The sequence below is a fragment of the Streptomyces sp. NPDC044064 genome (assembly GCF_056434245.1).
The window spans coordinates 83456-141126 of record NZ_JBWKFN010000001.1 but is presented as its reverse complement, the minus strand read 5'-3'; the positions used below and the strand labels follow the sequence as shown (position 1 = coordinate 141126).

Annotated in this window: 49 protein-coding genes and 1 riboswitch (1 of these 50 cut by a window edge); of the genes, 24 read left to right on the top strand and 25 right to left on the bottom strand. The window is 72.0% G+C overall.

All coding sequences use genetic code 11. From position 1 onward, the window contains the following. On the top strand, positions 1 to 445 hold the 3' end of the coding sequence (locus AC07DS_RS00675; protein WP_479141336.1) for a hypothetical protein. Its footprint begins 572 nt before the window's first position; only the last 445 of its 1017 coding nucleotides appear in the window; its start codon lies beyond the left edge, outside the window; it ends in the stop codon at positions 443 to 445. A gap of 15 nt (positions 446 to 460) precedes the next feature. Here the strand turns inward: AC07DS_RS00675 and AC07DS_RS00670 are convergent, their stop codons facing one another. Both AC07DS_RS00670 and AC07DS_RS00665 read right to left on the bottom strand, forming a co-directional pair. Beyond that, positions 461 to 1426 carry a DUF1152 domain-containing protein gene (locus AC07DS_RS00670; protein ID WP_479141334.1) on the bottom strand — a complete coding sequence of 322 codons (966 nt, stop codon included), beginning with the start codon at positions 1424 to 1426 and terminating at the stop codon, positions 461 to 463. A gap of 73 nt (positions 1427 to 1499) precedes the next feature. Beyond that, a complete protein-coding gene (locus AC07DS_RS00665; RefSeq protein ID WP_479141333.1) occupies positions 1500 to 2864 on the bottom strand; it encodes an FAD-dependent oxidoreductase in 1365 nt (454 codons plus the stop codon). Between the two features lie 167 nt (positions 2865 to 3031). On the opposite strand from AC07DS_RS00665, the gene AC07DS_RS00660 reads away from it, so the two are divergent. After that, the gene (locus AC07DS_RS00660) at positions 3032 to 4093 is read left to right on the top strand and encodes an NAD-dependent epimerase/dehydratase family protein (RefSeq protein WP_479141332.1); all 1062 of its coding nucleotides are present in this window, start codon (positions 3032 to 3034) and stop codon (positions 4091 to 4093) included. A 19-nt stretch (positions 4094 to 4112) separates the two neighbouring features. Here the strand turns inward: AC07DS_RS00660 and AC07DS_RS00655 are convergent, their stop codons facing one another. Then, positions 4113 to 6215, bottom strand: coding sequence for a C40 family peptidase (locus AC07DS_RS00655; RefSeq protein ID WP_479141330.1), 2103 nt, complete (start codon positions 6213 to 6215; stop codon positions 4113 to 4115). 10 nt (positions 6216 to 6225) lie between these two features. After that, a riboswitch (cyclic di-AMP (ydaO/yuaA leader) is annotated at positions 6226 to 6397 on the bottom strand. Positions 6398 to 6727: 330 nt separating this feature from the next. Here AC07DS_RS00655 and AC07DS_RS00650 point away from each other — a divergent pair. Next, entirely contained in the window at positions 6728 to 8710 is a 1983-nt protein-coding gene (locus tag AC07DS_RS00650) for a DUF1996 domain-containing protein (protein ID WP_479142117.1), read from the top strand. An 83-nt stretch (positions 8711 to 8793) separates the two neighbouring features. Here AC07DS_RS00650 and AC07DS_RS00645 read toward each other — a convergent pair whose 3' ends face one another. Continuing rightward, a complete protein-coding gene (locus AC07DS_RS00645) occupies positions 8794 to 9489 on the bottom strand; it encodes a lipoprotein (protein WP_479141328.1) in 696 nt (231 codons plus the stop codon). Positions 9490 to 9581: 92 nt separating this feature from the next. After that, a complete protein-coding gene (locus tag AC07DS_RS00640) occupies positions 9582 to 10259 on the bottom strand; it encodes a class I SAM-dependent methyltransferase (protein WP_479141327.1) in 678 nt (225 codons plus the stop codon). 85 nt (positions 10260 to 10344) lie between these two features. Here AC07DS_RS00640 and AC07DS_RS00635 point away from each other — a divergent pair, with 85 nt between their 5' ends. The 6 genes from AC07DS_RS00635 (at position 10345) to AC07DS_RS00610 (ending at position 16424) form a co-directional block, all read left to right on the top strand. Next, positions 10345 to 10803 (top strand): flavodoxin family protein, encoded by a 459-nt coding sequence (locus AC07DS_RS00635; protein ID WP_336115447.1) that lies wholly within the window; start codon positions 10345 to 10347, stop codon positions 10801 to 10803. Positions 10804 to 11019: 216 nt separating this feature from the next. Further along, positions 11020 to 13188, top strand: a complete 2169-nt coding sequence (locus AC07DS_RS00630) for an acetoacetate decarboxylase family protein (protein WP_479141326.1) — start codon at positions 11020 to 11022, stop codon at positions 13186 to 13188. Positions 13189 to 13220: 32 nt separating this feature from the next. Next, complete coding sequence (locus tag AC07DS_RS00625) at positions 13221 to 13475, top strand: hypothetical protein (RefSeq protein WP_479141324.1); 255 nt, start codon at positions 13221 to 13223, stop codon at positions 13473 to 13475. Between the two features lie 407 nt (positions 13476 to 13882). Next, positions 13883 to 15136, top strand: coding sequence for a beta-ketoacyl-[acyl-carrier-protein] synthase family protein (locus tag AC07DS_RS00620; protein WP_479141323.1), 1254 nt, complete (start codon positions 13883 to 13885; stop codon positions 15134 to 15136). Positions 15137 to 15177: 41 nt separating this feature from the next. Beyond that, the gene (locus AC07DS_RS00615) at positions 15178 to 16122 is read left to right on the top strand and encodes an acyl-CoA desaturase (RefSeq protein ID WP_479141322.1); all 945 of its coding nucleotides are present in this window, start codon (positions 15178 to 15180) and stop codon (positions 16120 to 16122) included. Continuing rightward, complete coding sequence (locus AC07DS_RS00610) at positions 16119 to 16424, top strand: acylphosphatase (protein WP_479141321.1); 306 nt, start codon at positions 16119 to 16121, stop codon at positions 16422 to 16424. The genes AC07DS_RS00615 and AC07DS_RS00610 overlap by 4 nt, the downstream gene beginning before the upstream one ends. A 51-nt stretch (positions 16425 to 16475) precedes the next feature. Here AC07DS_RS00610 and AC07DS_RS00605 read toward each other — a convergent pair whose 3' ends face one another. Next, a complete protein-coding gene (locus AC07DS_RS00605; protein WP_479141319.1) occupies positions 16476 to 17132 on the bottom strand; it encodes a GNAT family N-acetyltransferase in 657 nt (218 codons plus the stop codon). 244 nt (positions 17133 to 17376) lie between these two features. After that, on the bottom strand, positions 17377 to 18129 hold the full coding sequence (locus tag AC07DS_RS00600; RefSeq protein WP_479141318.1) for an ATP-binding protein: 753 nt from the start codon (positions 18127 to 18129) through the stop codon (positions 17377 to 17379). A gap of 316 nt (positions 18130 to 18445) precedes the next feature. Between AC07DS_RS00600 and AC07DS_RS00595 the strand changes: the two genes are divergently transcribed. The 4 genes from AC07DS_RS00595 (at position 18446) to AC07DS_RS00580 (ending at position 21260) form a co-directional block, all read left to right on the top strand. Then, positions 18446 to 19321: a helix-turn-helix domain-containing protein gene (locus tag AC07DS_RS00595; protein ID WP_479141316.1), complete on the top strand. Its 876-nt coding sequence runs from the start codon at positions 18446 to 18448 to the stop codon at positions 19319 to 19321. 26 nt (positions 19322 to 19347) lie between these two features. Continuing rightward, on the top strand, positions 19348 to 19560 hold the full coding sequence (locus AC07DS_RS00590) for a DUF397 domain-containing protein (protein WP_479142115.1): 213 nt from the start codon (positions 19348 to 19350) through the stop codon (positions 19558 to 19560). A 70-nt stretch (positions 19561 to 19630) separates the two neighbouring features. Then, the gene (locus tag AC07DS_RS00585) at positions 19631 to 20446 is read left to right on the top strand and encodes an SAM-dependent methyltransferase (RefSeq protein ID WP_479141315.1); all 816 of its coding nucleotides are present in this window, start codon (positions 19631 to 19633) and stop codon (positions 20444 to 20446) included. 313 nt (positions 20447 to 20759) lie between these two features. Then, on the top strand, positions 20760 to 21260 hold the full coding sequence (locus tag AC07DS_RS00580) for a hypothetical protein (protein ID WP_479141314.1): 501 nt from the start codon (positions 20760 to 20762) through the stop codon (positions 21258 to 21260). Between the two features lie 65 nt (positions 21261 to 21325). On the opposite strand, the gene AC07DS_RS00575 is transcribed toward AC07DS_RS00580, so the two are convergent. Further along, positions 21326 to 22390: a glycerophosphodiester phosphodiesterase family protein gene (locus tag AC07DS_RS00575; protein WP_479141313.1), complete on the bottom strand. Its 1065-nt coding sequence runs from the start codon at positions 22388 to 22390 to the stop codon at positions 21326 to 21328. Between the two features lie 126 nt (positions 22391 to 22516). Then, positions 22517 to 23671, bottom strand: a complete 1155-nt coding sequence (locus AC07DS_RS00570) for a PP2C family protein-serine/threonine phosphatase (RefSeq protein WP_479141311.1) — start codon at positions 23669 to 23671, stop codon at positions 22517 to 22519. Positions 23672 to 23909: 238 nt separating this feature from the next. Between AC07DS_RS00570 and AC07DS_RS00565 the strand changes: the two genes are divergently transcribed. Further along, positions 23910 to 24497, top strand: a complete 588-nt coding sequence (locus AC07DS_RS00565; protein WP_479141309.1) for a hypothetical protein — start codon at positions 23910 to 23912, stop codon at positions 24495 to 24497. Here the strand turns inward: AC07DS_RS00565 and AC07DS_RS00560 are convergent. From AC07DS_RS00560 to AC07DS_RS00535, 6 genes are all read right to left on the bottom strand, one after another. Beyond that, the gene (locus AC07DS_RS00560) at positions 24494 to 25483 is read right to left on the bottom strand and encodes an aldo/keto reductase (protein WP_479141308.1); all 990 of its coding nucleotides are present in this window, start codon (positions 25481 to 25483) and stop codon (positions 24494 to 24496) included. The two genes, AC07DS_RS00565 and AC07DS_RS00560, sit on opposite strands and share 4 nt — an antisense overlap. Before the next feature lie 231 nt (positions 25484 to 25714). Next, positions 25715 to 26923 carry a cytochrome P450 gene (locus AC07DS_RS00555; protein WP_479141307.1) on the bottom strand — a complete coding sequence of 403 codons (1209 nt, stop codon included), beginning with the start codon at positions 26921 to 26923 and terminating at the stop codon, positions 25715 to 25717. 15 nt (positions 26924 to 26938) lie between these two features. Then, complete coding sequence (locus AC07DS_RS00550) at positions 26939 to 27286, bottom strand: DUF742 domain-containing protein (protein ID WP_479141306.1); 348 nt, start codon at positions 27284 to 27286, stop codon at positions 26939 to 26941. Continuing rightward, the gene (locus AC07DS_RS00545) at positions 27283 to 27690 is read right to left on the bottom strand and encodes a roadblock/LC7 domain-containing protein (protein ID WP_479141305.1); all 408 of its coding nucleotides are present in this window, start codon (positions 27688 to 27690) and stop codon (positions 27283 to 27285) included. The genes AC07DS_RS00550 and AC07DS_RS00545 overlap by 4 nt, the downstream gene beginning before the upstream one ends. After that, on the bottom strand, positions 27687 to 29147 hold the full coding sequence (locus AC07DS_RS00540; protein WP_479141304.1) for a sensor histidine kinase: 1461 nt from the start codon (positions 29145 to 29147) through the stop codon (positions 27687 to 27689). The genes AC07DS_RS00545 and AC07DS_RS00540 overlap by 4 nt, the downstream gene beginning before the upstream one ends. A 238-nt stretch (positions 29148 to 29385) precedes the next feature. Further along, entirely contained in the window at positions 29386 to 30465 is a 1080-nt protein-coding gene (locus AC07DS_RS00535) for a PQQ-dependent sugar dehydrogenase (RefSeq protein ID WP_479141302.1), read from the bottom strand. Positions 30466 to 30795: 330 nt separating this feature from the next. Here AC07DS_RS00535 and AC07DS_RS00530 point away from each other — a divergent pair, with 330 nt between their 5' ends. Next, positions 30796 to 34170 (top strand): pyruvate carboxylase, encoded by a 3375-nt coding sequence (locus AC07DS_RS00530; RefSeq protein WP_479141301.1) that lies wholly within the window; start codon positions 30796 to 30798, stop codon positions 34168 to 34170. A 55-nt stretch (positions 34171 to 34225) separates the two neighbouring features. Here the strand turns inward: AC07DS_RS00530 and AC07DS_RS00525 are convergent, their stop codons facing one another. The 9 genes from AC07DS_RS00525 to AC07DS_RS00485 form a co-directional block, all read right to left on the bottom strand. Beyond that, positions 34226 to 35206, bottom strand: a complete 981-nt coding sequence (locus AC07DS_RS00525; protein WP_479141300.1) for an SMP-30/gluconolactonase/LRE family protein — start codon at positions 35204 to 35206, stop codon at positions 34226 to 34228. Between the two features lie 160 nt (positions 35207 to 35366). Next, positions 35367 to 35819 carry a hypothetical protein gene (locus tag AC07DS_RS00520; protein WP_479141299.1) on the bottom strand — a complete coding sequence of 151 codons (453 nt, stop codon included), beginning with the start codon at positions 35817 to 35819 and terminating at the stop codon, positions 35367 to 35369. 95 nt (positions 35820 to 35914) lie between these two features. Next, positions 35915 to 36688, bottom strand: coding sequence for a polysaccharide lyase family 7 protein (locus AC07DS_RS00515; protein WP_479141298.1), 774 nt, complete (start codon positions 36686 to 36688; stop codon positions 35915 to 35917). A gap of 135 nt (positions 36689 to 36823) precedes the next feature. Continuing rightward, positions 36824 to 38038 carry a chitinase gene (locus AC07DS_RS00510; protein WP_479141296.1) on the bottom strand — a complete coding sequence of 405 codons (1215 nt, stop codon included), beginning with the start codon at positions 38036 to 38038 and terminating at the stop codon, positions 36824 to 36826. Positions 38039 to 38171: 133 nt separating this feature from the next. Further along, entirely contained in the window at positions 38172 to 40805 is a 2634-nt protein-coding gene (locus tag AC07DS_RS00505) for a glycoside hydrolase family 31 protein (protein WP_479141294.1), read from the bottom strand. A 210-nt stretch (positions 40806 to 41015) separates the two neighbouring features. Continuing rightward, positions 41016 to 41444: a PaaI family thioesterase gene (locus AC07DS_RS00500; protein WP_479141292.1), complete on the bottom strand. Its 429-nt coding sequence runs from the start codon at positions 41442 to 41444 to the stop codon at positions 41016 to 41018. Between the two features lie 43 nt (positions 41445 to 41487). After that, positions 41488 to 41736: a tautomerase family protein gene (locus AC07DS_RS00495; RefSeq protein ID WP_479141290.1), complete on the bottom strand. Its 249-nt coding sequence runs from the start codon at positions 41734 to 41736 to the stop codon at positions 41488 to 41490. Between the two features lie 26 nt (positions 41737 to 41762). Then, complete coding sequence (locus AC07DS_RS00490) at positions 41763 to 42671, bottom strand: SDR family oxidoreductase (protein ID WP_479141288.1); 909 nt, start codon at positions 42669 to 42671, stop codon at positions 41763 to 41765. Positions 42672 to 42729: 58 nt separating this feature from the next. Beyond that, on the bottom strand, positions 42730 to 43479 hold the full coding sequence (locus tag AC07DS_RS00485) for an SDR family oxidoreductase (protein ID WP_479141286.1): 750 nt from the start codon (positions 43477 to 43479) through the stop codon (positions 42730 to 42732). A 140-nt stretch (positions 43480 to 43619) separates the two neighbouring features. Between AC07DS_RS00485 and AC07DS_RS00480 the strand changes: the two genes are divergently transcribed. From AC07DS_RS00480 to AC07DS_RS00470, 3 genes are all read left to right on the top strand, one after another. After that, complete coding sequence (locus AC07DS_RS00480) at positions 43620 to 44489, top strand: helix-turn-helix transcriptional regulator (protein ID WP_479141284.1); 870 nt, start codon at positions 43620 to 43622, stop codon at positions 44487 to 44489. Positions 44490 to 44799: 310 nt separating this feature from the next. Further along, entirely contained in the window at positions 44800 to 45906 is a 1107-nt protein-coding gene (locus AC07DS_RS00475; protein WP_479141282.1) for a GNAT family N-acetyltransferase, read from the top strand. Between the two features lie 163 nt (positions 45907 to 46069). Then, positions 46070 to 48712 carry a WD40/YVTN/BNR-like repeat-containing protein gene (locus AC07DS_RS00470; RefSeq protein ID WP_479141280.1) on the top strand — a complete coding sequence of 881 codons (2643 nt, stop codon included), beginning with the start codon at positions 46070 to 46072 and terminating at the stop codon, positions 48710 to 48712. Between the two features lie 45 nt (positions 48713 to 48757). Here AC07DS_RS00470 and AC07DS_RS00465 read toward each other — a convergent pair whose 3' ends face one another. Beyond that, positions 48758 to 49348, bottom strand: a complete 591-nt coding sequence (locus tag AC07DS_RS00465) for a hypothetical protein (RefSeq protein ID WP_479141278.1) — start codon at positions 49346 to 49348, stop codon at positions 48758 to 48760. Positions 49349 to 49732: 384 nt separating this feature from the next. Between AC07DS_RS00465 and AC07DS_RS00460 the strand changes: the two genes are divergently transcribed. The 6 genes from AC07DS_RS00460 (at position 49733) to AC07DS_RS00435 (ending at position 57543) form a co-directional block, all read left to right on the top strand. Next, positions 49733 to 50434 (top strand): SDR family oxidoreductase, encoded by a 702-nt coding sequence (locus AC07DS_RS00460; RefSeq protein ID WP_479141276.1) that lies wholly within the window; start codon positions 49733 to 49735, stop codon positions 50432 to 50434. 145 nt (positions 50435 to 50579) lie between these two features. Beyond that, on the top strand, positions 50580 to 51749 hold the full coding sequence (locus AC07DS_RS00455) for an FAD-dependent oxidoreductase (protein WP_479141274.1): 1170 nt from the start codon (positions 50580 to 50582) through the stop codon (positions 51747 to 51749). Between the two features lie 119 nt (positions 51750 to 51868). Then, positions 51869 to 53680, top strand: a complete 1812-nt coding sequence (locus AC07DS_RS00450) for an RICIN domain-containing protein (RefSeq protein WP_479141272.1) — start codon at positions 51869 to 51871, stop codon at positions 53678 to 53680. A 50-nt stretch (positions 53681 to 53730) separates the two neighbouring features. Continuing rightward, on the top strand, positions 53731 to 54546 hold the full coding sequence (locus tag AC07DS_RS00445) for an inositol monophosphatase family protein (RefSeq protein WP_479141270.1): 816 nt from the start codon (positions 53731 to 53733) through the stop codon (positions 54544 to 54546). A gap of 132 nt (positions 54547 to 54678) precedes the next feature. Further along, positions 54679 to 57219, top strand: coding sequence for a discoidin domain-containing protein (locus AC07DS_RS00440; RefSeq protein WP_479141269.1), 2541 nt, complete (start codon positions 54679 to 54681; stop codon positions 57217 to 57219). Positions 57220 to 57303: 84 nt separating this feature from the next. Then, on the top strand, positions 57304 to 57543 hold the full coding sequence (locus tag AC07DS_RS00435; protein WP_479141268.1) for a chaplin: 240 nt from the start codon (positions 57304 to 57306) through the stop codon (positions 57541 to 57543). The last annotated feature ends 128 nt before the right edge of the window (positions 57544 to 57671 follow it).

Here is a 57671-nt window from a genome sequence, read left to right as displayed (position 1 = left end):
GCTTCTGGCCTGGCTGCCGGCCCTCGCGCTGTGCGCCTCCCACCACCGGGACGCACCCCCGGCCCGGCTCCCCGCCGGTACACCCGGGCTGGTCCTCATGACCGCCTGTGTGGTGATGGGGGCGTCCACCGTGGTGCTGCCCGCCCTCCCCGACCTGGCGTGGGCCCCAGCGAGCTGCTTCGTCGTCGGCGCATTCGGCTGGCTCCTGTGGCAGATCCGGAGCGGTGACCGTACGACGCCGGGCGGCACGCTCGCCCTGGCCGCTCTCGGCCTGCTGATCCTGGCCGTCCGGGTCGCGGCTCTCTACCCCTGGCTCCATGTGCCCGTGCCCGGCGCCTACCTCGGCGGCGGTCTCGTGCAGACGGCCGCGCTCGCCCTGCTGACCCTGACGCTCGCGGTGGTCGGCCGCCGGGACCTGGTCGAGGCCGAGCCCGGACTGTCGTGACCGGCGCGCCCCGGCTCAGTGTGGGAACGCCCGGGGCGCCCGCTGGCGCGGCAGCTCGTCACGGAACCCGGCGATCACCGAGCTGATCTGCCGCATCAGCATCGTGCCCTCCAGCCGGTCGAGGTAGAGGTTCGCACGGGCCAGCGCGGGCAGGTCCACACAGAAGTAGAGGGACATCAGCGGGTTGACGAACAGCTCGCTGTCCCGGGTGCGCTCGGTGAACCGCACGTCGCCGAAGTCCCCGCGCACGGCGGCCGCGACCGAGCCGTGGACGATGCTGGGGTGGCTCTCGTGGCACTGCTGGGCGTGCGCCACCGCGTCGAGATAGAGCCCGCCCTCCTGGCTCGCCCCGGGGAGCGAGAACGCGCCCAGATAGGCGCCCTCGCGGTCCAGGGCGGCCAGGTTCTCCAGGAACAGGGAGTGGTTGACGCCGTGGTAGGCGTCCACCCCGAAGCCCAGGCAGGCCACCAGCCGGTGCGGGACCTCGTCGAGACCGGCGACGGCGGCCAGGCTCGCCATGTCCTCCTCCGGCGTGCCGAGCCCGTGTTCGTCGCCGCGCATCAGGATGTCGGTACCGCCGTCCACCAGCACGACGGCGTCCACGCCGCCCAGATGATCGAGCAGCGCCCGGTAGGCGGCGCGCAACGGCTCGACGCCCGTACGGGGAAAGGCGTACACGGTGTCGGGCATCCCCTGCGACCCGAGCCATCGGGCGAGCGCGCGCTCGGGGAAGTAGTCGCCGCGCAGCGGGGTGTCCGGACGGACGGCGGCGACGTCCTCCGCCACCCAGGTGTCCAGGCTCAGGCCGTACAGGTCGGAGAAGGACAGGTTGGCCAGATGGACCTCCGCACCGGCCGACCGCAGTGCGAACGCCAGGGGCAGTCCGGCGTAGACGTCGAAACCGCCGCCCGCACCGGCGACGAGCACCCGGCGCGCCTCGCGCAGGCGGGTGAAGAAGAGGGGCTCACGCAGGGAGAACACCTCAGGACCCTAACAGGGGCCCTGGGAGGCCTCGTTGGACTTGCTTCCGAGGCCTCCCGGGCGCTCCCGGGAATCAGGCTCCGCTCTCCCGGAGCATGTCCTCGCGCTCGACGATCTTCACGCGCTCACGGCCCTGCGGCTCGCCGAGGGCTCGCTCGGCGGCGTCGAGCTTGTACCAGCCGTCCCAGGTGGTGAAGCGGACCTCGCGCTCGGCGAGGAACGCGTCCACGGACTCCGGCGCGGGGGAGTGCGGGGTGTGCAGACGGCCGTTCGTGAAGTCGTCCAGCAGGTTGGAGACGGTCTCGTTGGCGTCGCCCTTGGTGTGGCCGATCAGACCGACCGGGCCGCGCCGGATCCAGCCGGTGACGTACGTCGACCGGAGGTGGTTGCCGCTCTCCTCGACGACCCGGCCGCCCTGGTCCGGGACGGTGCCGGACTCGATGTCCCACGGCAGCTTGGGCAGCTTGTCGGAGAGGTAGCCGACGGCGCGGTAGACCGCGGTGACGTCCCAGTCCTTGAACTCGCCGGTGCCCTTGACGTTGCCGGTGCCGTCGAGGGCGGTGCGCTCGGTGCGCAGGCCGATCACCCTGCCGTCCTCGCCGAGGATCTCCGAGGGCGACTCGAAGAAGTGCAGGAACAGCTTGTGCGGCCGGTCGCCGACGTCCCGGATCGCCCAGTTCTCCAGGGTCTTGGCGACCATGTCGGCCTGCTTGTTGCCGCGCCGGGTCTCGATCGAGCCCGCGTCGTAGTCGATGTCCTCGGGGTCGACGATGACCTCGATGTTGGGGGAGTGGTCCAGCTCGCGCAGCTCCATCGGGCTGAACTTGGCCTGTGCCGGGCCACGGCGGCCGAAGACGTGGATCTCCACGGCCTTGTTCGCCTTCAGGCCGTCGTGGACGTTCGCGGGTATCTCGGTCGGCAGCAGCTCGTCCGCCGTCTTGGCGAGGATCCGGGCCACGTCGAGCGCCACGTTGCCGACGCCGAGCACGGCGACCTTCTCGGCCTCCAGCGGCCAGGTGCGCGGCACGTCCGGGTGGCCGTCGTACCAGGACACGAAGTCGGCGGCGCCGTACGAGCCCTCCAGCTCGATGCCCGGGACCGGCAGATCCCGGTCGGCCGTCGCGCCGGTGGAGAAGATCACCGCGTCGTAGAAGGAACGCAGGTCGTCCAGGCTGATGTCGTTCGGGTAGTCGACGTTGCCGAACAGCCGGATCTGGGGCTTGTCGAGCACCTGGTGCAGGGCGGTGATGATGCCCTTGATCCGCGGGTGGTCGGGCGCCACGCCGTACCGGATCAGGCCGAACGGGGCGGGCATCCGCTCGAAGAGGTCGATGGAGACGCCGGGGTCGGCGGCCACCTCGGACTTGAGCAGGGCGTCGGCGGCGTAGATCCCGGCGGGGCCGGCTCCGACGATGGCTACCCGCAGGGGGCGCGGCATGATCAGTTCCCTTCGAGCGTGATCAGATACTCGAGTGGGAAGCCTAGACTAAGGCAGACCTAAGTTAGTACACGGGTCCGGTCTATGACCTCATAAGTGGATCTTATGACTTCTCCAGGGGTCTCTTATGGAGGTCTCCTGCCCGGGGTCCCGGCGGAGGAGGGCGCGTGGGCGTACGCGGGGAGACGACCGTCGTGGTGACCGGCGGCAGCGGCTTCGTCGGCAGCCGTCTCGTACGCCGGCTGCTGGAGCGGGGATACCAGGTCCGCACCACTGTACGCAGCACCGGCGACGCGGCGAAGGTGCGGCCGCTGTGGGAGATGCAGGAGGCGTTTCCGAACCGACTGGCGTTGTTCGAGGCGGACTTGCTGAAGGAGGGCTCGTTCGACGAGGCGTTCCGCGGCTGCCCGGTCGTCTTCCACGTGGCCTCGCCGTTCCTCATGCCGGAGCGGATCAGGGACGCCCGGCGGGATGTGGTGGACCCGGCGCTGCTCGGCACCCGCAACGTGCTGGCGAGCATCGCGCGGACCCCGGAGGTCCGGACCCTGGTGTTCACCTCCACCGTGGGCGCGGTGTTCGGTGACTACGCGGACGTCCTGCACATGGACGGCCAGGTGCTGTCCGAGCGGTACTTCAACACCACCAGCACGCCCGAGAACAACCCCTACCACTACGCCAAGACCGTCGCCGAACGCGCGGCCTGGGAGGCCGAGGCCGCACAGGGCCGCTGGCGCATGGTGTCCGTCAACCCCGGCCTGATACTGGGCCCTTCCCTCACCCCCGCCTCCGAGTCCGGCAGCCTCTTCCTTCTCGACGAGCTGTTCAAGGGCTACTTCTGCTACGGCGCCCCCGACTTCAGCTTCACCACGGCCGACGTGCGGGACGTGGCCGACGCGCACATCGCGGCCGCCGAGAACCCCGGGGCCAAGGGCCGCTACATCGTGGCGGCCGATGCGATGACGTCGTTCCACGAGATGGCACGCATCATCCGCACCCGCCACCCCTACGACCCGCGCCTGCCGCGCACCGCGCTCCCGCACTGGCCGGTACGCATCCTGGGTCCCTCCTTCGGCCTCACTCAGGACTACATACGCAAGCACCTCGGCATCCGCTTCCGCGTCGACAACCGCCGCGGTGTCGACGAACTGGGGCTCACCTACCGGCCGGTGGCCGAAACCTTGCTCGACCACTACGAGAGCTGGCGCGCGCGACGGCGCCGACCGGGCTGAGGCGAGTCCGCCCGCGGCGTCACGCCGGCCGGATCACCCGGTGGATCGCCGCCTCCCCGGCGCCGTAGATCGACTCCTCGCGGATGTACGACCCCGGGCCCGGCGCATGGATCATCATGCCGCCGCCGGTGTGCAGGCCCACATGCCGGTCGTCGTCGAAGAAGAGGACGAGGTCACCTGGTTCGAGTCCGGCCAGCGTGACCGGCGTGCCCCCGAGCGCCTGCTGGTGCGCGGCCCGCGGCAGCGTGACCCCGGCCGCCTTCCATGCCGCCTGGGTGAGGCTGGAGCAGTCGTACGAGTCCGGCCCGGTCGCACCCCACACACACGGCTTCCCGACCTGCGCCCGAGCGAAGGCGATGGCCTTCTCGGCGCGTAGGGCGTGGGGCGACTGCGGGGCGGTGGTGGCGGGCGCGTACGAGCCGGTGTCGGTCGTGGTGGGAACGGTTGTGGTGGGAACGGTGGTGACAGGCGCGGCGAAGGAGCCGGTGCCGGTCGGGAAGGGGGCGACTGCGGCAGGGGCAGGGGCAGGAACCGGGGGTGGGGTGAACGTGGGGGCGCCGGCGGTTACGGGCGGGGTGAAGGATCCGGTGTCGGTGGGGAGGGGTGCGGCGAAGGCCCCCGTGTCGGTGGGGAGGGGGAAGGCGAAGGATCCGGTGTCGGCCGGAAGCGGCGCGGCGAAGGCCCCCGTGTCGGTGGGGAGGGGGAAGGCGAAGGATCCGGTGTCGGCCGGAAGCGGCGCGGCGAAAGCGCCGGTGTCGGTCGGAAGGGGTGCCGCGAAGGACCCGGTGTCGGTGGGGAGGGGGAAGGCGAAGGCGCCGGCGTCGGCCGGAAGCGGCGCGGCGTAGGCGCCGGTGTCGGTCGGAAGTGGTGCGGCGAAGGACCCGGTGTCGGTGGGGAGGGGGAAGGCGAAGGCGCCGGTGTCGGTCGGAAGGGGTGCCGCGAAGGCCCCGGTGTCGGTGGGGAGAGGCGCCACGAAGGCGCCGGTGTCGGTGGGGAGGGGTGCGGTGAAGGACCCGGTGTCGGCCGGAAGCGGTGCGGCGAAGGACCCGGTGTCGGTGGGGAGGGGGGAGGCAAAGGCGCTGGTGGCGGCCGGAAGTGGCGCCGCGAAGGACCCGGTGTCGGGCTGAAGGCCTGCGGGCAGTGGCGTGGCGAAGGAGCCCGTGTCGGGCAGAGGGGCCGTCGTGGCCGGGCGGTTGTAGGGCTCGGTGCCCGCAGGAAGCGCGGCCGCGCCGAGCGAGCCGGCCGCATCCTGTGCCGGGAACACACCGGGTGCCGCCCACTGCGGTGCGCGCCACTGGTCCTCGGCCGGCTGCGACGCCTGGCCCCCCGCGGCGCCCAGGGCGTCCGGCGTGGCGGCTGCGGGGCCCAGGGCGTTGCCGCGGGACAACACGTCCCGGGCCGCGGCGAGTTTGCGCCGGTTCTCCGCCTTGGAGGCCGCCGGGGCGGGCCGCCGGGACCCCGCGGCGGGGGCGGGCAGTGCCCGGGGCTCCTGCTGCGGGGCCGCCGGGGCGGCGGGGAGAGGCAGGGCGGCCGGCTGCGCCGAGGTACGGCCCGCCGGTTCCAGCATGGCCCGGCTCGGCGGCTCGGCAGCGGCTCGGCCGGGGAGTTCCAGCGCGGTGCGGTCGCCCGCTGCTTCCATGGCCCGGCTGGTCAGTTCGGGAACGGCGCGGCTCGTAAGTTCGGGGACGGACCGAGCGGTCAGCTCGGCTACGGCCCCACTCGGCAGCTCCGGCAGCGCACGGGCATCCGTCCGCCCCGAGGGTCCGGCGGGCAGCTCCGGCAGACCGCGTCGCGGCGCCTCCCGGTCACCACCGGGGCGATCGCCGCCGCCGCGGTCCGAGGAACGGGCCGGGGTGGCCGGCCGGTCGGGCATCCGGTCCGCCGGCAGGACCGCGGGTACGGAGGGGCCGAGCTTGGCCCGCGCCCCATCGAACCACTCCTTGGCCACCTCGTCGAGCGCCGGATCCGAGCGCCGCTCCGGCCGCTTGGCCAGCGGAACACCACGAGTCCGTGTCGCCCCCGCCATGGCCCGTGTCGCGTTGAAGTTCCCCGTGTCGACCTCGGCCCGGTCGTAGAGGGAGTTGATCCGCTGCCGGACCTCGTCGCGGCTGTCCGTCGCCATGAAGGGACGCACTCCTTCCGTGCTCCGCCTACCGAGTCAGCTGTCGGGTTCGGGCGGTCGGTTCCGGAAGGCGTGCCCTACGGCCTTCGCCTGCAAGGGCGTTGGCCGATTCACCCCGAAGTCGGTCGGGTCCCCGGTTCCGGTCGCACTCCACGGTGCACCGGATTCGGCGGAGGCCACGCGGCCCGGCGCGGTTCGCCGGGGGAGCCGTGCGGCCTGGCCGTCAACCTAGCCAATTTGTGTGGCCCGTGTGAAGGTTGAAGTGCGTAATGTCCGATACAGATATGTGATGTTCGTCTTGGCATTCGAGATGACTCACCCTCTGGGTGGCACGGTGCCTATGAGATTCTGATGAATTCTCGGGACGCCTGAACACTCGGGCGCTCGGATCCGTATGGGGCGGGGGATTTCCATGCGAGCCGCTCGACAGACTCAGAGGTACTTCCGTGGGACGCAACACGCGCAGACGCCCGACCCGTGCACGACGCGCGACCTTCGCAGCGGTCGCCCTGATGCTGGGCGGAGGCGGGCTCGTCGCGGCGAATGTCTACGCCTCGGCCACCGAGGGCACATGGGGCGGCGGCACCGACGCGACCGGACAGGTCCGCTCCGCGGGCATGGCCACGATCGACTGCCCGGACGTCGGCAGCCGCCTGACGACGGTGCCGGACGACGCCCGTGAGGCCGTCGACCGTGAACTCGCCCAGCTGGACCAGCAGACAGCGGCCGCGTACCAGCAACTTCAGGCGTCGGCCGAGTCCGTGCGCCAGGACCCCACGGCCGCGGACGAGCCCATCATGAACCCGCTGAAGGAGAAGCGGTCGGCCACGATCGAGCGGATCGCCGCCGCCATCGACCAGGCGGGCGACCGGCCGGAAGGACTGGAGTCCCTCGCCGCCTGCACCCTGCGCCCCGCCCAGGACGGTGCGGGCGGTGACACCGGCAACGCCGGCCAGGGCAGCGCCGCCCCGAGCGACGGAGCCCAGCAGGGCTCCGGCCAGGGCCAGAACGGTGCCGGCCAGGGCGGCAACGGCCCCGTCGCCTCCGACTACGCGGACATCACCTCCGTACAGCCGAACGTGCCGAACCCGCCCCAGCAGGACGACGCCTCGCGCGGCACGTTCACCTCCGAGTGCGGTGTCAACGCGGGCGGCCTGTTCAACTCGGACAACGTGATCGTCGCACCCGGCGTCTCCAACGGCGCCCACCACTTCCACGACTACATCGGCAACCAGTCCAACAACGCCTTCGCCAGCGACGACGTCCTGGCCAACGCCCAGACCAGCTGTGTGGACCAGGGCGACAAGTCCACGTACTACTGGCCGGTGCTGCGGCTGCAGAACGGCAAGCAGGAACGGGACGCCGGCGCCCCGGGCGGCGGCACGGAGGGCAACGCGGGCCAGATCGTCACGGCCAAGCAGGTGACGCTGACCTTCGTGGGCAGCCCGCGCGGCAAGGTCACCGAGATGCCGCGCCTGCTGCGCATCATCACCGGCGACGCCAAGGCCTTCGTCAACGGCCCCACCAACGCCAACGCCTCATGGAGCTGCACCGGCTTCGAGGACCGGCAGCTGAAGGACAAGTACCCGCTGTGTCCGTCCGGCAGCGACGTGGTGCGCACCTTCCACTTCCAGAGCTGCTGGGACGGCCGCAACATCGACAGCGCCAACCACCGCACCCACGTGGCCTTCGCCGGCCCCGACGGCGCCTGTCCCGAGGGTTTCCGGGCGATCCCGCAGCTGGTCCAGCGCATCGTCTACGACGTCGCCGCGCCGAGCCTGGACGACGGCGGGCGGACGGTGCCGTTCTTCGCGGTGGACTCCTTCCCCGAGCAGCTGCACAAGCCGGTCACCGACCACGGCGACTTCATCAACGTCTTCGACGAGGACCTGATGCGCGAGATGGTCGACTGCATCAACTCCGGCCGGACCTGCGGACCCCGCGGCGATGACGACTCCGGTGCCACCACGGCCCCGAGCCCGAGCGACGACAACGGTGCGTCGGACGCCCCGGGCACGGGCACCGGCGGTGCCACGGCCGAACCCGCCACGAGCACCCCGGCCGAGCCCGCCCCGGCCTCCTCCGAAGCGACGCAGGAGCCCAGGACCGACGCGACGACCTCGCCGGCGAACACCACCAAGCACGACAAGCCCGCCAAGCACGACAGCCAGTCCTCCCAGCAGGACGGCCGGACCAAGCAGGACAGCGAGGGCGGGCAGACCGCTCCCGCGAAGGCCGACAAGGCTTCCCCGGCCGCGCCGTCCGACTCGGGCGCCGGCGAGGTCGGCCAGGCCACCCGGACCCCTGCCGGCGGTCAGGCCGCCGAGTCCCCGGCCGCGCAGGCGCAGCCCCCCGCCAACCAAACGGAACCCCAGGCGGTCCAGGGCGGCGGCCTCGCCGAGACCGGCGCACACCTGTGGCCCGCGGCCATCGGCATGTTGCTCGCCCTGTCCGGCCTCGTCATGCTGCTCCGGGCCAAGCGCTTGAGGTACTGACCGCACGGCACGGAACGGCGGAACGGCGGCCCCACCCTCCAGCGGTGCGGCCGCCGTTCCGTCGTCCGGAGCCGCGGTGCTCGTCAGCGGACGCGCAGGGTCTGCTTGGCGAGTTCGTAGGCGGGCACCATGGCGTTGTGCTCCTCGGTGTCCATCCCGCCGAGGTGCAGCACGACCGGGCCGTCGGGCGTGGAGACCGCCAGGGCGCTCTCCTTCTTCGTCTCCTCCAGCAGCTTGCTCGTGTAGAGGTACTCCACCTCCACGCCGGACAGGCCGGTGGCCGTCCTGAAGGAGCGGTACTTCTCCTTGCTGGTGTTGTCCTCGGCGGCGACGAACTGCCGCAGGACGGTGCGCGCGTCGGCGTCGCCGGGCTCGCCGGTCCACACCCGCAGGAAGCCGATCCTGCCGGCGGGCTTGGCGTCGATCTCACAGGCGGTGGTGACCGGGCCCTGGCGGAGGAAGGCGTCGGCGACTGCTCCGCCGAGGTCGCCGTCCGACCCCTTCGACGCCTTCGACAGTTCCTTCTCCGCGTCGATCCCCTTGGGCTTCCAGCTCTTGGCGACGTCGAAGCTGACGGGCAGTTCGCAGGCCGAACCGGCGGCGCCGACGGTGCCGCCGCGCGCCGCGACGGCACTCTCGGCCCCCGCGCTCCCGGCGGCCGACGGGCTACCCGTCGCCTTCGCCTCCCCGTCCGGCGACTGGGAGCAACCTCCCAGTACCGCCGCCAGCACCACCGCCTGGACCACCCTGCCCCGCACGGACCCCACCCTGACCTGCACTGTCGTTTCCCCTCCTGTTGAGCGCCGCCACTGTAACCGAGGACATCGGCACAGCCGTACGCATTGAGAGGGGGCCGGTGATGGGGGCGTGCTCAGTCGCCGTCGCGCCGGCAGTGCAGGAACAGGTGGGGCTCGGGTACGGCGTCGGGATGGGCCGGGGAGAACGTGGCGTGCTCCTCGGACAGGACCGTCAGGCCCGCCCCGGTCACCAGCCGCGTGAAGTCCCCGGCGGCGAAGCTCGTCACCCGCACCGGCTGCCCCATGAACACCGCATCGACGGCCTCCACGTCGAGGGGCACGGTGGCCAGCACCGCGAGCCCGCCGGGCCGCAGGGCACGAGCCATGCGGCCCACGACGGCCAACTGCTCGGCGCGGGACATCTGCAGCAGCGAGAAGTACCCGCACACCGCGTCGAACGAGCCCTCCGGGAGCGGCAGTTCACGGATGTCGGCGAGCCGGAACTCGGCCTCGGGCACCTGCCGGGCGGCGATGTCGACCATCACCGGGGAGACGTCGACGCCCAGCACGCTGTGCCCCGCCCCGGCGAGGGTCTGCGCGGTCGGCCGTCCCGTCCCGCTGCCCACGTCCAGCACCCGGCTGCCCGGCTCCAGCCGGTCCAGCAGCCACCGCAGCGAGGCGCGGTGCGCCTCGGACGACACGAACGCCTTCTCGTAGTCCAGACCCAGTGCGTCGAACACCACGGCTGCCGGTGCCCGCTGCTCGTCCTCGCCCAAGACCGCTCCTCCCGTGTCCCGCCAGGTGCCCGGCATCGTCGCACTCCCGTCCCACCGCCCACAATGCCGCGCGCCGGGTGCCGTTTGCGGACCGCGGCGCCCGCAGGGCAGGGTTCGGCACGTGCCTACCTTGCTGATCGTCCATCACACGCCCTCGCCCAACTGCCAGGCCATGTTCGAGGCCGTCGTCTCCGGCGCGACCACGCCGGAGATCGAGGGCGTCCGCGTCGTACGGCGGGCCGCCCTCTCCGCCACCGCCTCCGACGTCCTGGAGGCCGACGGCTACCTCCTCGGCACCCCGGCGAACCTCGGCTACATGTCCGGCGCCCTCAAGCACTTCTTCGACCAGGTCTACTACCCCTGCCTGGACGAGACGCGAGGCCGGCCCTTCGGCTACTACGTCCACGGCGGCAACGACGTCACCGGCGCCGTCCGCGCCATCGAGGCCCTCACCACCGGCCTCGGCTGGCGCCGTGCCACCGAGGCGGTGACCGTCACCGGCGAACCCGGCAAGGGCGATGTGCAGGCCTGCTGGGAGCTGGGCGCCACGGTCGCCGCCGGGCTCATGGCCGAGGCCTGACCGGGGCGTCGTCGGGGAGCGGGCCTGTAGGCCGTTCGGGTGTCGGACGGACGTGGCCACGGCGCCGCTCGCGCGCGGGACCGGAGCCGGCACACACCCTCTACCTGGGTGGATGAAGGTGCGGGCGCGGCGCCGCTGGCCGACGATGAGGAAGGAGACCGCGTCCCCGAGGGGCGGTCGTGCCCGTCGAACGTCGTCGAGCCGAGGGAGCGTCGCATGGGAGCGGACGGCCACATACGCGGACGGACCGCCCAGGACGAGCAGGACACCGAGGAGTTGCTGCGCCGGTGCGCACGGGACGTGGTGGACGTCGCCGAAGGCATCCGCGAGGTGTCCACACGCACCCGCACCGCGCTGTTCGCGCCTGCCCTCACCGCTTCCGCGCGCCGCCGTCCCCGTACCGGTCTCGCCGCCCGGTGGGCGCTGCTGCGGGCCCTGACGAACAAGGACGGCCTGGGCGGCTCCGCGATCAAGGAACCGAAGGGCGTGGGACGTGTGCTCGGCGCGGCCGGCGATGTGCTCGGCCGGGAGAGCCTGGCCGCGCTGGTGGCCGTCACCTCCCTGCGTCTGAGGATCGCCGCCGTGCTGTTCGACCACCCCGAGTTCGCACGCGACCCGGGCATGCGCCGGCTGATGACCGCGGTCACCGCCGACCGCGACCTGGAGGCCGTACGGGCCCTGCGCGCCCTGTTCAGGGACCAGTGCGCCCAGCGTGCCCTGTCCGGCCTCGCGCCGCTGACGACCGAACTCCTCGCCGTCCGCGCCCTGCTGGACGAGGACCCGAAGAACGACGAGACCGGCTGGGCGCTCGCCGCCGGTTCCGGCCGGTCCGCCGGTCCGGTGCACGGCAGCAGCGCCGCCCGTCTCGCCGGCACGGACCAGGGCGGGGGAGCGGCCGAGGCCGTCGACCTCTCCGGCCAGGAGCGGCAGACCATAGCCACCGAAGGCTCCCTCCTCGGCTTCCTGCGCAACATCGAGGTGGTGTCCGCGGGCGGGCGGATCCTGGTGCAGAACGTGCGCGGCCCCGACGGCGTCGTCCGGTACGTCGTGCAGGCGCCCGGTACGACGCCCGGACGCCCCCGCAACGACTCCCCGCAGGACCTCGTCGGCGCCTGGCGCAGCCTCTTCACGGCCGAATCGCCCCACACCCGCTCGATCCTGCTCGCGCTCGCGGACCACGGCATCCCGCGCGGCGCCGACCTCGCCCTGATCGGACACGGCGAGGGCGGAATCGCGCTGATGAACCTCGCTCAGGACGAGGAGTTCTGCCGCGCCTACCGGGTCACCCATGTGATCGCGGTGGGTTCCCCGGTCCACAACAGGAGGCCCGCCGACCCGCGCACCTGGGTCGCAGGCATCACCAACCAGCACGACCTCGTGCCCGTCCTCGACGGCCGGGACGCCCGCTCCGCCTTCGACCCGCACCCCAACCGGTACGAGGCCGACTACGCCGGACCCACGCGCGAGTTCCCGCTGTGCCACATGCTCCGCGAGTACACCGAGCACCTGCGGACCGTCATCCCCGAGGTCCGCAGGGACGTCGACGAGGCGCTCGCCCCCTACCTCGGCCCCGTGGTGCGCACCCAGGCCTACCGGCTCAAGGACCGCGCCCGGCCGCCCGAGGGCTACCCCTTCCTCACCGTCCCCACCACCCCGCTCCCCACCACGACCGGCCCCGTCGACGTCCCGGTGCGCTACTACGACTCCTCAGCCGCCCACCTCTGCTTCGCCGTCGACGCCGCGGCCGCGCGCGGCCTGCTGCCCGACGTCACCTGGATGGTGCCGAGCAGGCTGGGCCGGCGAGCGCTCGCGGTGCTGTCCCTGTACGAGCACCGCTGCTCCACGATCGGCCCGTACGCCGAGATCGCCCTGTCGGTGCTGGTGGACGACCTGTGGCGGCCACGCCCCTACGACATCGCCGCCGACCTGCTGCGCCGCGTCGACCTGCGCCGCACCGGCCGTTACGTCCTCTCCCTCGCCGTCAGCAGCGAGGAGGCACGCGTCGTCTCCCGGCAGATCTGGGGCCAGCCCGCGGTCCGCATGGCGGCCGAAGCCGATCTGATGAGCCGTGACCTCGGTGTCAAGGCACCGGGACTCGGGCTTGCCGTCAAGGGACGCCTCGGCCGGGGCCTGCGCTGCCCCGAAGCGGACTGGACCCTCTACGGCAGGCGCGGCGAGAGCACCGTGCGCACCCTGGTCCGGGCCCACGGACGGCTGCGGCTGCACACCGGGACCGGGGTACGGCTGCGCCTGGGCACCGCCGCGGCCGAACCCATGGCCGGGCAGCTGCGCCGGCTCGGCATCGACACGGCTCTGCCGCTCTTCGTGCTGTCCTGCCCGCAGTTCGTCTTCCACCGCAGCGCCGGAGCCGTCCTGCCGCGCTGACCCCGCACGCACACCCGTCAGTGGGAGCCACCATGGTCACCGAGTCCCTCCGCGCCCTGCCGTCGACCGACGAACTCCTCGACCAGGCGATCGGGTTGCGCGCCGACGCCGACCTGATGGACGGCTACGCCCGGCGACTGCTCGCCACCGCGGCCGAGCTGTCCGCCTGCTCGGCGGCACCCGAGTGGAGCCGCCCCACGCTGGAACGTCAGGCCGCCGCCTGCGGTACGGCGGCGGAACAACTGCGCACCGCAGCAGCGGCGTTGCTGGTCCACTCGCGGGCCTGAGCCGGCCCGCTCGGAGCACGGCGAAGTGACGCCCCGCGGTTCAGGACGGGCCGCAGCCGCTCATCCACCCGGAGGCCGGCCTGCCGCGCCACGACGCCTCGCACGACCGCCCGCCGGGTCGCCTCCGGAAGCCGCGCCGAGCAGCCGTCGGATGGGCCATCGCCCCCGTCCGCAGCCCCCGCGTCCCCGGTCCGCACCGGTCTCGCCGTCCCGCAGGCCGACTCGCCCCGGCTCGCCGGACGACCTGGAGACCGCCCTCGCCGACCCCTGATCGAGCCTGGTACGGACACTGGGAGTGACCGTTCGTCAGTGACGTTCGCACATCCGGGTGGTAGCGGCCGCCGTCCTGGGCCGAACGAGTTGCCGTAGCCCGGAACGGCCGCTTTCGGACCGGATAATCACGCCTCATGCAGCTTGTGAAAGCACGCGTCCCGGCGCGGCGCGCCCCCGTGGCCGTCACCGGACTGGGACTGGTCACAGCGGCCGGGATCGGCCGCGACGCGGCGTGGGAGGGCCTGTGCGCCGGACAGTCCACCGCGACTGCCGACCCCGGCCTCGACGGGTTGCCCGTGGCCTTCTCCTGCCGGGTGCCCGACCTCGACACGACCGGACTGCTCGGGCACCGGCTCAGCCGCCGCCTGGACCGCTTCACCACCTTCGCGCTGCTCGCCGCCCGCGAGGCCGTCGCCGACGCCCGGCTCACACCCCACGGCTGGGACGGGGCCCGCGTCGGCGTCGTGATGGGGGTCGGCACCGGGTCCATGCAGGGCTGGCAGGCCGAGTTCGACCGCCTCGCCCTCAGCACCCCGGAGCGCGTCTCGCCGCTCGCGCTGCCGCGCAGCGTGCCCAACATGGCCGCCGCCGAGATCGCCCTCGACCTCGGTGCGCAGGGCCCGAACATGGTCGTGAGCACCGCCTGCGCCTCCGGCACCAGCGCGCTCGGCCTGGCCCGCGACTGGCTGCTGTCCGGTGCCTGTGACCTCGTCCTCGCCGGGGGCAGCGAGTCGGCCCGGCTGCGCATGACCGCGGCCTGCTTCGCCCAGATGCGCGCTCTGTCCCGCCGCGCCGAGAGCCCGCACGAGGCTTCCCGGCCGTTCGACCGCGACCGCGACGGATTCGTCCTCGGCGAGGGCGCCGCCGTGCTCGTCCTGGAGCGCGTGGAGGACGCCCGCGCCCGCAGTGCCCGGCCCGTGGCCCTGCTCTCCGGGTTCGGCGCCTCCTGCGACGCCCACCACTTCACTGCCCCGCACCCGGACGGCGACGGCGCCGCCCGCGCCATCCGCGGGGCCCTCGCCGACGCAGGCCTGGCCCCCGAGGACGTCGACCACGTCAACGCGCACGGCACCTCCACCCCGCAGGGCGACACGGCCGAGCACAACGCGCTGTACCAGGTCTTCCGCCGGCCCCCGCCCGTCACCGCCGTCAAGGGCACCATCGGGCACGCCATCGGCGGCGCCGGAGCGATCGAGGCGGCCTGCACCGTCCTCACCCTGCGCCACCAGCTGATCCCGCCCACCGCCAACCTGGACACGCTCGACCCGGCGATGGACCTGGACGTCGTCACCAAGGCGCCCCGCCCGCAGCGGATACGAGCCGCCGTCAGCAACTCCTTCGGCTTCGGCGGCCAGAACGCCGTGCTCGCCTTCACCGCCGTCGACTGACGGCCACTGCGCACCTGCCCCCGAGCCGAAAGGTCCCCCTGTTGTCGGAGTTCTCGGAACCCACCCCGCTGGCCGGTGGAGCGCGGTCCTGGCCCAGCGGCGAGCAGCTCATGATCGGCGTGTTCGTCGCCGTGCCGTTCCTGGCGCTCCTCGCCGCCGTGCCGCTGGCCTGGCGGCACGGGCTGAGCCCCACGGACGTGGTGCTCGCCGTCGTCTTCTACCTCGTCAGCGGCCTCGGCATCACCGTCGGCTTCCACCGGCACTTCACGCACGGTTCCTTCAAGGCCAGGCGGCCGCTCAGGATCGCCCTCGCGCTGGCCGGCAGCCTCGCCGTACAGGGCCCGCTGCTCACCTGGGTGGCCGACCACCGCAAGCACCACCGCTTCTCCGACCGCGACGGGGACCCGCACTCGCCCTGGCGGTACGGCCGCTCACCGCGCGCCCTGGCCAAGGGCATGTTCTACGCCCACCTGGGCTGGCTCTTCGAGACCGAGCACGCCTCGCCCCGCACCTACGCACCCGACCTGGTCCGCGACCGCGCGCTGATGCTGATCTCCAAGCGCTTCGGACTCGTGGTCCTGGCCTCCGTCACGCTGCCCGCGATGCTCGGAGCGGCGCTGACCCGGTCCTGGCAGGGGGCGCTCAGCGCGTTCTTCTGGGCCGGGCTGGTACGGATCTGCCTCGTCCACCACGTCACCTGGTCCATCAACTCCATCTGCCACGCGACCGGTTCACAGCCCTTCCGCAGCCGGGACCGCTCGGGCAACGTGTGGTGGCTGGCCCCGCTGTCCTTCGGCGAGTCCTGGCACAACCTCCACCACGCCGACCCCACCAGCGCCCGGCACGGCGTGCTCACCGGCCAGCTCGACGCCAGCGCCCGGCTGATCCGCTGGCTCGAGCGACTCGGCTGGGCCTACGACGTCCGCTGGCCGGAACGGCACCGCATCACCGCCCGCCGACGGGAGAACGGGAGCCCACAGAAATGACCGTACGGCAGCACGTGCACGTCAGCGGCCGCGTCCAGGGCGTGTTCTACCGCGACACGTGCCGTCGGTTCGCCGAGGAACGGGGCGTGGCCGGCTGGGTGCGCAACCTCTACAACGGCGACGTGGAAGCCGTCTTCGAAGGGCGGCCCGACGACGTCGCCGAGATGGCCGGCTGGGCGGCCCAGGGCCCACCGGCGGCCCTGGTGACCCACTGCACGGGAGTGGCCGAGGAGCCCGAGGGCCTGTCCGGGTTCCGTGTACTGCCCGACGCACCTCCGGGCGACGATGCCTGCGCCGGGTAGCCCCCGTCACCAGGGGGCGGCGAGCGGCAGAGTGCAGAGACTCCCGGCCGGTCAGGCGCAGCGCGTGGCCGTCGGAGTGTCGTGGCGGACCCAGACGGACTCGATCACGCGCCCGTCGGGCAGCGTGTGCCGCGGCGGGCCCTCGTCCGGCACGAAGCCCGCCCGGGCCAGGGCCCGGCGGTTCGCGGTGTTCCCGGTCTCCGCGCCCGCCCGGGCCCGGGTCATGCCGAAGTGCGTGTGCGCGAGCAGTGCCCCTGCCCGGAACAACTCCGCGCCCAGACCCTGCCCGCGGCAGCGCGGCGCCAGCCAGCCGCCCACCTCGCCCGTGTGGTGCTCCAGTTGCAGTCCTCCGGCATAGCTGAGGTCGGCCCTGCGCACACAGACCAGGAACACCGGGATGCCGGGGTCGGGGGTGAAGGGCTTCGCCAGCAGGCGGGGGACGCGGCGGCCGTCGTCGCCGGCGGGCCGCCACTCCAGCAGGGCGCGCCGGGTGCCGGGGTCGGGAGCGATCCGGTCGGCATGGTTGCCGAGCCACCGCTGGGCCTCGGCGTCCGCGCTGGCGGCGAGCGCCGCGGCCACGTCGAGGTGCGTCCGGGGTGTGAACAGCAACAGCCGCTCGGTGGCCAGGACGTGCCGGCCGGACTCGCACCGCCCGGGCACGGGGAGCCGGGACACGGCCCGGCTGCGGCGGACGAGCGACCAGACCATGGAACCCCCTGACAGAACCGCTGTGTGGCGGACGGTCCGGGTCCCTCACGGGATGCCGGGCCCGCCGACGGATGCGAACGGCTCGCATCGGGGTGAATCTACCGACGAAACGGGTGGGGGTGGTTGCCTCCGGCCGACGGCCCACGGCCGAGGGCCTGTGGTCTCTTACGGCTGACGGCGCTCGGCCGGGCCGTCCGGACCCGGTTTCGGGCGGGTCCGGGTCCAGGAGGGGTCGGCGGACGGTTCAGGGACAGGGGTCGGCTGGTGCATGGGGCGGGGTTCCTTCGGACGAGTGGGGGATGGTCCGGGGGAGGGGGTCGGGCGGTGTGGGGCCGGCCGGCGGTTCGGGTGTGGTCGACAGGTCGGCCCAGACGATGCGCGCGGGCCGGTCGGGCGCGAGCGTCACGCCCCAGTCGGCGCTCAGTGCGTCGACGAGCAAGAGCCCGCGTCCGTTCTGCTCGTCGGGACCGGAGCGCCGCCGGACGGGGCGGGCGGGGCCCCGGTTCTGGTCCTCGACCTCGAGACGGACCCGGTCCGCGGTGCTGCGCACCCGGCACACGATCCGTTCGCCGGCCGCGTGCACCAGCGCGTTGGTGACCAGTTCCGAGGCGACGAGGACCGCGTCGTCCCGGCCGGGTCCGGCGACGCCCCAGGCGGTGAGCAGGTCGTGCAGCACGCGGCGGGCCGTACCGACCGCCGCCGGCAGGGCCGGCAGTTCGAAGACGGCCGTGGGTCCGGGAGCCACGGCCCCGGAGGCGAGCGGGTCGGGGCCCTCGGGCCCAGGGAGTCGACCCGGGCGCTCGCCTCCGGGTGGTCTTGGGATGCCGTCGGCCTCCGCGGGCCGGTGTGCCGGCTCCATGGCGTCGGGTATGCGGAGCGGAAGGCCGATCGGGGGCAGCCGCAGCGGGGGCGGACTCGCGGCCGGCGTGCCGGTGACCGGGATGTGGTGCTCGGACAGCCGGTGGAGCGGTTGGGGGAGGGAGGAGGGCGGAGCCATCGCCGTACGCCTTTCGTCCGGCCTCGTGTCGGGGGACGGTGTCGGAGGGCCGGCCGCCCAGGGGCCGGACGACGCGCACCGCCTCCCGTGAGGCCGTGGTGCAGTCTCGTCTCCCCCGACTGGACTGCGTCGCCCGCTCCTTCGGTCGGCCGGAGCAGTGAGTCCACTGTGTCATCTGTCAACAACCGCTCGCAACACGCAAGTTGAAAATTGCAAGTAGCCAAGTGCATGCTGCTTCGGGCAAGAAATGATCGAACGGGTTCGTGAAAGCGATCGAGTGAGACGGTGACCCTGAAACCCGGGTGAGGGGGTGGGCGTGGCCGCGGAGACCGACTGGGGCGGTGCCCCTTCCGTGCTGCGCATGATCCTCGGCAGACAGCTGGAGGAACTGCGGACCCGGGCCGGCCTGACCTACGAGCAGGCGGGCGCGGCCATCGGCGTCAGCCACTCCACCATCCGCCGCATGGAGGCCGCCAGGGTCGCCCGGCTGCGCCTCTCGGACGCCGAGAAACTCCTCCAGGTGTACGGCGTGACGGACCAGCAGGAGATCGACACCTTCCTGCAGTCGGTGCGGGAGGCCAACAAGCGGGGCTGGTGGCACACCTACCGCGACGTCATGCCCGACTGGTTCGCCGCATACCTCAGCCTGGAGCAGGCGGCACTGCAGATCCGGGCCTACGAGAACCAGTTCGTGCACGGCCTGCTGCAGACCGAGGACTACGCGCGCGCCCTGCTCGGCGCCGGCAATCCGCACGCCCCGGCCGAGGCCACCGAACGCCGGGTCGCGCTGCGCATGCGCCGGCAGGAACTGCTGGCCCGGGAGGGGCCGCCGCGGCTGTGGGTCGTCATGGACGAGACCGTGCTGCGCTGGCCGGTCGGCGGCCCCGAGGTGATGCGTGCCCAGATCGACCATCTCATCGAGGTCAACCGGCTGCCCCATGTCACCCTGCAGCTCATGCCGTTCGCCAACGGCCCGCACCCGGCGATGCGGGCGGGCGCGTACCACCTCTTCCGGTTCCGGGCCCGTGAACTGCCCGACATCGTCTACCTCAACGGCCTGGTCGGGGCGGTCTACCTCGACAAGGGCGGCGACGTCGTGGTGTACCGCGAGGCCCTGGACCGACTGGGTGCCCAGGCGGCGCCCGCCAGGAAGACCGAGACCGTGCTCGGCGCGATTCGCAAGGAGCTGTAACCGTGCACCCTCCCGTACACAGCGGCATGCCGGCCCGGCAGCTGGGCGCCCGCGGCTGGGCCAAGCCGTGGAGCGACGACGCCGGCGGTGCCTGCGTGGAAGTGAAGAGGCTCGCCGACGGACGTGTCGCCGTACGCCAGTCCACCGACCCCGACGGTCCGGCGCTGGTGTTCACGTCCGACGAGATGGCGAGGTTCGTGACCGGGGTGAAGGAGGGGGAAGCCGACTTCCTGCTGTGACCGTGCCTGTTGTGACGCACCCTTTCTGACGCAAGTTCGACCCCCCCCGACCCGAATGGGAGACACGGCGTTGCCCGACAACGGATGGCCGGCCGACCGCATCGACACCGAGAACGCCCACTCCGCCCGCATCTACGACTACATCCTCGGCGGAAAGGACTACTACCCCGCCGACCAGGAGGCCGGCGACGCCATCTCCCGGGAGTGGCCCGCCCTCCCGGTCCACATGCGCGCCAACCGCGACTTCATGAACCGTGCCGTGCGCTGGCTCGCCGAGGAGGCGGGCATGCGCCAGTTCCTGGACATCGGCACCGGCATCCCGACCTCGCCCAACCTGCACGAGATCGCCCAGGCGGTGACTCCCGGATCCCGGGTCGTCTACGTCGACAACGACCCGATCGTCCTCACCCTCTCGCAGGGCCTGCTGGCCAGCGCGCCCGAGGGCCGGACCTCGTACATCGAGGCCGACTTCCGTGACCCGGCCGCCATTCTCCGGGCCCCGGAACTGCGCGAGACCCTCGACCTGGACGAGCCCGTCGCCCTCACCGTCATCGCGATCGTCCACTTCATGCTGGACGAGCACGACGCGGTCGGCGTCGTCCGCCGCCTGCTGGAGCCGCTGCCGTCGGGCAGCTACCTGGCGATGTCCATCGGCACCGCGGAGTTCGCGCCCGACGAGGTGGGCCGGGTCGCCCGCGAGTACGCGGCCCGCAACATGCCGATGCGGCTGCGCACCATCGACGAGGCCCACGAGTTCTTCGAGGGGCTGGACCTGGTCGAACCCGGCATCGTCCAGGTCCACAAGTGGCACCCCGACGGCACCGGCGAGAAGGACGTCCGCGACGAGGACATAGCGATGTACGGCGCGGTCGCACGCAAGCCGTGAAGACCCGGGCCGGGGTCCGACCCACCTCCCGGACCCCGGCCCGCTCGCCCTCACCGACGACGACCTGCTCGGCCCTGGAACACCTCGCCCGGCCGGTCGAGGAGCGGAATCCGCCGATGACCTGAGTGAATCCGGCCAAAAGACGGGGAAAGCGGTCCGGAATTCAGCACAACCTTTCCCGATGTGTCAGGCACCGGGAAATGCGGGGAAGTAAGTTCTGGAGAAGCGGAACCGGGCGGAGGGAAATGCGGTCTTAAGGTCCGTCGACGGCCGGGATCGGGCCGGTCGCGAAGAAACCGGGGGAAAGAGAAATATGTCCGTGAGCCGCCGCAAGACCCTCCTGACCGCAGTCGCCCTCACCGCCGGGCTCTCCCTGGCAGCCGTGACGCCCGCCCTGGCCGGCTCCGGCGCGAGCCACGCCCCGCGTGCCGCCGCCGTGTCCCCCGCCCAGGGCGACCCGCGCAACGTCACCCAGCACGTGGCCGACTTCTACGGCGCCTACATCGACTCCGTCTGGGCCACCGAGGACCCGGCGGCCGGCACCTCCGCCAAGGCCCTGCGTGCCTTCTATCTGTCCTCCGCCGCCCAGAAGAAGGTCGCCGCGTACGAGAGGAAGAACCACGCCGACGGCATCCTGTTCGCGCAGAACGTGCCGGTGAAGTGGAAGGTCGCCTACACCGGCTCCGGCGCGGGCCACGCCACCAGCAGGGTCACCCTCACCTGGGGCGACGGTCCCCACGCCGAGGTCACCAGGATCGACGTCCGGTCCGACCTGACGACCCTGAAGATCACCGACCTCAAGCCGGCCCGCTGACCGGCTGCCGGGCGCAGTCCCGCCCCGCCCCCACTCGGGGCGGGGCTCGCGGCTTTCCGGGCCGTTCAGGACCGGCCGTGCGGGTAGTACGGGCGGGGCAGTCGCATCCCGCGGCCGGCCATGATCTGCCGGACGTGGTCGGGGTAGTCGGTGATGATCCCGTCGACGCCGAAGTCCATCAGCGCCTCCACCGTCGCCGGGTCGTCGCAGGTCCAGGGGACCACCTTCAGGCCGCGGGCGTGCGCCTCGGCGACCATCGCCGCGTCCGAGTAGAAGCGGAAGCCGGGGTCGCCGACCTTCCCGTTCTGCGGGAAACCGTAGTTGGGGGAGAGGGTCGTGACCCCGGGGACGGTGGCGGCGGCCTTCACGAAGTCACCGCCGTAGTCGTCGGCGTCGATCCCGCCGAGCCACGGGGACGCGCCCGGCCGGCCCACCTGCAGGAAGTCGTAGTTCGTCAGCGCCACCAGCGGCCAGCGCGGTGCCAGTCGGTGCATCAGCTTCAGCGCGCCCCAGTCGAACGACTGGATGGTGACCTGCCGCTCGATGCCTGAGCGGTGGATCTCCTCGTACACCCGGCGGACGAACACCTCGCGCGGCGCGGTCTGTTCGGGCGCGCCCGCCTCCACCTTGGTCTCGATGTTCAGCTTGACCTGCCTGGCGTGGTAGCTCTTGACCAGGTCCAGGACGTCCTTCAGCTCCACCATCCGGAAGCCCTTGACGACCTCCTGCTCGGGGAAGCCGGGCAGCTGCTGGTAGCCGCAGTCCAGCGTCTTGATCTGAGCGAGCGTCAGGTCCTTGATGTACTTGCCCACATACGGGTACAGCGGGTCGCCGGGCGTGACCGGGCCCGTGTCTCGGCACTTGACGCCGCTGATCTGCCGGTCGTGGTTGACGACCACCTTCAGGTCCTTGGTGACGTGGGTGTCCAGCTCCAGCGTGGACACCCCAAGCCGCATCGCCTTGCCGAAGCCCTCCAGCGACTCCTCGGTCGTCATACCGAGACCGCCGCGGTGGGCCTGGAGGTCGAAGCGGGCCTGCGGCGGGTCGGCCTGGGCCGCCTGCGCGGCGGTGGCGGGGAACGCGAGAGCCGGCAGCAGGGCGAGGCCGGCGAGCAGGTGTCGTACGGACATCGGAACTCCCTGTTCTCGGGGCGCCCGAGATTCTCGCAACGACCGGCCGGGGCGGACCACCTCCGGAACTGAACATCGGCGCAAAGGCTGTTGAACGTGTGCACAGCAGTGGAGCGACAAGGGCTCCTAGGCGTCATGGGTCAGCAGCCGTGCGCCTTCGCGTCCGTGGTGGCGGCGGCGATCGACGGGCGTGCGGTGCAGGGCTATGAGGGCGGCGTCGTCGTCCAGCCGGCCGCCCACATGGGCGAGCAGGTCGCGCCGCACATGGTGCATCAGCGCCTCCGGACTGTCGTCCGTCCAGCGCGCCACCCGCTCCGCCAGCGGATAGAACCGGCCCTGCGCGTCCCGGGCCTCCACCACACCGTCGGTGTACAGCAGCAGCGTGTCACCGGGCTCGAAGGAGAACACGTCCAGCGTGTGATCGGTGTTCCCGTGCACGCCGAGGGGCGGCGACGGGTGCAGGCTCGGGACCGTGACCGCGTGCCCCGGGCTCAGCAGCAGCGGCGGGGGATGGCCGCAGCTGGTCATCAGGGTGACCTGATCCTCGTCCGGGATCTCCACCAGCAGGGCGGTGGCGAAGCGCTCGCCCGCCTCCTCCTCCGTCTCGAGCTCGGTGGCGTAGCGGCTGATGCTCTGGTCGAGACCGGCCGCCAGGTCCGCCAGCGCGACGTTGCGGTGCGCGCTCTCCCGGAACGCGCCGAGCAGCAGGGCCGCCTCCCCGATGGCCGGCAGTCCCTTGCCCCGTACGTCGCCGATCAGCACCCGCACCGCGGCTTCTGCGCGGGTCACCGCGTACAGGTCGCCGCCGATCTGTGCCTCGTCCTCGGCGGCCAGGTACAGGGAGGCGATCCGCAGCGGGCCGATGTGCTCGGGCAGCGGCCACATCAGCACGTGCTGTGCGGCCTCGGCGACCGTGCGTACCTGAGCCAGCTGGGCCTGGCGGCGCTCACGTACCGCGCTGTAGACCACACACATCACCGAGAGCACGGCGAGGGTGACGAGCTGCACGATGTGGTTCGAGGTGGCGATCCCCCCGTGGAGGAAGGCGATCAGCGTCTGGGCGGCCAGCGCGAGCGCCCCCACGAACGCCGTGGTGCGGGGCCCGGCGAACGACGGTGTGAGCGCCGGGGCGATGACCAGGGCCGGGCCCAGATGGATGTTCTCGGGAGAGCGGATGTCCACCACGGTGATCACCACGATGAGCAGGATGGGGAGCAGCAGCAGCGCATGCGCCGACTGCCACGACTGCTGCGCACCCGCGCCCCTCTGCCGGAGCCTCATGCCTACCAGCGTGCTCCCGGACGAGCCGTACGGCACGTGGAGGGGCGGGAACAGGACGTCACGACGGACACACGGTCGGTCCGTGGCGGCCGCCCGCTCCCTCGTTCCCGGGCGCGACGCGCTCGTCCCCCATACGGCGGAGGGTGGTTCGGCCCGCAGCGCGATTCGTGAGGGGTGCCCCCGCTGCGATCTTCGGTACCGGACGGGTCCGCCGGGCCTCTGACACCGAGGAGCACGCATGCAGCCGCCGCCGAACGCGCCCACCACAGCCCGCCCGGAACGCCTGCGCGCCGCGTGGCGGGCGGCCCACGAGCCCGTCGAGGGAGTCTCCCGGCGGATGCGGCTCGTCGCCTGCGCCGTGCCGCTGACCGTTCTGCCCGCCGGCCTGTGGCGCCTGCCGGCCGCGTTCGACCCGGGTATCGGGATCGGGGAGCGGGCCTACATCGTGTTCCTGTCGCTCTTCTCCGAGGCCGTCGCGTTCACCGCGTTCGGGTTGATCGCCCGCTGGGGCGAGGTCTTCCCGAGGTGGGTGCCGTACCTGCGCGGCCGGCGGGTCCCGGTGAGCGCGGCCGTGGTCCCGGCCGCGTTCGGCGCCACCGTCCTGACTCTGCTCTGGACGGTCCTGACCCTCACCACCCAGATCATGGGCCGGACGATCCGGGGCGGGAAGCTGCCCGACGACTTCCCCAGCCGGACGGGCGGCTGGGAGGCTGTCTCCTTCTACGTCTGCTACACGCCCCTGATCCTGTGGGGTCCCCTGCTCGCCGTCCTGACCGTCGCCTACGCCAGGCGCCGTCGCAGGGGTGCCCCCGGCCGGGTCGGCTAGCGGTTCACCGAGCGCATCCCGGCCTCGTCGTACCGCGCGCCCGCTGCCTCGGGCAGCTCGGCGTCGATGCGGGCGAGGTCCTCCTCGGACAGCTCGATGTCGGCCGCGGCCGCGTTCTGTTCCAGGTAGGCACGGCGCTTGGTGCCCGGGATCGGGACCAGGTCCTCGCCCTGTGCCAGCACCCAGGCGATGGCCAGCTGCGCCGGCGTCACGTCCTTCTCCGCGGCGATCTCCTTCACCTTCTCGGCGAGCCGGAGGTTGGCCTCGAAGTTGGTGTCCGTGAAGCGGGGGTTGGTGCGCCGGTAGTCGTTCTCGTCCAGCTCGGCGGGGGAGGAGAAGCGGCCGGCCAGGAAGCCGCGGCCGAGCGGGGAGTACGGCACGAAGCCGATGCCGAGTTCACGGCAGGCCGGCAGCACCTCGGCCTCCGGGTCCCGCGTCCACAGCGAGTACTCGGTCTGCACGGCGGTGATCGGGTGGACGGCGTGGGCGCGCCGGATGGTGTCCGCGCTCGCCTCGCTCAGCCCGATGTGCCGCACCTTGCCCTCGGCGACCAGCTCGGCCAGGGCGCCGACCGTCTCCTCGATGGGCACGTCCGGGTCGACCCGGTGCTGGTAGTAGAGGTCGATGTAGTCCGTGCCGAGCCGCTCCAGCGAGCCGTGGACGGAGCTGCGGACGTGCTCGGCCGAGCCGTCCTGCCGGCCCACCGTGCTCATGTCCCCCGGTACGGCGTTGTCCATCCGGTAGTTGAACTTGGTGGCGATGACGTACTCGTCGCGGTGTCCCCGGATCGCCTCGCCGACCAGCGACTCGTTGGTGAGCGGGCCGTAGAGCTGCGCGGTGTCGAGGAAGTCGATGCCGAGCTCCAGGGCCCGCCGGATGGTGGCGACGCCCTCGTCCTGGTCCGTGGTGCCGTAGAAGGCCGACATGCCCATGCACCCGAGGCCGATGGCCGATACCTGGAGATCCCGCAGACTGCGCTGTCGCATGAGGTGTCCCAGCCTTTCCTGCACATATGATCGTCGTTCCGTACGGCACGGAGGCCCTCATCCATCTAGCGACGGATTCCGGAACCCGGCATCCCGTGGGGGAGGCCGGGCGATGTGACCTTCGCGTGCCGGGGTGTCTGCGACGCTATGACTTGGAGCGCACTCGAAGTCAACTCGGCCGTTCAGCCGGACCGGCAGCTCGAACAGGTCGTTCTGGCGGGCGACGCGGGATCAGAGGACGGGTACGGGCGTGAACCGGACGGGCAGCTGGGTCAGTCCCCTGAGCCAGGGCGAGGGGCGGCGGGTGAGGGACTCGGCGGGCACCGCCAGGTCGATGTCCGGGAGCCGGTCCAGTACGACCTCGACACCGGTGCGCGCGATCACCTCGGCGATCTCCTGCGCGGGGAACGGGCAGCGGTGCTCGCCGTGGCCGAACGCGAAGTGCGCGCTGTTCCCGCCGGTCAGCGCGGCGGCGTCGGTACGGACCTGAGGATCGGAGTTGGCGCCCTGCAGCCCGAGCAGCAGCAGGTCGCCGGCCCGGACCGGGCGGCCGCCGAGGTGGGTGTCTCGGGTGGCCCAGCGGCCGGCCACGTTCTGCGTGGGCGTGTCCTCCCACAGCACCTCGTTCATCGCCTCGGCGACGCTGCCCTGCCCGCCGAACAGGGAGGCGGCGAACCGGTCGTCGGTGAGCATCAGGCGGAGCGAGTTGCCGATCCAGTCGGCGGTCGGCTGGTGCCCGGCCGCCATCATCACCATCAGGTCCTGCGCGATCTCCTCGTCGGTGAAGCCGCCGTCGCCGGCGAGCATCCGGGAGACCACGTCGTCCGCCGGCCTCTGCTTGCGGTCGGTGAGCAACTGCCGCATGGAGGCGGCCAGATGGGCCTGGCCGGCCAGGGCCCGTTCGCTTCCGTCGATCATGTCGTTGAGGGCGGTGACCAGACCCGGGCCGTCCTCGTCCGGGAAGCCGACCAGCCGGGCGAGGACCTGCACCGGCAGCAGCACCGCGTAGTGGGCGACCAGGTCGGTCTCGCCCGCGGTGCAGACCGCGTCGATCAGCTCGTCCGCGAACCGCTCGGCGTGGGACCGCAGTTCGGAGGGGTCCACCGCCTCCAGCGCGTCGCTGATCACCGCGGCGCGCTGCCGGTGCCGTTCGCCGACGGTGTAGAGGATCGACGGCTGCCGGTGGCCGATCATCGGCAGCAACGGCCAGTCGTCCGGGATGTTCGCCCACTGGTTCCACAGGCCGGAGTCCCGGCTGAACAGCACCGGGTCGCCGGTCACCTGGTGCAGTTCGCGGTACCCGAGCACCAGCCAGGCCGGCACGCCGCCGTCGAGCAGCACGGGGACCACGGCGCCGTGCTCGTCCCGCATCTCCCGGTACAGGCGGGCCGGCTCGGTCTGGAAGCGGGGGCCGGTCAAGGGGACGGCGCCGGGGATCACACGGACTCCTGTCGGTCAGAGGTTGCGGAGCGCAACGATCACCTGCTCCAGGATGGCCGGGTCGGCGACGGCCGGCGGGCGCGGATGACGGGCGCTGACCCGGCCCGCCGCCAGCAGGTCGCACAGCAGCACCTTGGTGATGCCGACGGGCAGGCGCAGCTCGGCGGCGATCTCGACCACCGACGCGGGGAACTCGGTCATCCGCAGGATCGCCGCGTGCTCCGACTGCATGCCTGCCGCCGGCTCCGACTCGGCGACGACCAGTGTGACCAGGTCGAAAGGGTTGTCGCGGCCGGTCCGGCTGCGTCCCTGGGTGAGGGTGTACAGGCGGTCGGGGGCGTCGTCCCTGCCGGGCCGGCTCATGAGGTACGGGGTCGAGCGGTCAGGTGCTCGCCGAGCTGCTCGACCAGCTCGGTCATGTGGTGCCCGACGACCCCGGGGTCCGCTTCCTCCGTCGTGACGACGGCCAGGTGGGCGCCCGCGCCGGCCTCGACGATGAACAGCACGCCCCCGTAGAACTCGGTCATCGCCGAGCGCACACCTCCGCTGCCGTCACCGAACTCGGCGGACGCCCCGCGCGACAGCGACTGGACCCCGGCGGCGATCGCGGCGAGCTGGTCGGCCCGGTCCGGGCTCAACTCCGGCGACCGGCAAAGCCTCAGCCCGTCCCGGGACAGCACGAGCGCATGCCGCGCCCCCGGTGTCCTGTCCAGCAGCCCTTCCAGGAGCCAGGTGAGCGTCTCGTCGGCGGTGCTCGGGCCGTTCATGAGGTGGCGTCGCCTTCCGGGTGCGCGTGCGGGTGGGAGGAGGGGGAGCTGTGCCCGGGCTCGTCGGCCGACCCGGCGGCGGGGCGGACGGCCTGCCGGAAGGCGCTGAAGCGGGTGGCCCGGGTCCTGGCCTCGTCGGTGCCCGGTGCCGGGTGTGGCGCGCTGCTCGGGGGCGCCGGATGGGACCGTTCGGCCTCGGCGAGAGTGCGGCCGCGGTTCCGCCTGGGCAGCCCGGCCGGGCCCTCGCCCGCGGCGGGCGAGGGGGACTCGTGGACCGGGGAGGGGCCCGCGCCGACCGTCGGCTCGGCCGGCCGGCCGGCATCCGGACGTGTGGCGGGGCCGACGAGGATCTCCTGCGGGACGAGCATCAGCACGCCCGTGCCGCCGCGCGCCGACGGCCGGAACGACACCTTCAGGCCGTGCTTGCGGGCCAGCCGGCCGACCACGGCGAGCCCGAGCCGCGTCCCCGTCAGGCCGCCCAGCTCGGATACGTCACCGGCGACCGCCCGCTCGGCCCGGCGCAGCTGTACGTCCCCCATCACCAGGCCGCTGTCCTCCACGGACACGAGCACCCCGGCCGCCACCTCCTCGACGTAGACGTGCACTTCGGCCGTCGGCGCCGAGAACTTCGCGGCGTTGTCGAGGAGTTCGGCGAGCGCGTGCATCACGCCCTCGGCCGCGTGCCCGGCGACGGCGGTTTCGCTGACCGAGTGGACCCGCACCCGCTGATAGCCGGCGATCCGGCCCAGCGCGCCGCGCAGCAGGGACTCCATCCCTATGGGGCGCGCCCACCTGCGCCCCGAGCGCGCGCCGGTCAGGACGGCGACGGAGTCGGCGAGCCGACCGGCCCGGGCGGTGCGGTGGTCCAGGTGGAGGAGGTCGGCCAGGACGTCCTCGTCGGTGTGCCGGTCCTCCATCGCCCGCAGATCCGCGAGGGTCGCCGTGGCGAGGGCCTGCATCCGGGCCGCCGCGTCGGCGGTCGCGGAGAGCGCCGCTGCCCGCTCGCGCCGAGTCCTTCGCAACTCCTCGGCCAGCCGGGTGTTCTCGCCGTGGACCCGGTCCAGCTCCTGCGCGCCCTCCTCGGCGAGTCGTGTCCGGTCGGCCGTGAACTCCGCCTGCTGCGCAGCCAGTTCGTCGATGAGTCGCTGCTGTTCCCGACGGTTCTCCTCGGTCGTGCGGGCCTGCTGCTGCAGAAGCCGGCCGATGTCCTGGGTCGCGCTGTCCAGCCTGCGCCGGGTGCCCCGCGCCGTGCGCCCGGCGTGGGCGGCCGTGGCCACGGCGGCACAGAGCACGACCGCCGCAGTGCCCCCACCCCAGGCCAGCGGCGCGCGCACCGGGTCCGGCGCGGCCGACACGGCCGTGAGGACCACGAGCGCCGAGAGCGCACCGGACACGGCGAGGGCGACGGTGAGCGTACGGAGGGAGGGTCGTTCGCCGGGATGCGTGGGCACGGTCATCGGTCCGGTGTGGTCCTCGCGGCAGAGGGGGCGAGCAGGGGCGAGCAGGGGTGAGCAGGGGCAGGCGGGTGGCGTAGCGACTATCGAGAGTGAACTGGCGGTCACTATACGAGAGTTGGTGATCGAATCTGGAAGGTTCGGGTGTGTTTCCACTAAGTGGGCGCTCGAGCCTACGGTCGGTGACGCGCTCCGCCGGGCCGGCTCGAGCGCCGGCCCGGCGCAGCGCCCGGAGCCGATGTCAGCCGATGGTGACCTTGAGGATGCGGTCCTTGCTCGTGCCGTTGCCGCTGGAGCCCATCCACAACTGGTCGGCGCCCGGCACCTTGGCCAGCGCGCGCAGCCGTCCGTAGGCACCGGTGTAGTAGGACGTCGCGGAGCCGACGCCCACACCGCTCGCGTCGATCGGCAACCGCCACAGCCGCTTCCCGAGCAGCGTGGTCACATAGACGGCGTTGTCGACGACCGCTACCTGGGCGGGCACGCCCCCGTCCTCCGGCTTCCAGACCTTCTTGGGGTTGGTCGTTCCCGCGGTGGAGCACGCTCCCTCACAGGTGGGCCAGCCGTAGTTCTTGCCCTTCGAGAGGAGATTGAGTTCGTCCCACTTGGTATGGCCGATGTCGCCTCCCCACAGCCTGCCCCGGGCGTCCCACGCGAGGCCCTCGGGATTGCGCAGACCGTAGCTGTACACGCGGTTGCCGAAGGGGTTGCCGGGTGCCGCGGCACCGCTCTTGGTGATGCGCAGGATCTTCCCGTTGAGGGAGTTCTTGTCCTGAGCCAGGCTGCTGTGATGAGCGTCGCCGGTGGTGACGTACAGGTATCCGTCGGGGCCGAAGGCGATCGTGCCGCCGTTGTGGTCCCCGCCCCTCTTGATGCCGCTGAGCACGACGGTGTAGCCGCTGAGCGAAGTTCCGTCGAAGCGCATCTTCACGACCCGGGTGCCGTCGGCGACGGTGTGGACGAAGAACACGTCCTTGTCCGTCGTGCCGTTCCAGGTCGGTGAGGGGGCCACGCCCAGCAGCCCGCCGTCCGCCATCGCGGGGTCGGGGTCCGGCCGGACCGTGTTCGGTACCGTGCCCGCCTTCTTCTTGGAGCCGTCGGACTTCAGAAGCCACACCGTGGACGTGTAGCGCTCCGTCAGCAGCGCGTTCTTCGTCTTCGGCAGGAAGGACAGACCCCAGGGATACGACAACTTGTCGGCCAGGGTGCTGATGCCCGTCGGGGCACCGGCCGCTCGGGACGCGCCGTGCCCGGCGTCCCCGCCGCGGGGGGCGGACTGCGCGGCCGCCACCGGTGACTGGAGCAGGGCCGCGGCCGCCATTGCGGTGACGGCGGTGAGAGCGGATATACCCGGACGGACTCGATACAGCGCCCGACATGCCCGACGTGACATCTGGTTGCCTTTCCTGTCGTGGGGGGAGGGAACCGCGTCCCTTCGAGGAGTATTGGGCGCTCATCGAGGCAGCAGCCACCTGGACTGACCCCATCCTGCTGAGGGCGGCAGCCCCCACTGGCATGTCCGGACCACGTCAATGTGACGCTTTTCGCACTTCGACACGTGCGGGCAACCCCTAATGTTGCCGCGACGTACGGCAAGGCATGGCTGACACCATGGTGTTCGTCGCCGGCAGGCAGCTGAAGGGAATCCAGGATGTTCCGCAAGGTGCTGGTCGCCAACCGTGGAGAGATCGCGATCCGCGCGTTCCGGGCGGGCTATGAACTCGGTGCGCGCACAGTCGCCGTGTTCCCGCACGAGGACCGCAACTCGCTGCACCGGCTGAAGGCCGACGAGGCCTACGAGATCGGGCAACCGGGACATCCGGTGCGGGCGTATCTCTCCGTCGAGGAGATCGTCGGCGCCGCTCGCCGGGCGGGCGCCGATGCCGTCTATCCGGGTTACGGCTTCCTGTCCGAGAACCCCGAACTCGCCCGCGCCTGCGAGGAGGCGGGCATCACCTTCGTCGGGCCGAGCGCGCACACGCTGGAGCTGACCGGCAACAAGGCCCGTGCGGTCGCCGCGGCCCGGGCGGCGGGCGTACCCGTGCTGGGCTCGTCCGAGCCCTCCACCGACGTCGACGAACTCGTCCGCGCCGCCGAGCAGATCGGTTTCCCCGTCTTCGTCAAGGCGGTCGCGGGCGGCGGCGGGCGCGGCATGCGCCGGGTGGAGGACCCCGCACAGCTGCGCGAGTCCATCGAGGCCGCGTCCCGCGAGGCCGCGTCCGCGTTCGGCGACCCGACCGTCTTCCTGGAGAAGGCCGTCGTGGACCCGCGCCACATCGAGGTGCAGATCCTCGCCGACGGCGAGGGCAACGTCATTCACCTCTTCGAGCGAGACTGCTCGCTGCAGCGCCGCCACCAGAAGGTCATCGAACTGGCGCCCGCACCCAACCTCGATCCGGCGCTGCGGGACCGGATCTGCGACGACGCCGTGCGCTTCGCCCGCGAGATCGGCTACCGCAACGCGGGCACCGTCGAGTTCCTCCTCGACCGCGACGGCAACCACGTCTTCATCGAGATGAACCCGCGCATCCAGGTCGAGCACACGGTCACCGAGGAGGTCACCGACGTCGACCTGGTCCAGGCCCAGCTGCGCATCGCCTCCGGCCAGACCCTCGCCGACCTCGGCCTGTCCCAGGACACCATCACCCTGCGCGGCGCCGCCCTGCAGTGCCGCATCACCACCGAGGACCCGGCCAACGGCTTCCGTCCGGACACCGGCCGGATCAGCGCCTACCGCTCGCCCGGCGGCTCCGGCATCCGCCTCGACGGCGGCACCACCCACGCCGGTACGGAGATCAGCGCGCACTTCGACTCGATGCTGGTCAAACTCACCTGCCGGGGCCGTGACTTCAAGGCCGCCATCGGGCGCGCCCGGCGTGCCGTCGCCGAGTTCCGCATCCGCGGCGTGGCCACCAACATCCCGTTCCTGCAGGCGGTCCTCGACGACCCCGACTTCCAGGCCGGGCGGGTCACCACCTCCTTCATCGAGCAGCGCCCGCACCTGCTGACCGCCCGCAGTTCCGCCGACCGCGGCACCAAGCTGCTCACGTACCTCGCCGACGTCACCGTCAACAAGCCGCACGGCAAGCGCCCCGACCTGCTCGACCCGGTCACCAAGCTGCCGCCGCTGCCCGCCGGCGAGCCCCCGGCCGGCTCCCGGCAGCGACTGGTCGACCTCGGCCCCGAAGGCTTCGCCCGGCACCTGCGCGAGTCGCCGACCATCGGGGTCACCGACACCACCTTCCGCGACGCCCACCAGTCGTTGCTCGCCACCCGGGTGCGCACCAGGGACCTCCTCGCCGTCGCCCCGGTCGTCGCTCGCACCCTGCCCGAGCTGCTCTCCCTGGAGTGCTGGGGCGGTGCGACGTACGACGTGGCGCTGCGTTTCCTCGCCGAGGACCCGTGGGAGCGGCTGGCCGCCCTGCGCGAGGCCGTCCCCAACATCTGCCTCCAGATGCTGCTGCGCGGCCGCAACACCGTCGGCTACACCCCGTACCCGACCGAGGTCACCGACGCCTTCGTGCAGGAGGCGGCCGCCACCGGCATCGACATCTTCCGCATCTTCGACGCCCTCAACGACGTCGGCCAGATGCGGCCGGCCATCGACGCCGTACGCGAGACCGGCACCGCGATCGCCGAGGTCGCCCTCTGCTACACCGCCGACCTCAACGACCCCGCCGAGCGGCTGTACACCCTCGACTACTACCTGCGCCTCGCCGAGCAGATCGTCGAGGCCGGCGCCCACGTCATCGCCGTGAAGGACATGGCCGGACTGCTGCGCGCCCCGGCCGCCGCCAAGCTGGTGTCCGCGCTGCGCCGCGAGTTCGACCTGCCGGTGCATCTGCACACGCACGACACGGCGGGCGGCCAGCTCGCCACCTACCTCGCCGCGATCCAGGCGGGGGCCGACGCGGTGGACGGCGCGGTGGCCTCCATGGCCGGCACGACCTCGCAGCCGTCGCTGTCCGCGCTCGTCGCCGCCACCGACCACTCCGAGCGGCCCACCGGGCTCGACCTCCAGGCCGTCGGCGACCTGGAGCCGTACTGGGAGGGCGTCCGGAAGATCTACGCCCCGTTCGAGGCGGGCCTGGCCTCCCCGACCGGGCGTGTCTACCACCACGAGATCCCCGGCGGCCAGCTCTCCAACCTGCGCACCCAGGCCGTCGCCCTCGGTCTCGGCGACCGCTTCGAGGACATCGAGGCCATGTACGCCGCCGCCGACCGCATCCTGGGCCGGCTGGTGAAGGTCACTCCGTCGTCCAAGGTGGTCGGCGACCTCGCCCTGCACCTGGTGGGCGCCGGAGTCTCCCCGGCGGACTTCGAGGCGACCCCCGACCGGTTCGACATCCCCGACTCGGTCATCGGCTTCCTGCGCGGCGAGCTGGGCACGCCGCCCGGCGGCTGGCCCGAGCCGTTCCGCACCAAGGCCCTCCAGGGCCGCGGCGAGCCCAAGCCGGCCCCGGAGCTGTCCGCCGAGGACCGCGACGGGCTGGCGAAGGAGACCCGGGCGACCCTCAACCGTCTGCTGTTCCCCGGTCCGACCCGCGAGTTCGACACCCACCGCCAGAGCTTCGGCGACACCAGCGTCCTGGACAGCAAGGCCTTCTTCTACGGCCTGCGTCCCGCCAAGGAGTACGCAGTCGACCTGGAGCCGGGTGTGCGGCTGCTGATCGAGCTGCAGGCGGTCGGCGAGGCCGACGAGCGCGGCATGCGCACCGTGATGTCCTCGCTCAACGGTCAGCTGCGGCCCATCCAGGTCCGTGACCGGGCGGCCGCCTCGGACGTGCCGGTGACCGAGAAGGCCGACCGCGCGAACCCGGGTCATGTGGCGGCGCCGTTCGCCGGAGTGGTGACGCTCGCGGTCGCCGAGGGCGACGAGGTCGCGGCCGGCGCGACGGTCGCCACCATCGAGGCGATGAAGATGGAGGCCACGATCACCGCGCCCAAGGCGGGCCGGGTGTCCCGGCTGGCCATCAACCGGATCCAGCAGGTGGAGGGCGGCGACCTGCTGGTCGAGATCGCCTGATACGCCGCTCGCCGCGGCCGGCACACCGACCCGGCCGCGGCGGGCGCACAGCGGGCTAGAGGCGGCCGAAGAGCTGCCGCAGACGGGCCAGGAGCAGATTCGGGTCCCGCCTGGTCGAGTACGCGGCGCCGGGCACGTAGACGGTCCGGCCGCGCACGGCCACCGAGGTCGGGTTGGACAGCCCGTCCCGACGGGTGAGGATCACCGAGTGCGTGCCGTCGCGGCGCGCCAGGGCCAGCTCGCTGGATCCGTTCAGCGCGGCCAGCACGGTGCTGCCGTGCCCGGGGAAGGTGAAGTCGTCGATACCGGTGAGCCCGGTGGCCCGGGTCTCGACCGGCTCCGCGGAGCCGTCCGGGGCGAAGGGGAAGCGGAGCAGCGTCCCGCGGTCGCTGTTGGACACCCACACCGCGCCGCGGTGCACCTTGATGCCGTTGGCGCCGTACCCGGAGCCGGGCGGCACCGTGCCCGGTGCGAGCCGGGTGCCCCGCGCCCACACCGTGGGAGTGCCGCCCGACCGGGGGACGCGCCAGACGGTGCCCAGCACGGAGTCGGCGGCGTAGAGCACGCCGTCGCGCCCGTTCAGGGCCAGGCCGTTGGGCAGCCCGTCCGGCGGGAGTTGGGCGATCTGCCGCGGTGCGCCGCCGCCGGCCGGGATCCGCCAGATGCCGGTCTCCCGGGTGCCGGTCGCGTAGTTGACGTAGAGGGTGCCGTCGTTCCCGCGGGCGATGCCGGTGACGACGGCGCCGTGCAGGACGGGCGTGTTCGGACGGGCCACGGCGGGCAGGGTCGCGAGGATCCGGGTGTCGCCGTCGAGCGTCACGTGGGCGACCTGCCGGGCGAGGGCGAAGGTGAGGTCGGCGGAGCCGTCGGGTTCGAGCGCGATGTTCTCGGGCGTCTGCCCGGCGGCCAGGCCGAAGTGGGCCACGACGCGTACATCGGTGAAGGTCGGCTCGTGGCCGCTGGCGGGCGCCGCCGCGATCAGGCCGAGCGCGAGCGCGGCCGCGGCCGCACCGGCCGGGCGGGGGAGTCGGGGCATGTGACCTCTCTTCGTACGGCGCGCGGGGCGCCGGAGTGCGGGGTCACACAAAGATGGCCGTGTGCCGGTCACCGGGCAGGGGAGCCGGGCCGCGGGGTCGCCCGCGCGGCCCACGACATGGCGCCGCGAGCGGCCCGCGCGGGTGACGGGCCGCGGGCGGTCAGTCCCAGAGCGGGTAGGTCATGACCTGCTGGAAGCCTTCCGGCCGGGCACCCTCGTAGATGAGGCTCATCCGGGTGTAGTGCTCGGTGTCCGGGTGCTTCGTCCACGGCCGCGGGCGGTCCAGCAGGACGGTCACCCGGTACGAGTGGAAGGTGCCCGCCGCGCAGTACGGCTTGCAGTCGTTGACCGCGTTCAGGCCATCGGCGGTCGCCACTCGGGAGCCCCAGTTCGACCAGTCGAGCCCGACCAGGCGGCTGTTGCCGTCGCCGCAGGCCAGGATGAAGTCGACCGGGCGGACGTGGCGGTTCCAGAAGCAGTCGACCAGCACGGGCTTCGGGGGAACGGCCTTCGGTGCCGTGGTGGGCGGGCTCGCCGCGGCCGTGGTCATGGCCGCTGTCAGCATGGCCCCTGCGGCGAGGGTGACCGCTGTTCCCGCCAATGATCCGCGCATGGTCGCTCCCACCCGTCGTGCCGTGTCCGACCGCGTGCATCTCGACGCTACGACCGTCCGCCCCGTTGCACCAGTCGCGCAGGTCGCGCCGCGTGTCACCCGTGCCGGACGGTCAACCCGTAGAAGGCGACCCGGGCCCCGTTCGTGGTGCTGTCCGAGGAGGACTGGTTGTAGGAGCCGGCCTTGAAGTACTGCTTGTACGGCGCGAACGACGACGGGATGCCGTAGCGGGTGGTGGTGCCGTTGACGGTCAGCTCGACGGTGTTCCCGCCGGAGATCGCGATGGTGTAGTTCCACGTCCTGCCGATCGGCACGTGCCCCACGGTGTGCGGTGTCTGACCGCCGGACGGCGAGTTCTCGGTGCCCAGCACGATGTCGCCGTTCGCGTGGTAGTACAGCTCCAGCAGCGGCTTGGTGGAGGAGCCGCCGGAGCCGAGGTGGATCTGGCCCACGCACACGTTCTTGGTCACCGAGACCACCCGCAGGGTCGCACTCATCCGGTGCGAGCCGCCGAGCGGCCAGTCGGCGGGGCTGCCGCTGCGGTTCATCTCGCGCAGCTCGGAGCGGGCGTAGTTCGAGTTCGGCGTGGTCACGCCCTTCTCGGGCGCCCAGAAGGTCATTGCTCCGTCGCGGGTGTCGGTGTAGAAGTACGCGTCCTGGTAGCCGTTCGCGCCCTGCAGCCGGGACGAGGGGATGGTGGTCGGGGAGCCGGGTGAGCCGACGGGCTCCTGGAGCTGCCATATGGACAGGTCGAAGTTGCCTCCGGGTGCGACATGGGGGTCGGCCGCGTCGGCGCTGCCGCCGAGGGCGGTCAGGGTGAGGGCGAAGCCCGCGGCGGTCGTGGCCGCGAGGAGCCGGGAGCGGGTCATGTGGGGGGTCCTTCCGCCGGAAGGATGCGTTCAGGCGTTCAGCTACCCGTTCGTTCAGTATTCTGAACGCTGAACGCATCCTTGTTCATCGGTGACCCGTGAAGTTAGAGGTCTGAACCAGACGCGTCAAGAGGTTCAGCAGGCGCCCTCGTCCTGCCACGGACCCCACTCGGAGGCGCCGGGCACCTCGTTCTGGGTCCACCACTTGGCCTTCCAGTTGTGCTTGTTGTACGAGACCTCGTTGCCGGAGGTGTACACGGTCGTCGAACTCCAGGCGGTCTTGCAGGACGTCGGGGTCGGCGTCGGCGTCGGCGTGGGGGTGGGCGTGGGGGTGGGCGGGGTGACCCCGGCGAACTTCACCGAGTACTTGGCGAAGTCCCAGGAGTTCTGCGTGACGCTGGAGCAAGTGCCCGACGTGCGGCCGCCGTTGTCGGCTGGCGTGCACTGGCGGTCGCGGTTGAGGGACCAGAAGGTGAACCGGTCCATGTTGTGACTGGTGGCGTAGTCCAGCACCGTCTGGAAGTCGGCCTGCGTGAAGTACTCGCCGGTGTCGCTGCGGCCGTTCATGCCGGAGAAGCCCTCGTGGGCGTAGGCGGTCGCCTGGTCCCAGCCGAATGTGGACTGCAGGATCGAGTTGAAGTTGGTCAGCGCGCCGGTCTGGCTCGCCGCACCGTTGAAGCCGCCGTCGAACGGCATGATGGAGAAGTTGTTCGGCGTGAACCCCTGCGACTTGGCCTCCAGCAGCATCTGCTTGCCGAACCAGCCGGTCCCGTCCGCCGTGCCGGCCGTGGTCACGGACACGTACAGGCCCGGGTTGTTCTGCTGCAGGATCTTCGCGGCGCCGATCTCGTTCCTGATCGCCGCGGTGTTCTCGTACTCCGGCTCCTCCAGGTCGAAATCGATGGCGTGCAGCCCGTACTTGGTGATGACCTGCTGGTACGCGGCCGCCGTGGAGGCGGCGTCCGAGCAGGCCTGGCCGAGTTTGGTGCCGCCGTACCCGCCGATGGAGACGGAGACGTCGCCGCCCTTGGCGCGGATGGTGTCGATGACCGACCGAACCGCCGTGTCGGAGGAGACCGGGGCCGTGCCGCCCCAGGTCGGGGAGCAGCCGCCGCCGTTGGGTGCGAGGACGAAGGCCAGCTGGAAGGCCTTGAGGCCGGTGGCATCCATGATGGTGGCCGCGTCCGGCGGATCGTTGTCCAGCGGCATCAGGTAAGGGGCTGCGGCGTACCACCGGTTGCTCAGTGCGGTGGTCGCGCCCGAGGCGTTGCCCGCGACGAGCGCGGTCGTGCCCGCGGCGGCCAGTCCGACGGCGGCCGCCGCTCCCAGGCATGCCCGAAGACGTCTCACTGCGTGCCTCCAGAGGGGTGTGGGGTGGGGAGGTGCCCCAGCCTCCGGGGGGTGATGCGGTCACGTCAATGGGTTGGTCTAGTCCAAAAGGTCTCTTTGGACTAGACCATACGAGTTCTTTACTCGATGCTCCTCATGTGAGACGAAGAGTGAAGCCGCGGCCGAGCGGCAGGCTCGGGGTGCGGATGGTCGTCACCCGGCTGTCGCTGTCGAACGACCAGGCGGAGTCCGGCAGTTGACGCCCGTCGAGGTAGACGTGCTGCGGCGCCGTCCTGCCGTGCACCGTGAACCGGTACGTCCGCGCATCCGCCTTGCCCGCGTAGTCGCCCTTGCTCGCGCCGACCGAGACGGTCGTCCCGTCGGCGCCGGTGCGCAACGAAACGCGCTGGGTGGCAGCGGCACCCTTGGCGAAGTCACGGGTCACCCCGTCGTCCTCGTACAGCGTGTAGCGGTTGGTGCCGTGGGCGGACGGGTACAGGTCCCAGTCCAGCTCGTGCCGGTCGCGGGTCTGCCAACTCGTCGTGCCCTTGGGCCACATGGGGACGATCGCACCCTCGCGCACGAACAGCGGGAGCGTGTCGAGCGGCGCGTGGTAGCCGTTCAGGGTGGTGGGACCCTGGTAGGTGCGGCCGGTCCAGTAGTCGGTCCAGGTGCCCTTGGGCAGGTAGATGCCGTCGCGTGTGTCGGAGTCCTGGTAGACCGGGGCGACGAGGAAGTCGCGGCCGGACAGGAACTCGTACCTGGCCTGCGCGCCCAGCGTGTCCGGGTCGTCCGGGTACTCGAGCCACAGCGGGCGCACCGCGCCCACGCCCGTCTTCGCCGCCTCGGCGGACAGGGTGTACATGTACGGCAGCAGCCGCTCCTTCAGCTGCAGGTACTTGCGGTTGACCGAGGTGTACGGCTCCCCGTCCCGCCACGGCTGCTGGTCGGCGGGCTTGCCGGTGGTGATGTCGCTCGCCCAGCCGTCCATCGTCATGATGGCCGGCAGGAACGCCTTCCACTGCAGGTCCCGCGCGTACATCTTGGCGTCGTGCCGGTAGATGCTGCCCACGTCACCGGTGTTGTAGGCGATGCCGGACATGGTCGCCCCGGCATAGGTCGGGATCTGCCAGCGGATGTAGTCCCAGGACAGCTTCTGGTCGCCGCTCCACAGCACCCCGCACCGCTGGGCGCCCGCCCAGGACACCGGCAGCCATACGAAGCCGCGCGCGTCGCTGTTGTCCTCGATGCCCTTCTTCGCCGCGTCGCAGGCGTCCAGCGCGAACTTGTAGCCGTTGCCGACCCAGGCCACGTCCAGCTTGGCCACCCGCTGGCCGGCCTTGACCTGGTCGGCGAGTTTGTCGATGCCGTCCTGGGTCCACAGACCGAGCTGGGCGGAGTGGTCCTGCAGGCCCTTGGCGGTCTGCTCCAGGTTCTCGTACCCGCAGCCGTAGCCGTCGTTGACCAGCATCCAGCCGAGCGGCATCTGGTTCTCGGTGTAGCCGTCGGCGACCTTCAGGGCGTCCAGGGTGTGCCGTTCGCCCCGGTTGGCGTTGTGCAGATAGCAGTCCGAGTCGCCGGGTTCGAGACCGTAGACCGGAGGCATGAAGGGCTTGCCCGTCAACTCCGTGTATTTGCCGATGACCTGCTTCGCGTCGCCGAGGAAGTAGTAGGCGTCCAGCCGCCGTTCCTGCTGTCCGGTCGTGACCGGCGAGCCGAAGGTGTACACACCCGGCGCGAAGGTGTTGCGGAAGACGCCGTAGCCCGCGCTGGAGAGGTAGAACGGCTGGGAGTTGTTGTAGCCGCCCTCGTTCCAGTCGAAGCTGTTGGCCACGTACATGGTCTGCCCGCGGTGCGAGAAGCTGCCGTTCTGTTCGCCGCCGCCGAAGAACTGCTCGTCGGTGCCCCGTGTGAGGCTCTGCCGCATCCCGCCGGTCGACCAGCGCAGCGGCTTGTCCTCCTGCCAGATCCGGGTGCGGTTGTCGGGCTTGTACAGCCCGAACCGCAGCGGCTTCTTGTACACGCGCAGCACGGCTTCGGGGGAACGGACGCCGTAGTAGGCGCCCGCGTCGAAGGACGAGGTGTGCCGTTGGAGCGCGGGCTGCCTGCGCACGATGGCCGTGCCGGCCGGATCGCTCAGCGAGCCCGACGGGTCCGCCTGGAGCCGGAGCCGCCCTCCCGTCATGAAGTCGGCGCGGGCGGTGAGCGCGCCCGCGCCGATCGTGTAACTCCCGTTGCCGCCGGTGAAGGACGTGAGATCGCCGGCGTCCGTGGTCGCGGGCAGATAGGCGGTGCCCGTGAAGGAGTTGTCGTGCACGTCGTACGGCACGACCAGGACGTGGTACGTCCCCGACGCGCGCGGGATCACCGTGGCCTCGGGGTCGGCGGTGCCGGCGCTGGACGCCACCTGCTTGCCGTGGTCGTCGTAGACGTACAGGTCGAAGTCGTCGGAGGGCTTCTCCCACTTGACCGACAGCGGTACCCCGCCCTCGGGGTTGTCGTCCCAGTAGCCGTCCGGCACCGAGACGGTCAGGTCGAAGCGGTCACAGACCTTGCTGTCGGGGTCGGCGGCCGCGGCGGGGCAGCTCTCGGGGCCGCCGCCGGTGCCCTTGGCGTAGACCGGGCTCTGCCAGTCGACGCTGCTGTGGGCGGAGTCGAGAACGGCGCCGGCCGCTGTCGCGGCGGCCGCGGCGGGTGCCGGGGCGGTGAGCACGGTAGTGGCCAGGGCGGTCGCCAGCCCCAGCGGAACCCAGGCCGGCCACGGCACACGGTGTCGGAATCTTCGCACGGCGGAACAGCTCCCATCGCACCATCGCGGATTGACTGTCCTTGCGTCTGCTGCTCGGAAGCGCTCGAAACAAGGTTCAATCGAGCAACTTCACGCACGAAGCCTCAAGGTTGACGCAGGTTCATGTCAATACGGCGGTGCGGATCACGGCCGGACACGGCGAAGGCCGGCCCCGCCATCCGCAGGGGCCGGCCTTCGTGTCGGTGACGCTCAGCCGGTGTTCTTGCGGAGCACGATCTGGGTCTGCGTGGTCTGCCCGACCAGGCGGTCCCGGTCGTCGTGCAGGTCCGTCTGCACCACCAGCAGGGTGCCGCCGAGGTGCAGGGGGCGAGCCGTGGCACGGACGTGGCCGCTGGTGACCGCGCGCAGGAAGTTGGTCTTGGACTCCACCGTCGAGGTGCCGGACGCCCCCTCGGGCAGATTGAGGTAGGCGCACACGGCACCGACGCTGTCCGCCAGCGCCATCAGCACGCCGCCGTGCAGCGCACCGCCCGCCGTACAGAGGTCCGGTGACCAGGCCAGGCTTCCGACGCTGCGCTCGGCCGTGGCCTCCCGCAACTCGATGCCCAGCCCGGCCGCGAACGGCATGGCGGCCAGCAGATCACCGGGTTTCGGGACGACCGGCTCGGAGGGGGACATGAAGTACCGCCTTTCGTGGGTGCCTTGGTGCTGCGGACGGTGATCAACTGTGCTGCCGCCGGGCAGGGTGCGCCAGTCGGTCCTCGGACGACTCCTGCAGCATGGCCAGGGTCAGCACACCGCCGCCGATGCCCCAGCCGCCGTCGGCGACCTCCTCGACCAGGACCATCGTGGCGGCGCGGGCGCGCTCGCCGTAGATCTCGGTGTACAGCTCGGTGGTGCGGGTGACGATCAGCTCCTTCTGCTTCTCGTCCAGGCTTCCGGCGGGGACCTTGAAGTTCGCGAACGGCATGGTGGATCTCCTTGGTCGAGGGGGTGTCAGAGCGAGCTGCCCACGGTGAGCAGGTCCTGGAGTCCGGCGCGGCGGAAGAAGTCGACGCGGATCCGGTCGGCGACCGCGGACACGACCTCACTCCCGTCGCGACTCGGGTCGACGTGCGTGCGCAGCGGCCGCCGGCCAGTCGGCAGGCCCACCAGACGTACGACCGCCTCGGCGACCTCGGCCACGTCCGCGTCCGGCGGGACGAGCGCCCCGAGCCGCTGGTCCAGGCCCGCCAGCAGGGAGCCGTAGCGCTCGTCGTAGGCGGCGGCGCGCCCGGTGTCGGCGGGCGTGCCCGCGTGCGCGAAGTGATTGGTCCCCGAGGTGAAGGCACCGGGGACGACGATCGTGGTGTCGATGCCGAACCGGACCAGCTCGGCGGCGTAACTGACCGCCAGCGCGTCCATCGCCGCCTTCGCGGCGAAGTACGGCGCCAGGAACGGCGGGCAGCCGCCCCGGGTGCTGGAGCTGCCGATCCACACCAGCAGGCCCTCGCCGCGCTCCCGCAGGTGGGGCAGCGCGGCCCGGTTCACGCGCTGCGCGCCGAGCACGTTGACGTCGTACAACTGGGCCAGCTGCTCGGGGGTGAAGGCCTCGGCGGGTCCGGTGACCATGTGGCCCGCGTTGTGCACCAGCACGTCCAGGCGGCCCTCGGCGGCCAGGACCCGGGCGACGGCTGCCTCTGCGGAGTCCTGGGAGGTCACGTCGAGGTCGACGGCGTGCAGAGCCACGCCGTGCTCGGCCGCGTACCGGTCCAGTTCTGCCACGGCCTGCGCGTTGCGGGTGGCCGTCTGCCGGATGCCCGCGTGGACGGTGTGGCCGGCGTCGGCGAGCGCGCGCACGGTCAGCGCGCCGAATCCGCTGGAGGCGCCGGTGACCAGGACGGTCAGGGGAGTGTCGGTGGTCATGATTCCTCGCAGAGAGAGGGAGACGAGGGGAAGGGTGACGAGGGGGAGGCGAGGGGTGTCAGACGATGCCGCCGTTGGCGCGTACGACCTGCCCGTTGACCCAGTGGCCGGCCGGGGAGGCCAGGAAGGCCACCACCTCGGCGATGTCGGCGGGCGTGCCGAGCCGCTCCAGCGGGGGCTGGGCCGCCAGCGCGGCGACCGTCTGCTCGTCCTTGCCGTCCAGGAACAGATCGGTGGCCGTGGGCCCGGGGGCGACGGCGTTCACGGTGACGTCCCGGCCGCGCAGTTCCCGGGCCAGCACCATGGTCATCGCCTCGACCGCGCCCTTGCTGGCGCTGTAGGCGCCGTAGGCCGGGAAGGACAGCCCCACCACGGAGGTGGAGAAGGCGATGAACGAGCCGCCCCGGCGCAGTGTCCGGGCCGCCTGCCGGGCGACCACGAAGGTGCCGCGGATGTTGGTGCGGTGCATGGCGTCCAGTTCCGCCAGGTCCAGTTCGGCGATCGGCGCGAGGTACATCCGGCCGGCCGCGTGGACCACGACGTCGACTCCGCCGAACTCGCGGGCGGCCGTCCCGAACAGCTCGGCGACCTGGTCCTCGTCGGCGACGTCGGCCCGGACCGCGACCGCACGGCCACCGGCCGCGGTGACGTCCTCGACGGCGGCCTCGGCCAGGTCGCGGTTGCCCGCGTACCCGACCACCACGGCGTAGCCGTCGGCGGCGAGCCGGGTCACCGTCTCGCGGCCGATGCCGCGGGAGCCGCCGGTGACGACGGCGACGCGGGGAGCTGCGGTTTCCTGCGTGGACATGGGGACTCCTGGGTGCTGAAGGGGCTGGTTCCCGGTTGCGCCTCCAGCCTGGGCCGCCGTCCGCGCGGCAGCCACGGCTCGCCTCACCCTGGGGTCGGCAACCCCTGGTTACGCGCCGTGGCAGGGGTGACCATGGGGGCGTGAACCACTCGGAGCTCGCCGCCTTCCTGAAGTCCCGCCGTGACCGGGTCCGTCCCGCGGACGTCGGCCTGCCCGCCGGGCCCCGCCGACGGGTCCCGGGACTGCGACGCGAGGAGGTCGCGCAGCTGGCCGGGCTCTCCGCCGACTACTACACGGAGCTGGAACGCGGCCGCGGCGCCCAGCCCTCCGCACAGGTGCTGGCCGCCCTCGCCCGCGCCCTGCGGCTGAGCGGCGACGAACGCGACCACCTCTTCCACCTCGCCGAGCGCCCCGTGCCGACCGCCCACAGCACCGCGGCACACGCCCAGCCCGCCCTGCTCGGCCTGCTGGACCGGCTCACCACCACCCCCGCGCAGATCATCAACGATCTGCACGAGACCCTCGCCCAGAACCCGCCGGCGCTGGCGCTCCTCGGCCCGCCCCCGGTCACCCGGGGTCCCGAGGCGAGCTTCGTCTACCGCTGGTTCACCGACCCCGCCGCCCGCGCCGTCTACCCCGTCGAGGACCACCCGCACCACTCCCGGGTCTTCGTCGCGGACCTGCAGGCGGTCGCCGCCCGCCGGGCCAAGGACGCCGAGGTCGCCCGCATGGTGACAGCGCTGCGCCGGCGCAGCGAGGAGTTCGCCGCGCTCTGGGAGCGGCGGGACGTGGCGCTGCGGCGCACCGACCACAAACGGATCGTCCATCCCGCGCTCGGCGTCATCGAACTCGACTGCCACAACCTGTTCAGCGAGGACGGCCGCCAGCGCCTGCTGTGGTTCAGCGCCCCGCCCGGCACCGAGGGCGCCGCACAGCTGGAACTGCTGTCGGTGATCGGCACGCAGGACATGACCGCGGGCGCGGATCGTTCGGAGCACCGGCCGGGCTGAGGCAGGGGGCGCACGGTGCACGCCGTGCCGCCCCGATTCGTCACCGATGTCCGCCGACCCGTGGCGGACCATCCGTCGCCTGAGGCACCCTTGACAGTGTGCGTACGGTTTCGCGACGTTTGAGCACTGGCGCACGGCGGGGAGCCGGAGTCAGCACAGGAGATGACAGGACGCGCCCGGCGCGTCATGGGGGGAGCGGTCGCCATGCGATCCATGAGTCACGGTCCACACGGTGTGCCACACGCCTTGCCGGCCTGCGCGGTACGCGAGAGATCGCTCGCGGAGCCGGCGGAAGGGCGGGCGAGCTGACGTGCAGATCACGATCCACAGACCCGGTGACCTGACCTCCGCGCTGCGCACCGCCTGGCATCGGGCGATGGACGAGTCACCCGAGTACGCCAACCCCTTCCTGGCGCCGGAGTTCACCATCGGGGTGGGCCGTCGGCGGGGCGGGGCACGGGTGGCGATCCTGCGGGAGGACGGGGACCCCGTCGGCTTCTTCCCGTACGAGAAGGGGCCCTTGGGTACCGGCCGGGCCATCGGACTCGGGCTGTCCGACTGCCAGGCCCTGGTGCACCGGCCCGGCGTCACCTGGGACGCCGCGGATCTGCTGCGCGCCTGCGGGCTCAGCATCTTCGAGTTCGACCATCTCGTCCAGGAACAGCGGCCGTTCGCCCCGCACGTCACCGGCAGCTTCGCCTCACCGGTGATCGACGTGAAGCCCGGCGACGGCGGCTACGCCGATTGGCTGCGCGGCACCTACCCGGGGCTGGCCAGGACGACGCTGAAGAAGGAACGCCGGCTCGGGCGGGACATCGGCGAGGTGCGGTTCGAGTTCGACGAGCGGGATCCGCGGGCCCTGCGCACGCTCATGGAGTGGAAGTCCGCCCAGTACCGCCGTACGGGACGCATGGACCGCTTCGCGCGGCCCTGGATCGTGGACCTGGTGGACCACCTCTTCCATGTGCGCGAGGAGCACTTCACCGGAGTGCTGTCCGTGCTGTACGCGGGGGACCGCCCGGTGGCCGCCCACTTCGGCCCGCGCTCCAGTACGGTCCTGGCGGCCTGGTTCACCGCGTACGACCCCGAACTGCACTACTACTCGCCCGGGTTGATGATGCATCTGAGGACCGCCGAGGCGGCCGCCCGCAACGGGGTGACCCTGGTGGACCTGGGGCGCGGCGACAAGGAGTACAAGGACTGGCTCAAGACCCGTGAACTGCGGGTCGGCGAGGGCTTCGCCGCCCGCGCCCACCCCGTGGCCATGGCGCAGCGGCTGTGGCGCAGACCGGTACGCGGCCTGCGCAACACGGTCCTCGCCCATCCCGGGCTGCGCGAGCCCGCCGACCGTCTGCTGAAGACGGCGGGCCGGCTGCGTACCCAGGGTCTGCCCGGCGCGGCAGGCCGCGGGGAGTGACACGGAGGGACGCCACCCGGCGCCCGCCGCGCCGGAAGAACGCGGGCCGGACAGTTATCTACTGGCAGGTTCTTGTCAAAAGCGCGTCAAGTCACGGACGATCCACCGTCCGCGTGGTCGGGTCTCTCGCGACGGCAGTCGATGCCCCTCTGGGAGGTCCCCGTTGTCCGTGCCGACCCGCAGAAGACGGTGGTTCACCGTCTGTGCGCTCACCGCGTCCGCCGCGCTCGTCGCGATACCCCCGTCCGCCGCCTCCGGCCGCGGCGGCGTCAGCCCCTTCGGAGTCCGTACGCTCGGCCAACTCGCCAAGGAGCGCGTGCAGTCGGTGGGCGCCATGTCGCCGCACCTGAAGGCCGATGACGACGACGGCAACGAGGCCGACGAGATCGCCGAGGGTGCCGACCAGTACGCGGAGGCCCGCACCTCACCCGGTGTCGTCCAGCCCGGTGCGTACGGCGCCGCCTGGCGTGGCCTCAGGAACCTGCCGAGCACGGACGGCAGCTGGCGCAACATCACCGACGTGCCATACAACTCCGACGACCAGCGCTACCGCGACATCGACTCCAACTCCAGTGGCGGCTCGGGCAATGTGACCGGCCGGATGGCCGCGATCGCCGCCGACGACGGCGGCTACGTCTACGCGGGCAGCGCCGGCGGCGGGGTCTGGCGCTCGCGCAGCGGAGGCGGCCACTGGCAGCCCATCAGCGACCGGCTGCCCGCGCAGTCCACCGGTGCCCTCGCCCTCGACGGCGCGGGCCGCCTGTGGCTGGGCACCGGCGAGGCCACCACCAACGCCGACGCCTACCTCGGCAGCGGCGTCTACGTCCTGGCCCACCCGCACCACGGCGCGTTCTCACCGCGCCGCCGGGTCGGCGGCGACGAACTGGACAGCACCACCGTCCACGAGCTGCGTTTCGGCGGCGGCAAGGTCTGGGCGGCCACCAGCGAGGGCGTCTGGAGCCACTCCACGAAGAAGCTGGGCGGCGCCTGGAAGCTGGAGTTCGCGCCCAACCCCGACTATCTGCCGGGCGGTTCCAAGGCCGGTGACCCGAGCGCCCCGTACAAGAACATCGCCAACGACATCGCCATCGACCCCAAGGACCCGTCCAAGGTGGTCCTGGCCGTCGGCTGGCGCAGCGGCGACGACTACAACGGCTTCTACACCGAGACCGGCGGCACCTGGACGCGGATCACCGGCGGCCTCGGCGACTTGCCCGGCGACGCGGACAACGTCGGCAACGTCACCTTCGCCCGCTCCGCCGACGGCTCCCGCTACTACGCCATCGAGCAGTCGCCCGAGCAGCTGAACACCAACCCGGACAGTGGTCTGGAGGGCATCTTCGTCTCCAGGTCCGGTTCCCCGACCGGCCCCTGGACCAAGATCGCCGACTACAAGGGACTCGCCGCCGACAACTCGGCGCTGACCACCGCGGGTTACATGCCGGGCGTCCAGGCCTGGTACAACCAGTTCCTCACCGTGGACCCGAGCGACCCGCAGCACGTGTACGCCGGTCTCGAGGAGGTCTACGAGACCAAGGACGGCGGCACGAACTGGTCCACCGTCGGGCCGTACTGGAACTTCACCTTCTCCTGCTGGAGCATCGACCCCGCCAAGCAGACCGGCGACTGCCACCAGACCACCCACTCCGACCAGCACGGCGTCGCGATCGGCCGCTACCACGGCAAGAGCTTCGTGTACGTCGGCAACGACGGCGGTGTCTACAAGCGCCCGGCCGACGGCTCCCAGGACGCCTCGGGCCACGCCACCGACTGGACCTCCCTCAACGACGGCACCATCGACACCCTCCAGTACTACTCCGTCGGCATCGGCAGGGACCTCGACCACGGCGGCCTGTCCGTCACCGGCGGCCTGCAGGACAACGGCCAGTCCGTCCTGCGCGCCAATGACAAGGTGATGGGCTCCAACTTCGGCGGCGACGGCGGCGACACCCTGACCGATCCCGCCAACGGCTGCAACATCGCCCAGGAGTACGTCTACCTCGCCGTCCAGGTCACCCAGAACTGCGCCGTCAACGACGGCAGCTGGACCACCGACGCGAGCAAGGCCACCTCGTACGGCGTCGCGCCGCCCGACAACGCCACCAGTGAGGCCCGTTTCATCGCCCCGCTCGCGACGGACCTGAAGAACGGCTCCACCTGGATCGCCGGCGGCCGTCACATCTGGGTGCAGACCCACGGCTACGCCATCCGCAGCGGCGCCGAGTGGACGAGCGTGCACGACTTCGGCGCCGGGCGCGTCGCGACCGCCGTCGCCGCCTCCGGCGGGAAGGTCTACGCCGCCTGGTGCGGACCGTGCAACAACCAGGGCTTCGCCCGTGGCATCGCCGTCGGCAACGCGGACGGCACCGGCTGGCACGACATCACCCTGCCGGTGGACGGGACCGTACCCAACCGTTACCTCAGCGGCTTCGCCGTCGACCCGAAGAACGCCGATCACGTCTTCCTCGCGGTCAACGGCTTCTCCCGGCACTGGACCGAGGGCCCGGGCGCGGGCGTCGGCCATGTCTTCGAGTCCACGGACGGCGGCACCACCTGGAAGGACGTCTCGGCGAACCTTCCCGACGTGCCGACCGACTCCGCCCTGGTGACGGCGGACGGCGGCCTCGCCGTGGCCACCGACCTCGGCGTCGTCTACCGCGCACCGGGCCGTACGACGTGGCAGCGCGTCGGCGACCTGCCGGCCGTCGCCGTCCTCCAGCTGAAGACGAGCCCCGACGGCGGCACCCTGTACGCGGCCACCCATGGCCGGGGCATCTACACCATCAGGCTCCGCGACCTCGACTGAGCGGCGCGCACGAGTGCGGAACGGGTGACCCCGCTGATCCCGGGGTCACCCGTTCCGCGTGTACGGCACCACGTTCACGTCCAGTGTGAAGACACCCCGCGGGGCACCCGCCACGTCCGGAGCCTTCGCCGAGACGGTGACCCGGGCGGCGCCGCCCCGGGTGCCCGCGCAGCGCAGGGTGGCGTGCGCGCTGCCGTCCGGGTCCACCTGCCAGCCCGAGACCAGGACGAGGGCGAGCGCAGAACTCGTCACGCCGGTCCACCGTTTGTCGTCCTCGCGGGGCCGCAGCACCAACCGCACCACCGCCCCGGGCCGCACACACAGCTCGCGCCGCACCGGGTCACCGGGGGAGACGGCGACGTCGACGGTTCCGGCGGCACAGCGCGCGGCCGGTGCCGAAGGGCTCCGGGCCCCGCCGGAGGTGGACGCGGGGGCGGCAGGGCTGCTGGACGTGCCGCCGCCGCCCCCGGACGGAGAAGGCGGCCGTGACGCCCCGCCCCCGGCACCCCGCCCCGCCGACGCGCCGCACCCCGCCAGCAGGACCACCGAGGCCGCCGCACACCCGACCGTCCACCACCGCATACCGGACCTCCCACAGACGCCGCCCGCCACCGCGAGCGGCGAACCGAGTGACATGTGGACCAGCATGACCCCCAGGCCGGTACGGATGTCCACCCCGGTCGGTGCTCGAAGCGAGCCCGGTGGCCGGGCAAGCCTCAGGCGACGCGGTCCAGCGACGCCTCCAGGTCGAGTTCGCCCTCGCGGGTCTGGGCGCCGGCTGCCACGGCGGCTCGCATCCGCTCGACCACGGCGTCCGGTGCCGGGTAGACCCCGCCCAGGGCCTTGCTCTCCTCGCCGAGCCCCGCCAGCAGGCGTCCACTACTTCAGGCGCGGCCGGGTAACGGCCAGTGCCTCGCGGCGGTGCGGGGCGGCGACTGAGGTCGACGTCCGCCTTGAGCCTGGAAACCGATCGGTTTACGATGCTGGAAACCGATCGGTTTCACCTGTCTGGAGACTGCCGTGACCGCACTCAAGAACGCCGTCGTCCTCGTCACCGGTGGCAGCCGTGGCGTCGGAAAGGCCATCGTCGAGGAGCTGTACGAGCGGGGAGCGGGGAAGGTGTACGCCACCGCCCGCGACCCGCGCACCATCACCCACCCCGACGCCGTCGCGCTGCCTCTGGAGGTCACCGACCCCGCCTCGGTGGCGGCCCTGGCCGAGCAGGCGCCGGACGTGACCGTACTGATCAACAACGCCGGCATCTCGACCGGCGCCCGGGTGCTCACCTCCCCGCTGGCGGACGTGCGCCGCGAGTTCGAGATCAACTACTACGGTCCGCTGCTGCTCACCCGTGCCTTCGTGCCGGTCATCGAGCGCAACGGCGGCGGCCACATCCTGAACGTCCACTCCGCGCTGTCCTGGCTCGCCGACGGCAGCAGCTACAGCTCCACCAAGGCCGCCCTGTGGTCGCAGACCAACAGCCTGCGCCTGGACCTCCAGTCCCACGGCATCCAGGTGACGGGCCTTCACATGGCCTATGTGGAAACCGACATGACGGCCGGACTCGACGCCCCGAAGGCGAATGCCCACGACATCGCGGTGGCCGCCCTCGACGGCATCGAGTCCGGCGCACACGAGGTGCTCGGCGACGACACCACCCGCTGGGTCAAGTCCGTCCTCTCGCAGGACCTCGCGTCGATGTACCAGCAGCTCGCCGAGTGAGCCCGGAGTCCGGGCCGCCGGGCGTGGCGCAGGTCAGGCCCCCGGACACGTCCGGATGTGACACCACGTTCTTGCCCGCCCCGCCGTTCATGGCGTAACTGTGCCACCGGTCGAGGTAGCGGAACGGGACGGTGGGGTGGATCCGATGGCACGCACACTGGTGATCGGCGGCGGCATCGCGGGCACGGCGGCAGCGCTGGGCCTGCAGAAGGCCGGACACGAGGTCGCCCTCTTCGAGGCGCACCCCGACACCGCCGAGGACATCGGCGCCTTCCTGACCCTGGCGACGAACGGCATGCGTGCCCTGGCCCAGCTGGACGCCACGGACGCCGTCACGACCATCGGTTTTCCGCTGACTTCGCTGCGCCTGCTCGATCGCACGGGCACCGAGGTGACACGCGCCCCGCTCGCCGGTGCGGACGATCCGGCCCTGCGCTACCGCTGCCTGCGCCGCGGCGAGCTGAACGCGGCCCTGCAGGCGGAGGCGGCCCGGCGCGGCATGGCCGTCGTCCACGGCGCCCGCCTGGTGTCCGTGGACGACGGCCCCGACGATGTCACCGCGCACTTCGCGGACGGCAGCACCGCCACCGGAGACCTGCTGATCGGTGCGGACGGCCTCAACTCGGCCGTGCGGGGCCATGTCGCAGCCCTCGCGGCGCAGCCCGTGTACGCGGGCCAGCGCGTCTTCTACGGCTACACGGACGGCACCCCCGCGACCGAGGACACCGGGGCCATGACCATGGTGCGCGGCAGCAAGTCCGCCTTCGGGTACGCGGTCTCGCCGGAGGGGGAGACGTACTGGTTCGCCCGCACCGCAGGCGACCCGCTGCCCGCCGGTCGCCCCGCCCACCGCGCGCCCGGCGGCCGGCGCGAGGAACTGCTCCTCTTGCTGCGCGAGGACGCCGGCCCGGCCGGCGACATCGTGGCGGCCGGCGCCGACCGCATGATGGTCGTCAACGCCGCCGAGATGCCGCTCGGCACCCCCTGGCACGCGGGCCGGGTCCTCCTCATCGGCGACGCGGCCCACGCGGCCTCCCCGGCCACCGGGCAGGGCGCCTCGATGGCGCTCGAGGACGCAGTCGTCCTCGCCAAGGCCCTGCGCGACACCCCTGACCCGCGTACCGCGTTCGCCGTCTACGAGCAGCACCGCCGCCCGCGCGTTGAGCACAACATCACCGTCAGCGGCGGCATCTCCCGCGGCACCCACACCCCCTCGCGCACCGGTTCCGCGGCCCCCGGCGCCACACGCGTCGACGACGCGCTGATCCGCCAACTGGCCTGGGGGACACCGCTCCCGGCCGGCGTCGACGAGTAGCGCCGAGCGGCGGGCCGCCGCGAAAGTGCAAGAGACGGAGCATGGGAGTCCATTGCCGGAGCAACCACCGGGCCCGGATCGTTCCGGTGCAACCGGCCCTTCGGCAACAAGGAGCACCCGTGCGACTGTTGAGCAGAGCAGGCGGCGCCCTGGCCGCGGCCGCCGCCCTGACCCTGGGCGGCGGCACACCGGCCCCGGCGTCCGCCACGTCCCCGTCCGCCGACGCGAGCTACAGCGTGAGCGTCGGGACACCGGTGCCGTTCACTCACCCCACGGACACCCCCGCCACCCCGTACACCGACAAGGACGGCACCTTCCACTACCAGCAGTCCGCCGCCCTCTACGGTGCGAAGGACCCGCGCACCTGGGACTTCTACACCGGCAAGGACTTCGACACCGCCAAGTTCGACAAGACGCTGAGCAAGGCCGTCGACCCGGCCAACTCCGCCGACCGCAACGACGACACCACCTGGCGGTGCAACAACAGCCCTACCGGCCGCGAGGCGACGTACGCCCCGAGCGGCTCCGGCTACGCGCAGAAGAACTACTGCGACCTGTCCGGGGTGTGGGTCGACCCCGACACCGGTGACTGGTACGGCCTCGTGCACAACGAGTTCACCCCGCAGCCGTTCGGGGACGGACTGCACTACGACGCCATCGACTACGCCGTCTCCACCGACCGGGGCCGCACCTGGACCATCGAGGACCACGTCCTGACCTCCCCGTACAGCACACGGCGCGGGGACTCGACCGCCTTCCCGAACCAGACGTACTCCTACGGCGACGGCGACCAGCGCCTCTACGCGGACACCGCCTCCGGGTACTTCTACGTCTATTACGGCTCCCGGATCGTGGACAAGAAGGGCGGCTGGAAGGCCTTCTACGAACACGTGGCCCGCGCCCCGATCTCCGCCAAGATGGCCCCCGGTTCCTGGCGCAAGTGGTACGACGGCTCCTGGTCCCAGCCCGGCACCGGCGGCCGGGAGAGCAACATCGTGCCCGTCGACGCCGGCCACCCCAGCGGCTACACCCCCGTCTCGGGCGAGTACGACCCGGCAGGCACCGGCACCGCGGCCGAGCAGATCGCGGCCGGCAGGATGCCCCCGACCTCGCCCCTGTTCGTCATGAACATCGCCTACGACGCCCACCTCGGCCTGTACATCGGCGAACCGCAGGCCGTCGACCAGAGCGGCGACTCACCGCAGTACTTCTACGCCACCGACGACCTGACCTCCCAGAAGTGGCACCTGATCGGCGACACCGGCGGCTACACGAACGCGTCCTGGTACCGCTGGTTCCTCGACCCCGCCAGCCGGACCGGCTCCGCCGTCGTCGGCAGGACCTTCCGCTCGTACTGCTCCTTCGGCTGCTCCCACGACTCCTCCGGCGAGTACGTCGACGTCACCGTCGACTCCGACCGGCCCGCAGCCCCACCGGTGGACACCACCCGCCGCTACCGCATCACCGGCGGCACGGGCCGGGTCCTCGCCCAGAGTTCCCGCGGCGCCGGCACGGCGTCCGCCGCGTCCGCCACCGGCTCCGCCCGGGAGTCGTGGACCTTCACCGCCACCGGTGACGGCGCCTTCACCCTCACCAACGCCGCCAGTGGCCGGCTGCTGGGCGTCGACTCCGCCGACGCCGCCGGCCGTGCCTGGGGTGCCCGGCCGACCGTCACCGCGGCACCGGCCGGCGGGCCGACCGTGGGTCAGCAGTGGTTCCTGATCCGCTGTGCCCGTGACGGCGGCGGCTACCGTCTCGTCAACCGCTACAGCGGCCTCGTCCTCGCCCTGTCCGGGACCTCCGGCCGGCACGCCGAGACCACCCCGGCGCGCAACTGGACGGACACCAGCGGCAGTTCCGTCGGCGGTGGGCGCACCGCGGCCGAACAGACCCTGTCCCTCACACCGACCGGACCGGCCCGCACACGGTGAACCGCTCCGGGCCCGCCGGCCCGGCGGGCCCGGAACCTATCCTGCTCGACATGCTGATCTACAACGGGGAGTCCGACGCCCAGCTGGCCCTGGCGGCCACCAGGGCGGGCGCGGACGTGGTACGCGACATGTACGGGAAAGCCCTCGCCCGTTTCGACAAGTCCGCCGGCGACTTCGCGACGGCGGCCGACCTCGCGGCGGAACAGGCCATCGTGGACGTGCTGCGCGAGGCGCGGCCCGACGACGCCGTCACGGGCGAGGAGAGCGGCAGCACAGGTGCCACGACGGCGCGGCGCCGCTGGCTGGTCGACCCGCTGTGCGGCACCCTCAACTACGCGGTGCGGAACATGCTGGTGGGGGTGAACGTGGCTCTGCGGACGGACGACGGGATCACGGCGGCCGCGACGGCCGACCCGTTCAGCGGCGAGGTGTTCTGGACCGACGGGCAGCGGGCCCTGCTCCGGAACGACGGCGGGGACGAGGAGTTGACGCCCTCGCCCGACTCGCAGCTGGTGGACGTCAATCTCGACCCGCCGTTCCCCAACGCCCCCGGCTTCCGGGCGGTCCGCCTCCTGGCCGACCCGGGGTTCGTGCGGCGCTTCAGGCCCCGGGTGGTCTCCACGACCCTCGCGGTCGCCTGGGTGGCCGCCGGCCGCCGGGCCGCGTACGTCACCGACGGCGACCTGCGCGACAACGTGCACTTCTCCGCCGGCATCGCCCTGTGCAGGGCCGCCGGCTGCACGGTCACCGGCATCCACGGCCAGCCCCTGCACACCGGGGCGGGCGGCCTGATCGTGGCCGCCGATCCGGAGACGCACGCCGCACTGCTGGAGACGGTCGGGAACCAGACACGCCGGCAGGCGTAGCGCGACCCGGCAGGCCTTCGGAGGTTTTGACTTCCGAAGGCTTGCCGCCCAGTTGGCTCACCACTTAAATCAAAACATGAACTAAGCCATGGGGTCAGCTTCTTGACCTCCGCAGCCGCATGGAGCCGCCACATGAGACTGAGATCCCTGGGCATCGCGCTCGCCGCCACGGCAGCGCTGATCGCCCTGCCCACCACCCATCCACCGGCCGCCGCGGCCGACACCCCGCTGTCACAGGGGAAGACGGCCACCGCGTCCTCCACCGAGAACGCCGGCACCGCCGCGGCCGGGGCCGTCGACGGCGACACCGGTACCCGCTGGTCCTCGGCAGCCGCCGACGACCAGTGGTTCCAGGTCGACCTGGGCACCACCGCCTCGGTCACCCAGGTGGTCCTGAACTGGGAGACCGCCTACGGCAAGGACTACAAGGTCCAGATATCCACGGACGGGACCGACTGGACCGACCTGAAGTCCGTCACCGGCTCCGACGGAGGCGTCGACACCCTCGACGTGTCCGGGCAGGGCCGCTACGTCCGCATGCTGGGTGTGCACCGCGCGACCCCATGGGGCTACTCGCTCTGGGAGTTCCAGGTGTTCGGCTCGACGAGCGGCACCCAGGCCACCTGCGGCACCGCGAATGCCGCGCAGGGCAGGCCCGCCACCGCCTCCTCCACCGAGAACGCCGGCACCCCCGCCTCCGCCGCCTTCGACGGCGACACCGGAACCCGCTGGTCCAGCCGGGCCTCGGACCCGCAGTGGCTCCAGGTGGACCTCGGCTCGGTCAAGGACCTGTGCAAGGTCGACCTGAACTGGGAGACGGCGTACGGCAAGGACTTCCAGATCCAGGCCTCCGCCGACGGCCAGAGCTGGAGCACCCTCAAGAGCGTCACCGACGCGACCGGCGGCACCGCCTCCTACGAGGTCAGCGGCTCCGGCCGCTACCTCAGGATCCACGGCACCGCACGCGGCACCGGCTACGGCTACTCGCTGTGGGAGGTCGCCGTGCACACCGGCTCCACCGGTACCCCGCCGGTCCAGGGCGGCGGTGACCTCGGCCCCAACGTGATCGTCGTCGACCCCTCCACCCCCGATCTCCAGAAGAAGTTCGACGACGTCTTCGCCCAGCAGGAGTCCAGCCAGTTCGGCACCGGGCGCTACCAGTTCCTGCTCAAGCCCGGCACCTACAACGGCCTCAACGCCCAGCTCGGCTTCTACACCTCCGTCTCCGGGCTCGGCCTGAACCCCGACGACACCCAGATCAACGGCGACGTCACCGTGGACGCGGGCTGGTTCAACGGCAACGCCACCCAGAACTTCTGGCGTTCCGCGGAGAACCTCGCCATCAGGCCGTCCAACGGCACGGACCGCTGGGCGGTCGCCCAGGCTGCGCCCTTCCGCCGTATCCATGTCCAGGGCGGCCTCAACCTCGCCCCGAACGGCTACGGCTGGGCCTCCGGCGGCTACATCGCCGACTCGAAGATCGACGGCACGGTGGGCCCCTACTCCCAGCAGCAGTGGTACACCCGCGACAGCTCGGTCGGCGGCTGGACCAACGGCGTCTGGAACATGACCTTCTCCGGTGTCCAGGGCGCACCGGCCACCAACTTCGACAGCGGCCCGTACACCACCCTGGACACGACACCCGTCTCGCGCGAGAAGCCCTTCCTCTATCTGGACGGCTCCGCCTACAAGGTGTTCGTCCCGGCCAAGCGCACCGACGTCCGCGGAGTCTCCTGGCCGGCCGACGCGGGCACCTCGATCCCGCTGGACCAGTTCTACGTCGTGAAGCCGGGCGCCACCGCCGCCACCATCGACCAGGCCCTCGCCCAGGGGCTCAACCTCCTCTTCACGCCCGGGGTCTACCACCTCGACCGGACCATCGACGTCACCCGTGCGAACACCGTCGTCCTCGGTCTCGGTCTCGCCACCCTCGTCCCGGACAACGGCGTCGACGCGATGCACGTGGCCGACGTCGACGGAGTCAGGCTGGCCGGATTCCTGATCGACGCGGGCCCCGTCAACTCCGACACCCTCCTGCGGATCGGTACCCCCGGTGCCACCGCCGACCACTCCGCCAACCCCACCACCATGCAGGACGTGTTCGTGCGCATCGGCGGCGCCGGACCCGGCCTCGCCACCAACTCCGTGGTGGTCGACAGCGACGACGTCATCATCGACCACACCTGGATCTGGCGCGCCGACCACGGCAGCGGCGTCGGCTGGGACACCAACCGCGCCGCCTACGGCCTTCACGTCAACGGCGACGACGTCCTCGCCACGGGCCTGTTCGTCGAACACTTCAACAAGTACGACGTCTACTGGAACGGGGAACGCGGCCGGACGATCTTCTTCCAGAACGAGAAGGCGTACGACGCCCCGAACGCCGCCGCCATCACCCACGACGGCATCGTCGGCTACGCGGCCTACAAGGTCGCGGACTCCGTCACCACGCACGAGGCATGGGGGCTGGGCAGCTACTGCAACTACACGGCCGATCCCTCGATCGTCCAGGCCCACGGCTTCCAGGTCCCGGCCACGGCAGGCATCAAGATGCACGACCTGCTGGTGATCTCCCTCGGCGGCAAGGGCCAGTACGCCCACGTCGTCAACGACACGGGCGCCCCCACCTCCGGCACGGACACCGTCCCCTCCAAGGTCACCCGGTTCCCGTAGTCCCGAACGGCGTACCAGAGCGGGCGGGCGTCCTCCGGTGCCGCTGAGATGGAAGGGTCCCTACGTCAACCAGTGAGGCAACTCATGCGTATGCGCAGCTTTGCTACCACAGCAGTTCTCGCAGGTGCCCTTGCACTGACCGGCACGACGGCCGCCCACGCGGCCGACCCGAACCCGGTCGGCGTCGCCACCGACAGCCCGGGCGTCCTCTCCGGCAACGTCATCCAGATCCCGCTCGACCTCGACGCCAACCTGTGCGGCGACAGCATCGACATCATCGGGTTGCTGAACCCGGCTCTCGCCAACTCCTGCACCAACGGCTGAAGACGTCCCGTGGGGGGGGGGGGTGTTCCGGGGGGGGCGGGGGGGGGGGCGTGCGGAGGGGGGGGCGGTGGTGTGCGGGTGGTGGGGGAGGGGGGAGCATGTGTTCAGCGGGGAGCGCGTGCCTGGCT

Excerpts from the sequence above, each read along its gene's own strand:
- AC07DS_RS00665 (WP_479141333.1), bottom strand. The coding sequence starts at position 2,864 with ATGCCGCGCCCCCTGCGGGTAGCCATCGTCGGAGCCGGCCCCGCCGGG.
- AC07DS_RS00655 (WP_479141330.1), bottom strand. The coding sequence starts at position 6,215 with ATGGCGACGGACAGCCGCGACGAGGTCCGGCAGCGGATCAACTCCCTC.
- AC07DS_RS00650 (WP_479142117.1), top strand. The coding sequence starts at position 6,728 with ATGCTGGGCGGAGGCGGGCTCGTCGCGGCGAATGTCTACGCCTCGGCC.
- AC07DS_RS00640 (WP_479141327.1), bottom strand. The coding sequence starts at position 10,259 with ATGCCGGGCACCTGGCGGGACACGGGAGGAGCGGTCTTGGGCGAGGAC.
- AC07DS_RS00630 (WP_479141326.1), top strand. The coding sequence starts at position 11,020 with ATGGGAGCGGACGGCCACATACGCGGACGGACCGCCCAGGACGAGCAG.
- AC07DS_RS00625 (WP_479141324.1), top strand. The coding sequence starts at position 13,221 with ATGGTCACCGAGTCCCTCCGCGCCCTGCCGTCGACCGACGAACTCCTC.
- AC07DS_RS00620 (WP_479141323.1), top strand. The coding sequence starts at position 13,883 with ATGCAGCTTGTGAAAGCACGCGTCCCGGCGCGGCGCGCCCCCGTGGCC.
- AC07DS_RS00610 (WP_479141321.1), top strand. The coding sequence starts at position 16,119 with ATGACCGTACGGCAGCACGTGCACGTCAGCGGCCGCGTCCAGGGCGTG.
- AC07DS_RS00605 (WP_479141319.1), bottom strand. The coding sequence starts at position 17,132 with ATGGTCTGGTCGCTCGTCCGCCGCAGCCGGGCCGTGTCCCGGCTCCCC.
- AC07DS_RS00600 (WP_479141318.1), bottom strand. The coding sequence starts at position 18,129 with ATGGCTCCGCCCTCCTCCCTCCCCCAACCGCTCCACCGGCTGTCCGAG.
- AC07DS_RS00590 (WP_479142115.1), top strand. The coding sequence starts at position 19,348 with ATGCCGGCCCGGCAGCTGGGCGCCCGCGGCTGGGCCAAGCCGTGGAGC.
- AC07DS_RS00580 (WP_479141314.1), top strand. The coding sequence starts at position 20,760 with ATGTCCGTGAGCCGCCGCAAGACCCTCCTGACCGCAGTCGCCCTCACC.
- AC07DS_RS00575 (WP_479141313.1), bottom strand. The coding sequence starts at position 22,390 with ATGTCCGTACGACACCTGCTCGCCGGCCTCGCCCTGCTGCCGGCTCTC.
- AC07DS_RS00570 (WP_479141311.1), bottom strand. The coding sequence starts at position 23,671 with ATGAGGCTCCGGCAGAGGGGCGCGGGTGCGCAGCAGTCGTGGCAGTCG.
- AC07DS_RS00565 (WP_479141309.1), top strand. The coding sequence starts at position 23,910 with ATGCAGCCGCCGCCGAACGCGCCCACCACAGCCCGCCCGGAACGCCTG.
- AC07DS_RS00560 (WP_479141308.1), bottom strand. The coding sequence starts at position 25,483 with ATGCGACAGCGCAGTCTGCGGGATCTCCAGGTATCGGCCATCGGCCTC.
- AC07DS_RS00550 (WP_479141306.1), bottom strand. The coding sequence starts at position 27,286 with ATGAGCCGGCCCGGCAGGGACGACGCCCCCGACCGCCTGTACACCCTC.
- AC07DS_RS00545 (WP_479141305.1), bottom strand. The coding sequence starts at position 27,690 with ATGAACGGCCCGAGCACCGCCGACGAGACGCTCACCTGGCTCCTGGAA.
- AC07DS_RS00540 (WP_479141304.1), bottom strand. The coding sequence starts at position 29,147 with ATGACCGTGCCCACGCATCCCGGCGAACGACCCTCCCTCCGTACGCTC.
- AC07DS_RS00535 (WP_479141302.1), bottom strand. The coding sequence starts at position 30,465 with ATGGCGGCCGCGGCCCTGCTCCAGTCACCGGTGGCGGCCGCGCAGTCC.
- AC07DS_RS00530 (WP_479141301.1), top strand. The coding sequence starts at position 30,796 with ATGTTCCGCAAGGTGCTGGTCGCCAACCGTGGAGAGATCGCGATCCGC.
- AC07DS_RS00525 (WP_479141300.1), bottom strand. The coding sequence starts at position 35,206 with ATGCCCCGACTCCCCCGCCCGGCCGGTGCGGCCGCGGCCGCGCTCGCG.
- AC07DS_RS00520 (WP_479141299.1), bottom strand. The coding sequence starts at position 35,819 with ATGCGCGGATCATTGGCGGGAACAGCGGTCACCCTCGCCGCAGGGGCC.
- AC07DS_RS00515 (WP_479141298.1), bottom strand. The coding sequence starts at position 36,688 with ATGACCCGCTCCCGGCTCCTCGCGGCCACGACCGCCGCGGGCTTCGCC.
- AC07DS_RS00500 (WP_479141292.1), bottom strand. The coding sequence starts at position 41,444 with ATGTCCCCCTCCGAGCCGGTCGTCCCGAAACCCGGTGATCTGCTGGCC.
- AC07DS_RS00495 (WP_479141290.1), bottom strand. The coding sequence starts at position 41,736 with ATGCCGTTCGCGAACTTCAAGGTCCCCGCCGGAAGCCTGGACGAGAAG.
- AC07DS_RS00490 (WP_479141288.1), bottom strand. The coding sequence starts at position 42,671 with ATGACCACCGACACTCCCCTGACCGTCCTGGTCACCGGCGCCTCCAGC.
- AC07DS_RS00485 (WP_479141286.1), bottom strand. The coding sequence starts at position 43,479 with ATGTCCACGCAGGAAACCGCAGCTCCCCGCGTCGCCGTCGTCACCGGC.
- AC07DS_RS00465 (WP_479141278.1), bottom strand. The coding sequence starts at position 49,348 with ATGTCACTCGGTTCGCCGCTCGCGGTGGCGGGCGGCGTCTGTGGGAGG.
- AC07DS_RS00455 (WP_479141274.1), top strand. The coding sequence starts at position 50,580 with ATGGCACGCACACTGGTGATCGGCGGCGGCATCGCGGGCACGGCGGCA.
- AC07DS_RS00445 (WP_479141270.1), top strand. The coding sequence starts at position 53,731 with ATGCTGATCTACAACGGGGAGTCCGACGCCCAGCTGGCCCTGGCGGCC.
- AC07DS_RS00440 (WP_479141269.1), top strand. The coding sequence starts at position 54,679 with ATGAGACTGAGATCCCTGGGCATCGCGCTCGCCGCCACGGCAGCGCTG.
- AC07DS_RS00435 (WP_479141268.1), top strand. The coding sequence starts at position 57,304 with ATGCGTATGCGCAGCTTTGCTACCACAGCAGTTCTCGCAGGTGCCCTT.